The sequence below is a fragment of the Pseudoalteromonas sp. C8 genome (genome assembly GCF_011378685.1).
Taxonomy (GTDB): domain Bacteria; phylum Pseudomonadota; class Gammaproteobacteria; order Enterobacterales; family Alteromonadaceae; genus Pseudoalteromonas; species Pseudoalteromonas arctica.
The window spans coordinates 57,672-115,342 of record NZ_WTKT01000006.1 but is presented as its reverse complement, the minus strand read 5'-3'; the positions used below and the strand labels follow the sequence as shown (position 1 = coordinate 115,342).

The 57,671-nt window shown below is 38.6% G+C and carries 49 protein-coding genes (2 of these 49 cut by a window edge); 18 read left to right on the top strand and 31 right to left on the bottom strand.

Annotation, left to right across the window (positions count from 1 at the left end):
- The 4 genes in view from GQR39_RS07780 to GQR39_RS07765 are tightly spaced (each overlapping or abutting the next) and all read right to left on the bottom strand, a layout consistent with a single transcriptional unit that may run on beyond the window.
- On the bottom strand, positions 1 to 109 hold the start of the coding sequence (locus tag GQR39_RS07780; protein ID WP_024594540.1) for an agglutinin biogenesis protein MshK. 218 nt of this gene lie to the left of the window's left edge; 109 of the gene's 327 nt are visible here — the first part of the coding sequence; it begins with the start codon at positions 107 to 109; its stop codon lies off the left edge, out of view.
- Positions 87 to 782: an agglutinin biogenesis protein MshJ gene (locus GQR39_RS07775; protein WP_165735282.1), complete on the bottom strand. Its 696-nt coding sequence runs from the start codon at positions 780 to 782 to the stop codon at positions 87 to 89. The genes GQR39_RS07780 and GQR39_RS07775 overlap by 23 nt, the downstream gene beginning before the upstream one ends.
- Entirely contained in the window at positions 779 to 1,378 is a 600-nt protein-coding gene (locus GQR39_RS07770) for a PilN domain-containing protein (RefSeq protein WP_148263741.1), read from the bottom strand. Before GQR39_RS07770 ends, GQR39_RS07775 begins: the two co-directional genes overlap by 4 nt.
- Positions 1,375 to 2,298: an MSHA biogenesis protein MshI gene (locus GQR39_RS07765; RefSeq protein WP_165735281.1), complete on the bottom strand. Its 924-nt coding sequence runs from the start codon at positions 2,296 to 2,298 to the stop codon at positions 1,375 to 1,377. Before GQR39_RS07765 ends, GQR39_RS07770 begins: the two co-directional genes overlap by 4 nt.
- Positions 2,299 to 2,374: 76 nt before the next feature.
- On the opposite strand from GQR39_RS07765, the gene GQR39_RS07760 reads away from it, so the two are divergent.
- Complete coding sequence (locus GQR39_RS07760; RefSeq protein WP_165735280.1) at positions 2,375 to 3,283, top strand: pyridoxal-phosphate dependent enzyme; 909 nt, start codon at positions 2,375 to 2,377, stop codon at positions 3,281 to 3,283.
- Here the strand turns inward: GQR39_RS07760 and GQR39_RS07755 are convergent.
- The 3 genes from GQR39_RS07755 to GQR39_RS07745 all read right to left on the bottom strand — a co-directional run bounded on the left by GQR39_RS07755 (position 3,280) and on the right by GQR39_RS07745 (position 8,088).
- Positions 3,280 to 4,962: an EAL domain-containing protein gene (locus GQR39_RS07755; protein ID WP_240918186.1), complete on the bottom strand. Its 1,683-nt coding sequence runs from the start codon at positions 4,960 to 4,962 to the stop codon at positions 3,280 to 3,282. The two genes, GQR39_RS07760 and GQR39_RS07755, sit on opposite strands and share 4 nt — an antisense overlap.
- A 221-nt stretch (positions 4,963 to 5,183) precedes the next feature.
- Positions 5,184 to 5,798, bottom strand: coding sequence for a response regulator (locus tag GQR39_RS07750; protein WP_165735278.1), 615 nt, complete (start codon positions 5,796 to 5,798; stop codon positions 5,184 to 5,186).
- Entirely contained in the window at positions 5,788 to 8,088 is a 2,301-nt protein-coding gene (locus tag GQR39_RS07745) for a PAS domain S-box protein (protein WP_231616840.1), read from the bottom strand. Before GQR39_RS07745 ends, GQR39_RS07750 begins: the two co-directional genes overlap by 11 nt.
- A 387-nt stretch (positions 8,089 to 8,475) precedes the next feature.
- Here GQR39_RS07745 and GQR39_RS07740 point away from each other — a divergent pair, with 387 nt between their 5' ends.
- The 4 genes from GQR39_RS07740 to pntB all read left to right on the top strand — a co-directional run bounded on the left by GQR39_RS07740 (position 8,476) and on the right by pntB (position 14,007).
- Complete coding sequence (locus tag GQR39_RS07740; protein ID WP_165735276.1) at positions 8,476 to 9,867, top strand: NAD-dependent succinate-semialdehyde dehydrogenase; 1,392 nt, start codon at positions 8,476 to 8,478, stop codon at positions 9,865 to 9,867.
- A gap of 58 nt (positions 9,868 to 9,925) precedes the next feature.
- A complete protein-coding gene (gene adhP / locus GQR39_RS07735) occupies positions 9,926 to 10,945 on the top strand; it encodes an alcohol dehydrogenase AdhP (RefSeq protein WP_197173245.1) in 1,020 nt (339 codons plus the stop codon).
- A gap of 118 nt (positions 10,946 to 11,063) precedes the next feature.
- Positions 11,064 to 12,602 carry a Re/Si-specific NAD(P)(+) transhydrogenase subunit alpha gene (locus GQR39_RS07730; protein ID WP_165735275.1) on the top strand — a complete coding sequence of 513 codons (1,539 nt, stop codon included), beginning with the start codon at positions 11,064 to 11,066 and terminating at the stop codon, positions 12,600 to 12,602.
- A gap of 10 nt (positions 12,603 to 12,612) precedes the next feature.
- Positions 12,613 to 14,007, top strand: a complete 1,395-nt coding sequence (pntB, locus tag GQR39_RS07725) for a Re/Si-specific NAD(P)(+) transhydrogenase subunit beta (protein ID WP_024589878.1) — start codon at positions 12,613 to 12,615, stop codon at positions 14,005 to 14,007.
- A gap of 228 nt (positions 14,008 to 14,235) precedes the next feature.
- On the opposite strand, the gene GQR39_RS07720 is transcribed toward pntB, so the two are convergent.
- The 3 genes from GQR39_RS07720 to GQR39_RS07710 form a co-directional block, all read right to left on the bottom strand.
- Positions 14,236 to 16,965 carry a response regulator gene (locus tag GQR39_RS07720; protein ID WP_165735274.1) on the bottom strand — a complete coding sequence of 910 codons (2,730 nt, stop codon included), beginning with the start codon at positions 16,963 to 16,965 and terminating at the stop codon, positions 14,236 to 14,238.
- Positions 16,966 to 17,209: 244 nt separating this feature from the next.
- Positions 17,210 to 17,932, bottom strand: coding sequence for a single-stranded DNA-binding protein (gene ssb, locus GQR39_RS07715; RefSeq protein ID WP_007586300.1), 723 nt, complete (start codon positions 17,930 to 17,932; stop codon positions 17,210 to 17,212).
- 20 nt (positions 17,933 to 17,952) lie between these two features.
- Positions 17,953 to 19,320 carry an MFS transporter gene (locus GQR39_RS07710; RefSeq protein WP_010553785.1) on the bottom strand — a complete coding sequence of 456 codons (1,368 nt, stop codon included), beginning with the start codon at positions 19,318 to 19,320 and terminating at the stop codon, positions 17,953 to 17,955.
- A gap of 162 nt (positions 19,321 to 19,482) precedes the next feature.
- Here GQR39_RS07710 and uvrA point away from each other — a divergent pair, with 162 nt between their 5' ends.
- Positions 19,483 to 22,308: an excinuclease ABC subunit UvrA gene (gene uvrA, locus GQR39_RS07705; protein ID WP_165735273.1), complete on the top strand. Its 2,826-nt coding sequence runs from the start codon at positions 19,483 to 19,485 to the stop codon at positions 22,306 to 22,308.
- 154 nt (positions 22,309 to 22,462) lie between these two features.
- On the opposite strand, the gene trpS is transcribed toward uvrA, so the two are convergent.
- From trpS to rpe, 3 genes are read right to left on the bottom strand one after another with little or no spacing between them, the layout of a single operon-like run.
- Positions 22,463 to 23,467, bottom strand: a complete 1,005-nt coding sequence (trpS, locus tag GQR39_RS07700; RefSeq protein WP_024589884.1) for a tryptophan--tRNA ligase — start codon at positions 23,465 to 23,467, stop codon at positions 22,463 to 22,465.
- Positions 23,468 to 23,499: 32 nt separating this feature from the next.
- Positions 23,500 to 24,165, bottom strand: a complete 666-nt coding sequence (locus GQR39_RS07695) for a phosphoglycolate phosphatase (RefSeq protein WP_165735272.1) — start codon at positions 24,163 to 24,165, stop codon at positions 23,500 to 23,502.
- Positions 24,165 to 24,848 (bottom strand): ribulose-phosphate 3-epimerase, encoded by a 684-nt coding sequence (gene rpe, locus GQR39_RS07690; protein ID WP_007586288.1) that lies wholly within the window; start codon positions 24,846 to 24,848, stop codon positions 24,165 to 24,167. The genes GQR39_RS07695 and rpe overlap by 1 nt, the downstream gene beginning before the upstream one ends.
- A gap of 161 nt (positions 24,849 to 25,009) precedes the next feature.
- Here rpe and GQR39_RS07685 point away from each other — a divergent pair, with 161 nt between their 5' ends.
- The gene (locus GQR39_RS07685; RefSeq protein WP_007586287.1) at positions 25,010 to 25,312 is read left to right on the top strand and encodes a hypothetical protein; all 303 of its coding nucleotides are present in this window, start codon (positions 25,010 to 25,012) and stop codon (positions 25,310 to 25,312) included.
- Between the two features lie 3 nt (positions 25,313 to 25,315).
- Positions 25,316 to 25,501 carry a DUF2970 domain-containing protein gene (locus GQR39_RS07680; protein ID WP_007586286.1) on the top strand — a complete coding sequence of 62 codons (186 nt, stop codon included), beginning with the start codon at positions 25,316 to 25,318 and terminating at the stop codon, positions 25,499 to 25,501.
- On the opposite strand, the gene GQR39_RS07675 is transcribed toward GQR39_RS07680, so the two are convergent.
- The 9 genes from GQR39_RS07675 to GQR39_RS07635 all read right to left on the bottom strand — a co-directional run bounded on the left by GQR39_RS07675 (position 25,458) and on the right by GQR39_RS07635 (position 34,376).
- Positions 25,458 to 26,315, bottom strand: a complete 858-nt coding sequence (locus GQR39_RS07675; RefSeq protein ID WP_007586285.1) for a Dam family site-specific DNA-(adenine-N6)-methyltransferase — start codon at positions 26,313 to 26,315, stop codon at positions 25,458 to 25,460. The two genes, GQR39_RS07680 and GQR39_RS07675, sit on opposite strands and share 44 nt — an antisense overlap.
- Positions 26,316 to 26,368: 53 nt before the next feature.
- Entirely contained in the window at positions 26,369 to 27,712 is a 1,344-nt protein-coding gene (locus GQR39_RS07670; protein ID WP_165735271.1) for an AAA family ATPase, read from the bottom strand.
- Positions 27,713 to 28,783: a 3-dehydroquinate synthase gene (gene aroB / locus GQR39_RS07665; RefSeq protein WP_010553793.1), complete on the bottom strand. Its 1,071-nt coding sequence runs from the start codon at positions 28,781 to 28,783 to the stop codon at positions 27,713 to 27,715.
- Positions 28,784 to 28,810: 27 nt separating this feature from the next.
- Entirely contained in the window at positions 28,811 to 29,329 is a 519-nt protein-coding gene (aroK, locus tag GQR39_RS07660; RefSeq protein WP_004589350.1) for a shikimate kinase AroK, read from the bottom strand.
- Positions 29,330 to 29,513: 184 nt separating this feature from the next.
- The gene (locus GQR39_RS07655; RefSeq protein ID WP_165735270.1) at positions 29,514 to 31,619 is read right to left on the bottom strand and encodes a type IV pilus secretin PilQ family protein; all 2,106 of its coding nucleotides are present in this window, start codon (positions 31,617 to 31,619) and stop codon (positions 29,514 to 29,516) included.
- Positions 31,606 to 32,145 (bottom strand): pilus assembly protein PilP, encoded by a 540-nt coding sequence (locus GQR39_RS07650; protein ID WP_007586272.1) that lies wholly within the window; start codon positions 32,143 to 32,145, stop codon positions 31,606 to 31,608. The genes GQR39_RS07655 and GQR39_RS07650 overlap by 14 nt, the downstream gene beginning before the upstream one ends.
- Positions 32,142 to 32,747, bottom strand: a complete 606-nt coding sequence (locus tag GQR39_RS07645; RefSeq protein ID WP_007586270.1) for a type 4a pilus biogenesis protein PilO — start codon at positions 32,745 to 32,747, stop codon at positions 32,142 to 32,144. The genes GQR39_RS07650 and GQR39_RS07645 overlap by 4 nt, the downstream gene beginning before the upstream one ends.
- Positions 32,737 to 33,309 carry a PilN domain-containing protein gene (locus GQR39_RS07640; protein WP_007586268.1) on the bottom strand — a complete coding sequence of 191 codons (573 nt, stop codon included), beginning with the start codon at positions 33,307 to 33,309 and terminating at the stop codon, positions 32,737 to 32,739. Before GQR39_RS07640 ends, GQR39_RS07645 begins: the two co-directional genes overlap by 11 nt.
- Positions 33,297 to 34,376 carry a pilus assembly protein PilM gene (locus GQR39_RS07635; RefSeq protein ID WP_165735269.1) on the bottom strand — a complete coding sequence of 360 codons (1,080 nt, stop codon included), beginning with the start codon at positions 34,374 to 34,376 and terminating at the stop codon, positions 33,297 to 33,299. The genes GQR39_RS07640 and GQR39_RS07635 overlap by 13 nt, the downstream gene beginning before the upstream one ends.
- Before the next feature lie 130 nt (positions 34,377 to 34,506).
- On the opposite strand from GQR39_RS07635, the gene GQR39_RS07630 reads away from it, so the two are divergent.
- Positions 34,507 to 36,999 carry a PBP1A family penicillin-binding protein gene (locus GQR39_RS07630; RefSeq protein ID WP_165735268.1) on the top strand — a complete coding sequence of 831 codons (2,493 nt, stop codon included), beginning with the start codon at positions 34,507 to 34,509 and terminating at the stop codon, positions 36,997 to 36,999.
- A gap of 64 nt (positions 37,000 to 37,063) precedes the next feature.
- Here GQR39_RS07630 and metL read toward each other — a convergent pair whose 3' ends face one another.
- A complete protein-coding gene (metL, locus tag GQR39_RS07625; protein ID WP_165735267.1) occupies positions 37,064 to 39,409 on the bottom strand; it encodes a bifunctional aspartate kinase/homoserine dehydrogenase II in 2,346 nt (781 codons plus the stop codon).
- A 5-nt stretch (positions 39,410 to 39,414) separates the two neighbouring features.
- The gene (gene metB / locus GQR39_RS07620; RefSeq protein WP_165735266.1) at positions 39,415 to 40,662 is read right to left on the bottom strand and encodes a cystathionine gamma-synthase; all 1,248 of its coding nucleotides are present in this window, start codon (positions 40,660 to 40,662) and stop codon (positions 39,415 to 39,417) included.
- Positions 40,663 to 40,951: 289 nt separating this feature from the next.
- On the opposite strand from metB, the gene metJ reads away from it, so the two are divergent.
- The gene (metJ, locus tag GQR39_RS07615; RefSeq protein ID WP_007586263.1) at positions 40,952 to 41,272 is read left to right on the top strand and encodes a met regulon transcriptional regulator MetJ; all 321 of its coding nucleotides are present in this window, start codon (positions 40,952 to 40,954) and stop codon (positions 41,270 to 41,272) included.
- Positions 41,273 to 41,354: 82 nt separating this feature from the next.
- Here the strand turns inward: metJ and GQR39_RS07610 are convergent, their stop codons facing one another.
- Positions 41,355 to 42,596, bottom strand: a complete 1,242-nt coding sequence (locus tag GQR39_RS07610; protein WP_007582028.1) for a malic enzyme-like NAD(P)-binding protein — start codon at positions 42,594 to 42,596, stop codon at positions 41,355 to 41,357.
- A 688-nt stretch (positions 42,597 to 43,284) separates the two neighbouring features.
- Positions 43,285 to 43,500, bottom strand: coding sequence for a 50S ribosomal protein L31 (rpmE, locus tag GQR39_RS07605; protein WP_007582029.1), 216 nt, complete (start codon positions 43,498 to 43,500; stop codon positions 43,285 to 43,287).
- Between the two features lie 230 nt (positions 43,501 to 43,730).
- Here rpmE and priA point away from each other — a divergent pair, with 230 nt between their 5' ends.
- The 5 genes from priA (at position 43,731) to GQR39_RS07580 (ending at position 48,840) form a co-directional block, all read left to right on the top strand.
- Positions 43,731 to 45,917, top strand: coding sequence for a primosomal protein N' (priA, locus tag GQR39_RS07600; protein WP_024594431.1), 2,187 nt, complete (start codon positions 43,731 to 43,733; stop codon positions 45,915 to 45,917).
- A 20-nt stretch (positions 45,918 to 45,937) separates the two neighbouring features.
- Positions 45,938 to 46,465 (top strand): SPOR domain-containing protein, encoded by a 528-nt coding sequence (locus GQR39_RS07595; RefSeq protein WP_165735265.1) that lies wholly within the window; start codon positions 45,938 to 45,940, stop codon positions 46,463 to 46,465.
- Between the two features lie 79 nt (positions 46,466 to 46,544).
- Positions 46,545 to 47,063, top strand: coding sequence for an ATP-dependent protease subunit HslV (gene hslV / locus GQR39_RS07590; protein WP_002958366.1), 519 nt, complete (start codon positions 46,545 to 46,547; stop codon positions 47,061 to 47,063).
- Between the two features lie 11 nt (positions 47,064 to 47,074).
- Complete coding sequence (hslU, locus tag GQR39_RS07585; RefSeq protein WP_007582032.1) at positions 47,075 to 48,403, top strand: HslU--HslV peptidase ATPase subunit; 1,329 nt, start codon at positions 47,075 to 47,077, stop codon at positions 48,401 to 48,403.
- Between the two features lie 62 nt (positions 48,404 to 48,465).
- Positions 48,466 to 48,840, top strand: coding sequence for a gamma-butyrobetaine hydroxylase-like domain-containing protein (locus GQR39_RS07580; RefSeq protein ID WP_101217277.1), 375 nt, complete (start codon positions 48,466 to 48,468; stop codon positions 48,838 to 48,840).
- An 86-nt stretch (positions 48,841 to 48,926) separates the two neighbouring features.
- Here GQR39_RS07580 and GQR39_RS07575 read toward each other — a convergent pair whose 3' ends face one another.
- From GQR39_RS07575 to GQR39_RS07565, 3 genes are all read right to left on the bottom strand, one after another.
- Positions 48,927 to 50,807, bottom strand: coding sequence for a methyl-accepting chemotaxis protein (locus GQR39_RS07575; protein WP_165735264.1), 1,881 nt, complete (start codon positions 50,805 to 50,807; stop codon positions 48,927 to 48,929).
- Between the two features lie 109 nt (positions 50,808 to 50,916).
- On the bottom strand, positions 50,917 to 51,948 hold the full coding sequence (locus tag GQR39_RS07570) for an MJ1255/VC2487 family glycosyltransferase (RefSeq protein WP_165735263.1): 1,032 nt from the start codon (positions 51,946 to 51,948) through the stop codon (positions 50,917 to 50,919).
- On the bottom strand, positions 51,945 to 52,484 hold the full coding sequence (locus tag GQR39_RS07565) for a phosphatase PAP2 family protein (protein ID WP_165735262.1): 540 nt from the start codon (positions 52,482 to 52,484) through the stop codon (positions 51,945 to 51,947). The genes GQR39_RS07570 and GQR39_RS07565 overlap by 4 nt, the downstream gene beginning before the upstream one ends.
- Positions 52,485 to 52,688: 204 nt before the next feature.
- Here GQR39_RS07565 and rraA point away from each other — a divergent pair, with 204 nt between their 5' ends.
- Together rraA and GQR39_RS07555 are read left to right on the top strand one after the other, a co-directional pair.
- Complete coding sequence (gene rraA, locus GQR39_RS07560; RefSeq protein WP_002959955.1) at positions 52,689 to 53,186, top strand: ribonuclease E activity regulator RraA; 498 nt, start codon at positions 52,689 to 52,691, stop codon at positions 53,184 to 53,186.
- Position 53,187: 1 nt separating this feature from the next.
- Positions 53,188 to 54,237, top strand: coding sequence for a formimidoylglutamase (locus GQR39_RS07555; RefSeq protein WP_165735261.1), 1,050 nt, complete (start codon positions 53,188 to 53,190; stop codon positions 54,235 to 54,237).
- On the opposite strand, the gene GQR39_RS07550 is transcribed toward GQR39_RS07555, so the two are convergent.
- Both GQR39_RS07550 and hutI read right to left on the bottom strand, forming a co-directional pair.
- Positions 54,234 to 55,898 carry a GGDEF domain-containing phosphodiesterase gene (locus tag GQR39_RS07550; protein ID WP_010553808.1) on the bottom strand — a complete coding sequence of 555 codons (1,665 nt, stop codon included), beginning with the start codon at positions 55,896 to 55,898 and terminating at the stop codon, positions 54,234 to 54,236. The genes GQR39_RS07555 and GQR39_RS07550 overlap by 4 nt on opposite strands.
- A gap of 120 nt (positions 55,899 to 56,018) precedes the next feature.
- Complete coding sequence (gene hutI, locus GQR39_RS07545) at positions 56,019 to 57,266, bottom strand: imidazolonepropionase (protein WP_165735260.1); 1,248 nt, start codon at positions 57,264 to 57,266, stop codon at positions 56,019 to 56,021.
- A 119-nt stretch (positions 57,267 to 57,385) separates the two neighbouring features.
- Here hutI and hutC point away from each other — a divergent pair, with 119 nt between their 5' ends.
- On the top strand, positions 57,386 to 57,671 hold the 5' end (the start) of the coding sequence (gene hutC / locus GQR39_RS07540) for a histidine utilization repressor (protein ID WP_007582045.1). Its footprint extends 422 nt past the window's final position; the window shows 286 of its 708 coding nt (coding positions 1-286); its start codon is at positions 57,386 to 57,388; its stop codon lies off the right edge, out of view.

Here is a 57,671-nt window from a genome sequence, read left to right as displayed (position 1 = left end):
TTACATACATATTTGGTTGAGTAGGATCGCGTAATTGCGCTAATGCACTGGGTGCGAAAGTGAACAAAAGTAATAAAAAACATAAATTATAATGCGATAAATTTTTCATTAGCGCTCACTGTAGCAATTTGTAAAGTTAATTCAGCTTGAGGGTACTCTAGTACCTGATAACTAAACTCCTGTATTAATAACTTATCTTGATTATTTTTTAATGCGGCTAAATATTTTTGTAAGCTAAAGTAGCTACCTTCTAAAGTAACGACCATCTGATGCTCAAAAAATAATGTTTGCGTATCATGTTCACCTAGTTTTTCTACATCGATAGCCTGTGCTGGTTTGACATTAAAGCTACTCACTTTTACGTCGCTACTATCTACGAGCAAATCTTTTAAAACGGCAGGTACATTTTTAGCCGCTACAAAGCCTTGACTAAAACTATTAAGTTGATTATTTATTTCGGCTAATTCATCTCTGGTTTGTGCAATTTGACCGCGTAAAACCTTAGTGTAGTCGTAGTTTAGTGCTTGGTTTAACATGGAGAGTTGCGCATTTATCTGCTGTAACTCTTGCAGCGTTGTATTGTGCTTTGAACGTATGTTGGCAACTTCATCTTGCTGTGGAAAAATAACGAACCAGAGACCGAGGTAAATCACTATAAACAAACCAACAAATAAGGTGGAATACTTCTCACGTTTTTGCAGCGATGCAAACTGAGCTTGGTATTTAACCCATAATGGCCAACCTTTATTTTTATTATTCTGGCTACTTATTGTTTGGCTCATGGTTTATCGCCCTCATCACTAAGGTCTGTCGCTACATTAAATTCACTCACACCTGCTTGCGTAGATAACTCTAAAACTGAAAACTCTTTATCAATAAAAAATGGCGACTGTTTTAAATTATCAAACCAAATTGGTAAGAATTTTGATTGCGATGTTTGACCCTGAAGCGTCACACTTTGCCCTACAAACTTAATGTGGGTCAGCCAAATATTAGGTTCATGATACTTCGCTAAATCGTGCATTACCTGAGCGTAATCGGTTGCAGACTGATCTGAACTTTCCTCTAAATAGCTAAATATTTGCTGCTTGTGCAAAACCTCTTGCTGAAGTGTTTTTAGCTCATTAATAAAGAGTGTTTTATTTTGTTTCTCTGCTAACTGCTGTTTTACAACTTCTAACTGAGCTTTTCCTTGTTTGAGGTATTGCCTATTTTGTTCTAAATCAAGCTCACTAGAATATGTTTTATAACTGTAAAAAGCCCACGTGATTGCAATAATTAATAGCGCACCTAACCACAACGTAATCATTCCAGACAAAGGGACTGGGTCTCGCCGTACGCGTAAGGTTTTTTGATAAAAGTTAATCCGGGTTTTCATAGCACAGACTCAGGATCTGTTAATTGATAGGCTGCCCCAAGCGCATAATAAAAATTTGGCTCTAATTGCTGCGCTAATTCTAAGTTAGGCTCAAAATCTACAACTTTTACTTGTAAAAACTCTGCAAGCCCGGCTCTAAGAGTTAATGAGGATAAATCATCGCACTGTAACTGAATGCTGCGAATTGGTGGTTGCTTGAGCTGGCTTTCAAAAAAGTCCATAGAACGCTGAATTTCTAATCCTAACGCTTCTACCAATTCTTGATTTTGATCCTTATCTGAAATACCTAAAAAACCATTTAATCGCCTAGCTAATACTAATTGCCCATCACGAATAATTAAGATTCGAGGTTCATGATTAGCATGTTGCACAATCAGCATATGCGCCTCTTTGTATGAGCCAAACAAGGTAACTAAAACCATTTCTTCAGAGGTCATTGCACGCAAAACAGGTTTAGTTTGTTCAAAACTGTCTATAAACGGAAGTAGTTGCAGCTTATTCGTAATAAACACATTCATTTTGCTGCTTTGCATCGGTAATGTTATTGGATAATCGATAAAATCAGCCACAATATTTTCAGGCGCTATATCAACTAAATCTTTTGTAGTCCAAGGGAGTGACTGAATGATTTCTTCATCACTAAGGCTTGGTTTATCCATTTGCACTATTTGATAAAAGTAGTGCGGTATGACTAAATTAACGGCACAAATATCAGTAGAAACCTCATTTGTACAAGCAACAATTGCAGCGGTATAATCGGTTTGCTCAGACACATTTACACTGTGAGAACTGTGAACCATCCATTGGTCGCGTTGTTTTTTTAAACATACTGCGTTAACAGTATCTGCGTAAGTTGCAACACCAATAGCTGTATTTGGATCTAAACTACGATTTAACCATGAAAACAGCTTTTCTTTCATATAGCTACTATTGTTAATTGTGTATGAAATAAGTGTCGTACATTTTAACTACTTTGCCAAATTGAAAACCCAAAAAATGCATGAAACATTCAAAATAGATGAAAATAACTATATTCAACAAATACATAGCTCGTTTCTAAAAAAGAGAAACATTTATTTAGGTATAAAACGTGATGATTTGCTCCATCCGCTAATAAGTGGCAATAAATGGCGTAAATTAAAATATAATTTAGCGTACATGCAAAAGATAAATAAAACAGAACTTCTGACTTTTGGTGGTGCGTTTTCAAACCATATTCACGCCTGTGCAGCTGCCGGAAAAGAATTTAATATAAAAACTCGCGCGATTATTCGCGGACCAGAACTTGATAACAACAATCCAACAATCCAATTTGCAAAACATTGTGGTATGAACCTACATGTAGTTAATCGTATAGAGTATCGAAAACGCCACGACACCGATTACCTTAATGCTCTGCAAGAGCGCTTTCCAAATGCTTATATTATTCCTGAAGGTGGTACAAACGAGCACGCCTTATTAGGATGTAAAGAGTTAGTACAAAGCTTACCTGAGCATAACTACTTAGTGTGCCCTACCGGTAGTGGTGGCACGCTTGCTGGATTAATAGAAGGCAGTGCTTCAACAACACAAGTGATTGGTGTAGCAGTATTAAAACAAGCTAATTATTTAAATGAAGAAATAAAAAAGCTGAGCGCTAAAGCTAATAATCAAAACAACTGGCAGTTACTCACAGAGTTTCATGGTGGCGGCTATGGTAAGTTTTTACCTGAGTTATGGCAGTTTTGCCAAGATATGAGCCGCACACATAATCTACCGCTTGAGCCTATTTATAGCGGAAAAATGATGTATGCATTGTGGCAACTTATCGAGCAAGATTATTTCCCATCTGGGAGTAAAATTATTGCGGTTCATACTGGCGGGCTTCAGGGGCTAAATGGACTTAAATATAGAGGATTAATTTAATTAAATACCGCTTGCGTAAACTCTTGAAGTGGCTCGGAAAAGTAAAACCCTTGAGCCCCCACTACTCCCAATTTGGCAAGCGTAAATAACTCTTTTTGAGTTTCTACACCAACGGCATATACAGGTAAATTTAAAAGGTTTGCGGCTTCAACTATCTTTTTTATTTGCCTTTGATTTTGAGTTTTTTCATTTAATAAATGAATTAGTTCGTATGATAATTTAAGCCCGCATACTTGGTTATAATTAGCTAATACAGCTACTTTTTCACTACTTTTTACATTATCAATCACAACTTGTGAACGGCTTTTTTTAATTATATTTAGTGCATTAGTTATCGATTCTCTATGAGTAAAAAACTCAACCTCACTTATTTCAAATTGTAATTTAGCACTTAATTTAAGCTCTGCTATTTGACTAGGTAACCATTCCCAAAATACATTATTAAACCAATTTTTAGGGTGTAGATTTACACTAACTGTTAAGGCCGAAGATTCACTCAGCATTAGCTTTTTAACTTGTGTTATTACAGCTTTATCTAATATTAAAGCGTCTTGATTACTATAAACCTGATTAATAAAATAACGAGCAGCTAGTAATCCAAGTTGGCTATGCCTAACTCTGATAAGAGCTTCATGTTCTAAAATTTCCCCGCTAGAGAGCTCAAATAAAGGCTGGAAGAATAATATAAATTTATTCTTTTTAATATTTTCGATAACTTGCTTACTAGAAAGTGGTTTTTCTTGACAGTAATTTAACGCTAAGCGGTGAGAATGCTGCACTAAGCTGTTTTGCGATAGCATAAGTGCTGATTTTGCTAACTGATAAACCGCAATTTTATCTGCGCCTAATCGATAGTCGCACACACCTATTTTAATGTTTTTATGAGTCATACTTTTTTGATAATTTTGGCATAGTAAAAACACGCTCTGATGAAGCTTTTCAACGTAGCTGTCTAACTCGGGAGTAGGTATATGTGGCAAGGTGACGGCTAAGTAACTGGAATTTAATATTTTTACCGACACATCTTTAAATTCAATCAATTTTCTAGTGATTAACACTTTAAAAATAGCTTCTTTATCGGTTTTCTTATCAAAGTCACATTCAATGAGTAAAAATAAGCTATGTGATGCTCTATTAACCCCATATAAAGAACTTAATTCGCATTTTTTTACTTGTTTAATTAATCGTATTTTATTTTGTTTTTGTTTAATAATTTTAGTAGGTTGTATCATTTTATTTTTGGGCGTAATTCTACGGCTTACATTCAATAAGCCCCACCAACGATAAGACCAGCCAGCGGCGCCTAATATGATCAAGTTTAGCAATATAAATAAGTAACTTTGTGTTACCCAAGCAGGATAGTGATAGAGGCTCAAACTTAATGTTTTGTAAGAAAAAACTTCGCGCTCTATATTCACTAAATGCCTAAAATGCTCTGCAGGCTTTGGCACTTCCAACACAAAACCTTCACTTTTAGCTAATGCGGCCAACACTTCATTGTTTATAGAAGGAGATAAATTCAGCTCGTAAACGTGTTTAACAAACTGCTGCCCAGAAGCATGAACTTTTTGATGTAATGCATCATTTAGAACGAAATTAAAACTAATAAGTATCATTAAAAATAAGACAAAAGAGATGCCTTTGAAGTACTTTAAAAGCCAGATTTTACTCTTTTGCATAGCCTGCCACTCGTTAAATTATTAACTAAAGTGTTGTTCAATATCTATAGAAGTACAAGGCTGTAAACTAAGTTTAAACGTTTATTAATAGCGCTAAACAAAAAACACTCTGATAAACGAGACATAATAGTTTAAATTAGTTAGATATTAAATAAAGGCCCACATGGGGGCTGTTTAAAAGTCTGTGTCATTTCAGCATTATTAAATAGATGGACTGATAATTAATTTAATTGCTCATACATAATTTTACTTCGCACTAATTGAGCGAGTGTTTTAGCACCTAATTTTTCCATTACATGAGAGCGATGAACTTCAACGGTGCGTTCACTAATACTAAGATCGCACGCGATTACTTTATTCATTGCCCCATCAGTCACTCGTTCAAACACTTCACGTTCTCGACTCGACAACGATTCAACATTAATCTTATTTTTATGCTTATCGAGTGATTTTTCATGTTGTTTTTCATCAAGTACCAATGCCTCATTAATACGGTCAATCAAGTGCTGTTCATTAAATGGTTTTCTAATAAAATCAATTGCTCCTAAACGCATCGCTTCTACAGCCATCGGGATATCACCATGCCCGGTAATAAATATTATTGGTAATGAGCAATTTAAATCTTTAAGTTTTTGTTGTAGCTCTAAACCACTCATTTTAGGCATACGTATATCCAATACTAAGCAACCAGCCATGGTTTCATTATATACATCCAAAAACGCAGCGCCTGAACTAAAGCTCCGAGCGTCAATATCAATAGAGTCTAGTAGTATTTCAAGCCCTTCACGAATACCTTCATCGTCATCAATTATAAAAACGCTTTGCTTATCGCTCATAAACGACTCCTCTATTATGTGTTGGCAAAGTAAACATAAAAATAGCTCCTGTTGGCTTATTGTCATAAAAGTGAATATGCCCACCATGTTCTTCAACAATGCTTTTAGATATAGATAGACCGATGCCTGTGCCATTTTCTTTGGTTGATGAAAAGGGTTTAAATAACTTCTCTCTCATTTCTTCAGGTAACCCTGCACCGGTATCAGCCACTGATATCTCAACATATTTATCTTCATTCAATTTTATTTCGAGCTCTATTTTTGAATCATTTTTATAAGCATTTAACTGCATAGCTTCCATACCATTGCGTAATAAATTAAGAATAACCTGCTCTATTTGCACCCGATCAACAAACACATCAATTTGTTCATCACATGTAATTATTCTGACAGTAATATTGCGAAGTCGCGCTTCTGATTCTGCTAGGTTTGTTACTTCTTTTATTAAAAATATACAATCAATGACTTCTTTTGATCGTTGCCCTTTTTTGGTCATTAACTGCATACGCTCAATAACGGCTCCCGCTCGACGAGAGTGTAAACTTAGTTTTTCAAATATTAAGGGGAGTTTGTCAAACCTCCCTTTCTCACAAAAGTTTTTTGCCGTCTGAGAAAAAAGAGAAATAGCCGTCAGAGGTTGATTTATTTCATGTGCAATTCCTGCTGCCATTTCACCCAATGCATTGACCCTTTCTGTATGCGCTAATTGTTCAGTATGAAGCCGAGCTTGGTCTTCTGACGCACGTTGCTTGGTAATATCTCGAATCAAACCTACAAACATTGTACTTTCATGATTCTGTATTTCACTTACAGATAAGTGAATTGGAAATGTTGTGCCATCTTTATGCTTAGCTACAAGCTCACGACCCACACCAATAATATGCGTCTGCTTCGTTTTTAAATATTGAGCTAAATGCTGGTCATGGTGCTTGCTAAATGATGTAGGCATTAATATTGTTACGTTTTTATCTTTTACTTCATCTGAGGTATAACCAAACATAGCTTGCGCAGCAAAATTAAAACTTTGTATAAGCCCGTATTGATCAATGGTAATAACGGCTTCAACAACTGAATTTACTACCGCATCAGAGAAAGCATAACTACTAATTAGGTCAGCTTCAGCCTGCTTAATAGAGGTAATATCATTAATAAATCCTTCAATAATAACTTCACCATTAAAAATAGAACTAACCGGTCCTCCTTTTTCCCACACCAATTTGATCCCACTATTTTTGGTATTAATTCTATATTCAAGTTCAAAGGAGCATTTTTCTTTGACAGCTTCTGTAAGTGACGCCTGTACTCGCTCATAATCATCTGAATGTATTATTTCCCTCCACAGCATTCTATTTTTTTTAAACTCAGCTCGAGAATAACCAGTTAAACTTTCACACCCATCACTAACCAGTATCATAGGCCAGCTCATAGTATTAAAAGACTGATATGCCATGCCGGGAAGGTTTTTTAATAAATATTCAATCTTATATCGCCCGTCTTTTATTTTACTGCGTGCAAATAAATAAGTATAAGCAGCCAACACAATTAAAAAAGCAATAAAAATACCAAGTGAAATTAAAATTCTCATGATTTTATAGTGAGCAATATACAAAAACTCATCACTAGGCGATATGCTTATCTCCCACTTATGACCTTGTAAATCATAGGATGCTTTTTTATCCCAAATGCTTGTAACAGGAAATGAATTTGCTTGATCTGAATATACTTTTTGCCCATCAATAAACAGCGTAAAATGATATTCCTTAAGTAAAAAAGCAGGCACAACTGTTTTAATATAAGGTTCAAAAATCAACGCACTTGCAATAAAACCTTCTAGTTTTTGACTCCTTACATTCGTGTTAAAAACAGGAATATATATTCCAAGCCCCTCTCCACCATGAATAGATTGCAAAGGTGTTGTGACGACTGCTTGTTCTGTATTTTGTGCTTTTATTGCGGCTAACAATGCAGGCGGATTTAATGCCAAATCAAAATCAATGGCTATTTCATTACCTTGCTTTGGTATTATTTTTCGCACATGTAATGATCTATCAATCCAACCTATGGCTTGATAGCCATGTTGCGAATCGTACAATGTTTTACTGATTACTTCCCAATCACCTTGTGGCATATCGCTTGATATAGAAGACAACTTAGATAACTCTGACAGTGATGTTATTCGCCCTTCCAAATCATCTTTAAGCAGTGTTTTAATACCTTGGGCAGTATTTTGCGTTACTCGTTCAATATGGATTCGCTCTTGGGAATCTATATGAAATACTATAAAAATCATTAAACACGTAACCAGTATTCCTACTATTATTGCGTACAATAAAATAGCTAATTGGGACGAGGAAAATATTTTCGATTTTTTATCACTGTAATTCATGATGAATTTAAACTAGCGCCTCGTTGATTAATAACTAGTGCGTTTACCCACTACGCACTGCATTATTTTATAATCCTTTATCACTCCCATCCGCGTCAAGAACTAACTGGGTGATTAAAAATAAATAAAATCAAATAATTACACTTTCAAGATGTGGATTCCCACATGTATTTACGTAGCATCACGAATAGCCTCACTTTAGTACTTGTTTTACCATAATTATACACGCAGCTTCTAAGCGTTATTCATTTTAAAATAAGTGTCTTATTTAATTTAACTGAGGATATTATCATGAGCTATGCAACAACAAATCCATATACAGGTGAGGCTGTAAAAACCTTTCCTGATGCTACTGATGCTGAAATTACTCAAGCGATAGAAAATGCCGATTCTGCATTTCAATCATGGAAAAAAACACCTTTCTCTTCTCGCGCTAAAATAATGCAAAAAGCAGCTGATTTATTACGTAAAGATGTAGTTAGTTACGCCAACTTATTAACTCTAGAAATGGGTAAAATAACATCAGAAGCAAAGGCTGAAGTTGAATTATCTGCAGCCATTTTAGAGTACTACGCAAATAATGCTGAGAAACTGCTCGCATCAGAAAAATTACCCGTTGCAGATCCAGCTGAAGGCGAGGCAATTATTATCCATGAACCACTTGGTGTATTGCTTGCCATTGAGCCATGGAATTTTCCGTATTATCAAGTTGCTCGTATTATTGCGCCGCAATTGTCAGCGGGTAACACTATGCTACTAAAGCATGCGGGCATTGTTCCACAATGTGCAGCCGCATTTGAAGCACTTATGCTCGAAGCTGGTCTGCCTAAAGGCGCTTTTAAAAACCTATACGCCGCACATTCCCAAACAGAAATGATCATTTCTCATCCATTGGTTCGTGGTGTTGCACTTACCGGTTCTGAAAGCGCTGGTGCAATCGTGGCTTCTACCGCAGGTAAAGCACTTAAAAAGTCTACATTAGAACTTGGTGGTGCAGATGCATTTGTTGTACTTGCTGACGCTGAAATGGAAAAAACGGTTAATTGGGCTGTATTTGGTCGTCATTGGAACGGTGGACAAGTATGTGTATCGTCTAAACGAATGATCATCGAAGATGAAGTTTATGATGAGTTTGTTGAACTTTATACTGCTGGTGTTGCTAAGTTGCAAGCAGGTGATCCGCTTGATCCCACTACAACTTTGGCGCCATTGTCATCACAAGGTGCAGCTGATGAACTAAAAGTTAAAATTAACGAAGCGATCAAGCTTGGTGCAATAGCCACTGAAGTGGGTCCTAAAGTACCTAGTCAAGGCGCCTTTGTACAACCCACTATTTTAACGAATATTAGCGAAGATAATCCGGCTCGCAACTGGGAATTCTTTGGTCCTGTGTCTATGTTATTTCGTGCAAAAAATGAAGATGACGCAATTAGAATTGCGAACGACTCTCCATTTGGCTTAGGTGGCTCTGTATTTACGTCAAACCCTGATCATGGCTTAGAAGTTGCCAAAAAAATATCTACCGGCATGGTGTTTGTAAACCATCCAACGATGGTAAAAGCCGACTTACCATTTGGTGGTGTTCGCCGTTCTGGTTATGGTCGTGAACTAATTGGCTTGGGTATTAAAGAGTTTGTTAACCACAAACTAATCGACGTTGTTGACATTGATGCGCCATTTTAAATAGCGCAGTTTAATAAAAACCCCTTAAATATTAATAGGAACGATTATGAATAACAAAATGAAAGCAGCCGTTGTTGAGCAATTTGGCAAACCTTTAGTTCTACGCGATTTAGATATTCCATCACCTAATGCAGGGCAAATATTAGTTAAAACAGAAGCCTGCGGTGTATGCCACACAGATTTACATGCAGCAAACGGTGATTGGCCATTAAAACCAACTCCACCATTTACTCCTGGCCATGAAGGCATTGGGCTAGTTACCAAAATTGGCGAAGGTGTTACAAGCGTAAAAGTAGGCGATAGAGTCGGTGTTCCGTGGCTATATTCAGCTTGTGGACACTGTGAATTTTGCTTAAGTGCTTATGAACCAGTATGTCCTGATGCTGAGTTTGGTGGCTACACTAAAGATGGTGGTTTTGCCGAGTATATTATTGCCGATCCTAATTACGTTGCACTTATTCCTGATGGCTTATCAGCAGTACAAGCGGCCCCTATAATTTGTGCTGGTATTACAACTTACAAAGGTATTAAAGAAACCGATGCTAAACCAGGTGAGTGGGTAGCAATTTCAGGTTGTGGTGGACTTGGTCATTTAGCGATTCAATATGCCAAGGCGATGGGTCTTAAAGTGTGTGCGATAGATATTGATGACGGTAAGCTTGAACACGCAACCTTACTTGGCGCCGATGCAGTCGTAAATGCTAAAACAGATAATGCAGCAGACACCGTCAAAGAAATAACGCAAGGTGGCGCCCATGGCGTACTTATTACGGCTCCTTCCCTACCAGCATTTGAGCAGGGGGTTAATATGACCCGTAAACACGGTACATGTGTTTTAGTTGGCTTACCGCCTGGTGAGTTTCCGACGCCATTATTTGATGTAGTAGCAAATTGCATCACTATTAAAGGATCATTTGTTGGGAACCGCAAAGATATGGCCGAAGCGCTCGCTTTTGCGGCACAAGGCAAAGTTAAAGCGGATATTGAATTACAGCCTTTAAGCGCTATTAATGAAATATTTGAAAGACTCGAACATGGCAAAGTACCATCTCGTGTAGTTATTGATTTTACACTTTAAACAGTAATAAATACGGTGGATTCATGTTAGTAAATAACATATTTCATCGTATCGCTAATTCCATAACGCCTAGATACATATTAATTCCTCTTCATGGCATTTAAATCGAGGTTCGACAATGAAAATTGGTGTTCCAAAAGAAATCCACACTGGCGAGCGACGAGTCGCGACGACCCCTGATGTAGTAAGTAAATTAACAAAGCTTGGTTTTGATGTTGTCATTGAAACTGGTGCAGGAATGGCGGCTAATTACGCCGATGATGCGTATGGTGAAGCTGGTTGTAAAATAGTTAACTCAGCACAAGATGTATGGGCACAGTCTGATATTGTACTAAAAGTACAAGCACCTGAAGGTGATGAAAATACATTACTAAAAAGCGGACAAACATTAATCTGTTTTTTATGGCCGGCACAAAACCCAGAGATGCTAAAAGATTTAACTCAGCGTGGTATCACCGCCATTGCAATAGATAGCATTCCTCGTATTTCTCGGGCACAAAAAATGGATGCCCGCAGCTCAATGGCCAACATATCAGGCTATCGTGCAATTGTAGAAGCAGCTCAACATTTTGGCCGGTTTTTTACCGGACAAATTACAGCGGCAGGAAGAGTTGCTCCCGCCAAGGTACTTGTAATTGGTGCCGGTGTTGCTGGTTTAGCCGCTATTGGGGCTGCAAAAAGTATGGGCGCAATTGTTCGCTCATTTGATACGCGTGCTGAAGTAAAAGAGCAAATTGAAAGCATGGACGCTGAGTTTTTAATGCTCGACTTTAAAGATGAAGACGGCTCAGGCGAAGGCGGTTACGCTAAAGTAATGAGCGATGAATTTATCGAAGCCGAAATGGCATTGTTTGCAGCGCAAGCTAAAGACGTTGATATAATTGTTACTACCGCACTCATACCCGGAAAACCAGCGCCTAAGTTGATCACCAGCGAGATGGTTGCATCAATGAAGAGCGGCAGCGTAATAGTCGATCTTGCAGCCGAACAAGGTGGAAACTGTGAATTAACAGTTCCGGGTAAGGTTGCCGTATGCCATGGTGTATCGATTATTGGTTACACCGATTTACCAAGTCGCCTTGCTGCACAATCGAGCCAATTATACAGTAATAACTTATACAACCTGTTAGCCGAAATGACCCCAGAAAAAGACGGCAAACTCTTTGTTGATATGACAAACGACGTTGTTTTAGGTGCAACTATATGTACTGAAGGAAAAACAACTTGGCCGCCACCAGCGCCCACACTATCTGCCCCCCCTAAAAAGGTTGCGGCTACACCTAAACCTAAACCCACTATTGTTGAGAAAAAGAAATCGGTATTTGGGCCTATAATTGGCGCCGCTATCGGTGCATTAGCATTGCTTGGGCTTGGTGGCGTTGCACCCGCTGATTTTATGTCTCATTTTACCGTTTTTGTCTTAGCCTGCTTTGTAGGTTATATGGTTATTTGGAGTGTATCGCCTGCACTACATACGCCTTTAATGAGTGTAACCAATGCCATTTCAAGCATTATTGTTATCGGTGCTTTAATTCAAATAAGCTCAACAGACGACACCATTAAATGGTTTGCCGTTTTTACCGTGTTAATTACGAGTATTAATATTGTTGGCGGCTTTGCTGTAACACATCGCATGCTCAAAATGTTCCGTAAGTGAGGTTGTCATGATCAGTACTGGTATTGTAACCGTGGCATACATTGCTGCGATGGTTCTTTTTATTTTGGCTTTAAACGGCCTATCCAATCAAGAAACTGCCCGTAAAGGTAATTGGTATGGTATTTCAGGCATGGTTATTGCGCTTTTGGCGACTGTTTTAGGTGTTGTTACCAATAATTATATTGAGTTGATGATTGCATTATTAGTGGGTGGCAGTATTGGCTTACTTGTAGCAAAACGAGTGCAAATGACTGAAATTCCAGAGCTGATTGCTATTTTGCACAGTCTAGTCGGACTCGCGGCTATAATGGTTGGGTATGCTAACTTTGCGGATGCTTCTAGTCATTTTTCAGGAATTGATTTGACCATTCACGATATTGAAACCTATATAGGTGTTTTAATTGGTGCTATTACATTTTCAGGTTCAATTACCGCTTTTGGTAAATTATCTGGTCGAATAGGCAGTAAACCTTTAACACTACCAGGGCGACACATATTTAACCTTGTTTTATTAGTTGCTGTAGCGTGGCTTGGGCAGCAATTCGTTGTGCAGTCTGCTGTTGGTAACGGCATGTTCCCACTGATTATTATGATAGCGCTTGCTTTAGTTTTTGGTATTCATATGGTGATGGCAATTGGCGGTGCCGATATGCCGGTTGTTATATCTATGCTTAATAGTTATTCAGGCTGGGCCGCTGCCGCAACAGGCTTTATGCTAAATAACGATTTACTCATTGTAATTGGTGCATTAGTTGGTTCAAGCGGCGCTATTTTGAGCTATATAATGTGCAAAGCTATGAACCGAAATTTTTTATCAGTCATTGCCGGTGGATTCGGTAGTAGCAATGTAAAAGCTTTACCTGCAGGGGATCAAGAACAAGGTGAAGTACTAACAATCAGTGCAATCGAAACAGCAGAGCTGCTCATGAGCGCAAAAGAAGTAATGATTATTCCTGGATACGGAATGGCCGTTGCAAAAGCGCAGCAAATAGTCTCTGAACTCACAAGTAAATTACGTGAAAAAGACATTAACGTGCGCTTTGCAATACACCCTGTTGCAGGACGAATGCCTGGACAAATGAATGTATTATTAGCTGAAGCTAAAGTTCCTTACGACATTGTTTTTGAAATGGATGAAGTAAACGACGATTTTCCACAAGTTGATGTTTCACTTGTGATTGGTGCAAACGATATTGTAAACCCGTCAGCACTTGATGAACCAAATAGCCCTATCGCCGGCATGCCAGTACTTGAATGCTGGCATGGTAAAGCGTCTATCGTTTTAAAGCGCAGTATGGCAACTGGTTATGCTGGGGTACAAAATCCATTGTTTTTTAAAGATAATACACAAATGCTCTTTGGAGATGCCAAAGACACGTTAGTCGAAGTTGTTGCTGCACTATAAAAGTAACGTTGCAAAGCCGTGGAGGATTCCATGGCTTTGTTATTTTTGCATTACTTAGATTTTATATTTTTGAGATCCGCTTAATTGCCGTGATTATAACTAGTTAAACTACCTATTAAACCTTTGAGTCAAATTCTATTTTAAGTTATTCAAAACAGGCTCAAGCAACGGGAGATATTACGACAGGCATTTGATATATATAATTATTAAATCACTTTAATGGCTCAGCTATTTATTTAAACAGCGGATTATAGTTTCACGTAGATTTTGCGCTTTAATAGGCTTTGCAACATGGGCGTTCATGCCAATGGATAAGTATCGTGTAATATCATCTTTCATAACATTAGCTGTTAAAGCAATTATTGGAATATTTGCGATTGCTTTGTCACTATCGCTACGAATAATTTTACTCGCCTCAACCCCGTCCATAATAGGCATATGAATATCCATCAAAATAATATCGTACGATTGTGATTTCACGGCTTGAATACATTCTAATCCATTGTCAACCAAGTAAATTTGAGCATCAGCCTTCTCTAGTATGTTTGTAACAATTAGTTTATTGATCGAGTTATCTTCCACAACCAATATTTTTATACCTGCCAGCGACGCTTCACTTACGGTGTTTACTATAGGTACTTCATTGAGAGGGCCTATTACTTTACTTTCAATCGCTTCATACAAAACACTCGTGTATACAGGTTTCTGCAAAATAGTTTTTATACTTACTTTTTTGGCTGCATTATTAAGTAAACTTTCGTCACTCATTATAAGCACAATCGTGTTGTTATAAAGTTGAGGGTTAATATTGAAAATGCGTATTAAAAAAGTTTCGCTACTCATTGATGGCATAGCCCAGTCGACAATAATAACTTTAAATTTCTCTTTATTGTGTTCAATAATATCAATAGCTTGTTTAGCAGATTGACAGGCCGTACATACCAGCCCCATAGCCGTTAGCTGATTTTCAATTACCTTAAGATCATCTTCATTATCATCTATAATTAATACCTCAAACGAATCAGTAAATGTTAGGTCGGGAGTGTTATCAATCAACGCTTGGTTATTCAATTTCACCTTAATCGAAGCTATAAATTCACTACCTACACCTTGAGTACTTTTTACCGTTATATCCCCACCCATCGATTGGCATAAACGCTTACTTATAGTTAAACCTAAACCTGTGCCGCCAAACTTCCTGGTTGTAGAGCTGTCAGCTTGAGTAAAAGATTCAAATAAATCAACAAGGCTTTGCTCGGCAATTCCAATACCTGAATCTTTAACAATGAAATACAAACAAACACTCTTAGGATCGGCTAATGATCTTTTTGATTCTATTAATACCGATACAAAGCCCTGTGTAGTAAATTTAATTGCATTAGAGCATAAATTTAGCAGTACTTGGTTTATTCGAACTACATCACCAATTAAATTGAGTTTGACCTCTTCACCAATAACAATATCAAATGTAATCCCTTTGCGTTGAGCTAGCTCATCAAAAGTTGCTTTGATGTAGTCAACAACCGAATTTACAGAAAAAGGAAATTCCTCAAGGTTAATATTTCCAGACTCAATTTTTGAAAAGTCTAAAATATCGTTAATAACTACAAGGAGTTGATCTGAAGAATATTTAATTTTATTTAAATAATGCTCATATTCTCCAGGCAAACCTTTTTCGAGCAAAATGTTGGTTAAGCCAATAATCCCACTCATAGGAGTTCTAATTTCATGACTCATATTTGCTAAAAATTCAGACTTAGCAGATGTCAGCTTTTCGGCCTCTTCTTTGGCTTGCAACAGTTCTTCAGTACGCTGATCAACGCGAGACTCTAATCTTTGCTTTTCTTCATCAAGCTCTTTTAAAAGTTGAATGCGCCGTTGATTTAAAAACAATACGAAAACTAAAAAGCTGCTAAGAATAAAAATAATCGCAGTAGCGCTGTAAATTAATGTTTTATTTTGCTCAAAATAGGTTGGCTCGTAATAAGATATGTTCGACTTTTCTGGCAAGCTTTGTGGAGCTATATCGAACTTGTTTAATTGACGCCAGTCGTAAGCGTAAACACTTAGCCCTTCACCACTGATTGCACTTAGGCTTTTATTTTCATTGTATAAAATTATCGAATCGGCAATACGTTCGCCTATTTTTTCACCCGACAACACATACCCACCAACAACACCTGAGCCTAATAGTACCTCCCAATAACTAAAAACGGGCGCAGAACTTGCTTTTGCTAATTGCTCTACGAGCTGATAAGGGCTAAGGGATTTATTATCGTAATGCCTGAAAATGGGAGTAAACAATATAATTGAATCATCTGGCGCATTTTTTACTTTAGTGAGCAGCTCTGGCATTGAAAGATCAAACCACTTCTCTACGCCTAAATACGAAAAGTCACGGTTAATAACCGAAAAGAGCCCTCGATAAAAGCTTATCCCAATATCGTTTTTTGTATCTAATATAACGATTAATTTTTTAGGCTTCATTAAATTAACAGCGCTTGCTGTTGCTTGCGCGTAATCTAATTTAGCTTGGATCACTGCTCCGTTAGTATTTTTAGGCAAACTAAATTGAGTGCCTGGTTCCAAATATATTCTTGGAGCATTTATAAAAAAGTCATCTAATTGCGATAAAAGTACTGCTGCAGAAGGAGACTGAGTAACAATGATATCGATATGCTTATTTTTATATTTTTGTTTGAGGTAGTCCTTCATTAACTGTTTTTGATTTGCTTCATCAAAGCGGTTTACATCCATATTTTCAACGAAGAGTTCATAACTAAAAGAACGTTCTATAAGTTTTTTACGCAGTCCAGAATCAACACTTTTGTGCCAAGGCATATCTTGGTTTGTTGAATTTATAAATAAAACATGAGTAACATTTGAAGAAGGTTGAGCGTTTGAAATTGGACTCACAAATTGAAAAACAAGAAATAAAAATAAGATATTAGTTTTCATGTTTCTCATTGTGTAATCAAGGTAAAAGTCTTTTAATGGTAAGTGTTAACGATATATATATCAATTAAATAAAATGTAAATATCACCATAATTTAACATGTTTACTAATACTATTTCATTTTATTGCTTAATGACGATATTCATTGATAGTTCTGGGTTGCCCTCACTACACAACTCGTATAAAAAAGCCCCGTATGAACGGGGCTTTTTTATAATACATCTTTACACTGTAAAGGTTGGGACACTAAAAAGGGATATCGTCGTCAAAATCAATGGTTGGTTCCATTGGGTTTGATGCGCCACCTTGCGGAGCACTTTGTGGTTTAGGAGCGAAACCACCTTGCTGTTGTGGTGCACTTTTTTGCTGTGGTGCATAACCACCTTGCGGCTGATATTGATTACTTTGCTGCTGTGGTGCTGGAGCCGGTTTTGGTTGTGCTGCTGGTGCGGCTTGTTGCTGCGGATTATAGCCACTTTGCTGTGCAGCTTGGCCTTGGTTATTTTGACCGTAACCACCGCTTTGTTGACCACCTTGCGGCTGATTACCTTGGTAACCACCACCTTGTTGTCCACCTTGCGGCTGATTACCTTGGTAACCACCACTTTGCTGATCGCCACCACGTGCGCCTAACATTTGCATTTGACCAGTAAAGCCATCTACAACTATTTCTGTAGTGTATTTTTCTTGGCCTTGTTGATCGGTCCACTTACGTGTTTGAAGTTTACCTTCAACATAAATTTGTGAACCTTTACGACAATATTCACCAACAATTTCAGCTAATTTGCCAAAGAACACAACACGATGCCACTCAGTTTTATCAACCATTTGGCCAGTGTTTTTATCTTTATAGCTATCCGAAGTTGCTAAGGTAATATTTGCTACACCATTGCCGTTAGGCATATAACGAACTTCAGGATCTTGCCCTAAATTACCAACCAAAATTACTTTGTTCACACCGCGTGCCATGGAACCATCTCCTATAAATGTTAGATTAAACCAGCTACTTTACGTGCTTGGTCTAGGTCAAATTCTTTATCATTAATCTTTAAATAGCTGCGACTTTCATCGCGAACCACAGTTGCTTCTATTACGCCTGGTAAAGCAACTAACTGAGAAGCAAGTGTTTGAGCATGCTCTTCAGAATCTAATTTGGTCATTAAACTAATAACTTTACTTTTGGGTGGGACTTGCATTTTCCACGCAATAATAAGCCATATTAACCCAACAAGTGCCGCTGCCGCAAACACAGCTTGCGTCGTTGTAGTTTGTGCTACATAACCACCTAACATACCGCCTAAAAAGGCGCCTAAAAACTGACTAGATGAGTAGCCACCCATTGCTGAACCTTTTTGGCTTGCAGGTGCTATTCGCGATACAAGCGCAGGCATAGTGGCTTCTAAAAAGTTAAACGCCACAAAATAAAGCAGCATACACACAGCAATGCCTACTACACTATTAACCCATACCGACATTGCTAGCATACTAATAGTTAACAAGGCTACTGAGCCAATAAATGCTTGTTTTTCTTTCTCTTTTTTAATGGCTACAATCATTATTGGTACCATTAATAAAAATGCTAAAAATAGCACTGGAATATATAGATACCAGTGATGGTCGGCAACTAAGCCATCTTTAATTAATTGACTCGGCAGTACAACAAAAATTGTGGTTAGCGTTAAGTGTAATAGCAATACACCTGCATTTAATCGTGCTAACTGAGGGTGCTTAATTAGTTTTTTAATGTCGCTAAAGCTTGCTAATGTATCGCCTTTGGGCGCTTTATTTACCGCATTTGGCACTAGCATAGTCACTATAAATATACCAAAAACAGCTAAAATAGCAGTCAACCAAAATACACCCGCAATACCCCACGAAGCTGCGACAATTGGCCCAAGTAGCATAGCAAAGGCAAAGCTCATTCCTATGCTCATACCAATAACGGCCATTACCTTTGGTCGTTGCTCATCGCGGCTTAAATCTGAAGCAAACGCGAGTAGCGCACTGGCTATTGCGCCCATACCTTGTAGAGCGCGGCCTACGGTAACCATTTGAATAGAGTCAGCTAATGCAGCAACTACAGAGCCAATAGCAAATACGACTAAGCCACCAACAATAACCTTTTTACGACCAATCTTATCGGATAATCGACCCATAGGTATTTGCAATACGGCTTGCGTTAAACCATACGCACCAATGGCAAAACCAATCCAAATAGGCGAAAAACCTTCAAGCGATTGTCCATAAATAGCCAATACAGGCATCAGCATAAACAAGCCGAGCATTCTAAATGCAAACACACTCGCCAGCGATACTGCGGCGCGTTTTTCTCGTGAATTAAGTGAAGATGCGGTCATTATCTGCGTGATCTTACTCTATGAAAAATTGAGGTTGGGATTCTACCATAAGCTTGGCAATAATTAATCGCCTATAAGTAAGGATTTTTCATTGATCAAGGATTAATATTGCTTCGTATTATGCGATACTGAGTAAATAATTTTGGTAATAAACGAGATAGCATGGAAAACATTGAAGTCCGAGGCGCCCGTACGCATAATTTAAAAGACATCAGCCTAACCATCCCACGTGATAAATTAATAGTTATTACTGGTCTATCTGGTTCGGGGAAGTCATCACTTGCATTTGATACACTTTATGCAGAAGGACAACGCCGGTATGTTGAATCACTTTCTGCGTATGCAAGACAATTTTTATCGCTTATGGAAAAGCCTGATGTAGATCACATCGAAGGCCTCTCTCCTGCAATTTCTATTGAGCAAAAGTCAACGTCTCATAACCCGCGTTCAACCGTAGGTACTATTACCGAAATTTACGATTATTTACGACTTATGTTTGCCCGCGTTGGCGAACCACGATGCCCTACACATGATTTACCACTTGCTGCGCAGACAGTTAGTCAAATGGTAGATACTGTTTTGGCACTGTCTGAAGGCAGTAAATTAATGCTGCTTGCGCCTATAGTAAAAGAGCGTAAAGGTGAGCATGTTAAGTTATTAGAGCAGCTATCAAGCCAAGGTTATATTCGCGCCCGTATAGACGGTGAAGTATGTGATTTGTCTGATCCACCAACACTTGAGCTTCATAAAAAACATACAATAGAAGTTGTTGTAGACAGATTTAAAGTAAAAGATGGCTTACAACAACGCTTAGCAGAATCGTTTGAAACCGCGCTTGAAATGTCTAATGGCGTTGCACATGTAGCATACATGGATGATAGCAGCGCTGAAGAAATTCTATTCTCAGCAAACTTTGCCTGCCCTACTTGTGGCTATGCAATGACTGAGTTAGAACCGCGTTTGTTTTCGTTTAATAACCCTGCTGGTGCGTGCCAAACCTGTGATGGTTTAGGTATACGTCAATATTTTGATCCTAATCGCGTAGTGCATAACCCAGAGTTAAGCCTTGCTGGCGGTGCAATTAAAGGCTGGGATAAACGCAGCTTTTATTACTATCAAATGCTACAAGCTGTTGCTGAGCATTATAGTTTTGATTTAGATGTGCCTTATCAAGATTTAGACAGCGACTCGAAAAAAATTATTTTAGATGGCTCTGGTAGCACTAAAATTGCGTTTAATTACCGTAACGACCGTGGCGATTTAATTACGCGTAATCATGAGTTTGAAGGCGTTTTAAATAACATGAATCGCCGCTACCGCGAGACCGAGTCAAACTCAGTACGCGAAGAGCTTGCTAAATACCAAACAAGCCAAGCATGTCCTAGCTGTAATGGCTCGCGTTTACGCGAAGAATCTCGAAATGTATTTATTGGAAAAACCAACTTACCTGCAATCACGTGTATGAGTATTGGTGAAGCTATGGAGTTTTTTGAAGGGTTAACGCTAACCGGACAAAAAGGCCAAATAGCTGAAAAAATACTAAAAGAAATTCGCGACCGTTTATCGTTTTTAATTAACGTTGGCCTAAATTACTTATCACTTGAGCGCAGCGCCGACACACTATCAGGTGGTGAAGCTCAGCGTATTCGCTTAGCAAGCCAAATTGGTGCAGGCCTTGTAGGTGTAATGTACGTACTAGATGAGCCATCAATTGGGCTACATCAGCGCGATAACGACCGCTTACTACAAACACTGGTCCATTTACGCGACTTAGGTAACACCGTTATTGTGGTAGAGCACGATGAAGATGCTATTCGTGCCGCTGACCATATTATTGATATTGGCCCAGGCGCGGGTGTTCATGGTGGGCATATTATTGCTCAAGGAACACGCGACGATATTTTAGCAAGCAAAGAGTCTGTTACGGGCCAGTTTTTATCAGGCGTACGTAGAATAGAAATACCAAAAGAACGTCACCCAACGAACGACAAATGGCTAGAGCTATTTGGCGCAACGGGTAATAACCTTAAAAATGTGGATTTAAAAATCCCATTTGGTTTAATGACCTGTGTGACAGGTGTATCGGGCTCGGGTAAATCAACGTTAATAAACGACACTTTGTTTAAACTTGCTCATACAGAGCTAAACGGCGCAACAACAGCCGAAGCGGCACCGTATAAATCAATTAGCGGTTTAGATCATTTTGATAAAGTAATCGATATTGATCAAAGCCCAATTGGTCGTACTCCGCGTTCAAATCCGGCAACCTACACAGGTATATTTACCGGCATTCGTGAGTTATTTGCAGGTACACAAGAAGCGCGCTCACGTGGCTACAAAGTAGGTCGCTTTAGCTTTAACGTTAAAGGCGGACGCTGTGAAGCTTGCCAAGGTGACGGCTTAATTAAAGTTGAAATGCACTTTTTACCTGATGTGTATGTACCGTGTGATGTATGTAAGAGCAAACGCTATAATCGCGAAACACTCGAAGTACAATACAAAGGTAAAAACATACACCAAGTGCTTGAGATGACTGTTGAAGACGCTCATGATTACTTTGATAAAATACCGGCTATTGCGCGTAAGCTTAAAACGCTGATGGACGTTGGTTTGTCGTATGTTCGTTTAGGTCAAGCCGCTACTACTCTCTCTGGTGGTGAGGCGCAACGTGTAAAATTAGCACGCGAGCTATCAAAGCGTGATACTGGTAAAACGCTCTACATATTAGATGAGCCAACAACAGGCTTACACTTTGCTGATATTGAACAGCTGCTTGTTGTACTTCATCGTCTGCGCGATCACGGCAATACAATTGTTGTTATTGAGCACAACCTCGATGTAATTAAAACAGCAGATTGGGTTATCGATTTAGGACCTGAAGGCGGAGCTGGCGGTGGTGAAATACTCATTGCAGGCACGCCAGAAGAAGTAGCCGAATGTGAGCGTTCACATACTGGGCATTACCTAAAACCTCTATTAAGTAAATAGAGGTTTTGCTTACCCACCATAAGGAAAGTCGGTGTTAAGTACTTTAGAGTTATAAAGTGGCGGGCAAATAAGCTTCTATATAAAATATAACTCAATTAATCAGTATTATATAAAAAATGCCGCTAACAAGCGGCATTTTTTTATTTTAATAAACTTACCCGCGAGGAATAAAACCAAGCGCATCGTATACCGATTTCAATGTTTTCTCAGCTCGTACACTTGCTTTTTCAGCACCTGATTTCATTATGCTATTAAGTAGGTTTTGATCTTCTCTGATCTCTTTAAAGCGAGCTTGAATTGGCTCAATCATGTTTACAACTGCATCTGCTGTATCTTTCTTTAAATGGCCATACATTTTGTCTTCATACTCAGGAACTAGGTCTTCTATTGAGCGCTTAGTTGCAACACTCAATAAAGTAAGCAAGTTTGATACACCAGGCTTTTCTGTGCGATCAAAATAAATACGTGCTTGTTCATCTGAATCAGTTACTGCTTTTTTAAGCTTTTTCACAATTTGCTTTGGCTCATCTAATAACATGATGTAACCATTTGGGTTTTCGTCAGACTTAGACATCTTTTTAAGTGGGTCTTGCAAGCTCATTACGCGTGCACCAAACTCAGGGATGTACGGCTCTGGTAATTTAAATACATCGCCGTATAAATTATTAAAGCGTGTGGCTATATCGCGAGTCAGCTCTAAGTGTTGCTTTTGATCTTCACCAACGGGTACTTGATCAGCTTGGTATAATAAAATATCCGCAGCTTGCAATACCGGATATGAAAATAAGCCCACGTTTACGTTATTTGCATGCTTAGATGACTTGTCTTTAAACTGAGTCATTCGATTAAGCTCACCCATTTGCGCGTAACAATTTAATACCCACGCTAACTGTGCGTGTTCAGGTACTTGTGATTGTACAAATAACGCAGATTTTTCAGGATCAATGCCACATGCCGCGTAAAGAGCAATACCATCCAATACTCGAGAGCGCAGTAATTCAGGCTCTTGGCGAACCGTAATAGCGTGTAAGTCTACTAACATAAAGAAACTTTCGTGGTCTTCCTGTAACTTTAGCCACTGGTTAATAGCGCCAACATAGTTGCCTATTGTCATACCACCGGTTGGCTGAATGCCGCTTAAAACTACTGGTTTACTCATGATTTTCCTTTATTTTGCTTAATTAATAATATTTAACGCTGCGTTAGAACAGGTATTATATCTAAGAAGTGATCGCATAGGTACTGTGGATTATAACCCTCAAGATTTTCACCTTGGTTATAGCCATAACTAAGTGCAATTACATCTATATTAGCGGCTTTAGCTGCAAGTATATCGCTTTTAGAATCACCTATCATTATTGCTTTATTAGGCTCTACATTTAGTTTTTTGCAGGCAAATAGCAATGGCTCTGGCGATGGTTTTTTTGCCATATCGTCACCGCATACAATCACATCGAAATGACTCGTTAGTGCCAGTTTATCAAGTAGTTTTTCTGTAAATATTCGAGACTTATTAGTGATTAGTGCTTTAGACATACCACGAAGTGCTGCAAGCCCGGTTTCTACATGTTGGTACAAAACACTATACTCACCAACTTGTTGTTCATAGTGCTTATAAAACTGTAATATTGCTTTACTACTAAGTGACTCATCTAGATGCTCACTCACTTGCATATCACCACTCAAAGCGCGTTTAACGAGGACTTCAACCCCATTACCGACCCAGCTTTCGACCAAGCGTTGGCTAACAATAGGAAAAGCGAGGTCACTCAAGGTTAGGTTAATAGCAATATACAAGTCGTAAACGCTATCAACTAAGGTACCATCTAAATCAAATAAGGCTATATCGTATTTCATTACTTAACACTTCCAAGCTGCTCACGCATTTGATCAATCACAACTTTGTAATCTGGTTGGTTAAAAATAGCTGAGCCTGCAACAAACATATCAGCGCCTGCTTGTGCTGCTGCTGCAATGTTATCGACTTTAATGCCACCATCAACCTCTAAGCGAATATCTCGACCCGATTCAATAATGCGTTGCTTAGCTTGGCGTAATTTTTCAAGCGTATGAGGGATAAAGCTTTGCCCGCCAAAACCTGGGTTAACCGACATAAGTAAAATGGTATCTAGCTTATCAATAACATGATCTAAATAACTTAAGCTTGTAGCAGGGTTAAACACTAAGCCTGCTTTACAGCCGTGATCTTTTATTAACTGTATTGTACGATCGACGTGCTCACTGGCTTCTGGATGAAAAGTAATAATTGATGCGCCAGCCTCTGCAAACAATGGAATAAGACTATCTACAGGCTTAACCATTAAATGTACGTCGATAGGTGCTGTAATGCCGTAATCTCTGAGTGCTTTACACACCATAGGACCAATTGTGAGATTAGGTACATAGTGATTATCCATTACATCAAAGTGAACCACGTCAGCGCCCGCTTCGAGTACTTTATCAACATCTTCGCCTAGTTTTGCAAAATCAGCAGACAAAATAGAAGGGGCTATTAAATATTTTTGCTCTGGGTTAAACATGATTAACTCCATCAATAAATAGTGTATTGCGTTAATGTAACTTAATTGAAGATGTTACCCAAGTAATATGGCGTAATAGCCCCTATTTCAGGTAACTTTAAGTTTGATATTTAATCAATATTTGCTATGATTAAAAAAGTAACAAATTATTGGATTTCATCATGCGTGCTTTTAAAACTGGGATATTAATTGCGTCGGCATTACTGCTTATCGGGGCGTTTAGCTTTGATTCAAGCTCTGAGCAAGAATTAAGCTCAGTGGGTAATTGTCATAATACACAAGTGGTAAGTGCTCAAAACACATTAACTACAATCACGTGTATTAAAGCTGAAGAAGAGTCATCGTGGTTTTCGTGGTTAACTGGCGATAGCCGTAGTGCTCAGTTTCATTACCTCGATTTACTAGAGCTACTTACTAGCTCTGATGATTCTAAAAACACTCCATCTTTAAAACCTTTATTTTAAATAATGCTGCAATTTTTTAGTGCGTTGCAAAGTGTGCTAGCAGCATTTTTTGGTGTTCAATCTGAAAATAAACGCCAAGTCGATTTTAAACAACACTCTCCTGTCTCTATCATCCTAATTGCGGTTGTACTATTTATTGCTTTTGTTATCGCAATTTACGCTGTGGTTGCTTGGGTGCTAAATACATAGCCATCAACTCGTCAACTTTATTTCTAGAGCCACCTTTGGGGCTAATAGTGCGCTTTACTTGAATTTGGTCAAGTGATGCTTGGCTATAAATTTTTCGAGTCCATACGGTATCGTGATTAGAGATAAGCACTGGTGTATCATTTTCAAAGGCAGCCTTCTCAGCCAGATTAGCCAAATTAGCCTGATCATCTAAATTAAACCCCCCTTTAGCGTAAGACGTAAAAGAAGCGGTTTTACTTAATGGTACATAAGGTGGGTCGCAATAAATAACTGCATTGTTAGGCACTAACTTAAAAACATCATCGTAATCTAAACAGGTAAAGGTTGCTTTTTGTGCTTTTTCAGCAAAAAAATACATTTCTTTTTCAGGAAAGTAAGGCTTTTTATATTTACCAAAAGGCACATTAAAAATACCTTTTAAATTATACCTACAGAGTCCGTTGTAACCATGGCGGTTCATGTATAAAAACAATATTGAACGTTCATATACATCACGACTTTGATTAAACTGCACACGATATTCGTAATAAGCATCTGCGTGATTATTCAAATCTACAAATAACTTTTTAGCGTCACTAATCAGCTCATCTGGAGAGCTTTTTAGCTCTTTGTATAAGTTAATTAAGTCTGCATTTATATCGTTGAGAATATAGTGTTTAAAGTCACTATTTAAAAACACAGAGCCTGCACCAACAAAAGGTTCAACCAACGTATCAGCATGCTTGCTAGCTTGGTTTAATCGCGCATTAATATTTTCAACTAGGCTGTATTTTCCGCCGGCCCATTTAAGGAAGGCTCTACTCTTTTGCTGCATTGGCTCTTTACTTCAATCTGGTGTTGCGCGATTTTACACTAAAGCAGTGTGTTTTACTGATCAACGAGTGCTATTTCTTGCTTTATTTTACTAATTTTTTTATAGAAAGGTTTATTTTTTCTAACCTCAGCAGATAAAGTATCCATTGCTGATTTTGCTTCGTTTATACTTTCAAAACTGCCAAATGTAACAACCCACCATATTTTATTATTTCGCTTTGTTTGGTAAGTATGAGTTTGCTGCTGTAGATTGAATTGAGCAATAAAATTATCGCTAACTTCCTGCTGAGTTACGGCTAATAATTGAATAACACTATTTGTATCTATTTGCTGCATGTACCATATATTATCTTGGCTGATCTGAGTTTGCTCTGCTGTATTTACTTTTAGAGCTTTAGATTTAACGTCACTTGATACACTGCTTTTATTATTAGTACTATCATCAACATCATTATCTAATACGTTAACTGTGTTGCCAGGTTCGGTAAGGCTTTGCATTATGGCAGGCACATCATTAATGTGTACACGCTCTGCCTTAATATCTGGCTCAACTACTTCAAGTTCATTTAAGTTAATTATTGAGTCATTTTTCTTTATAGCCGGCTCACTTACTTGCTCTATAGATATTGCTGTATTTACTACTTGTGTTTCTTCTTGCTGATAATACTGTTGCCACCACTGCGTCATATCCGACTTATAAAGCAGACCAATAATTAAAAGCATAATCAGCAACATCAAAATCAATAAGTGTAATCGCCAAGACACTTTGTCTTTAACAATAATATCGGCTATGTGCTCACTAGGTTGCCAAGCAAGCAATAAGCTGGGATTACCGTGAGCCTCAGCTAAAAAAGTACTAAATACAGGGTCTTCATCATAGGGTAAGTCTGTAAAGTACCACTGCAATAACATCTTGTTTTCTCGAAGCGTTAGCGGCTCCAGATAAATTTCAACAGCGTTATTTAAAGCCAGTTTAGACTGTGAAGCTATTATAATATATAGCGTATTTGGGCTGTTTTTAGAAAGTAACTCAAGCTCAATTAACATCTCATCAGATAATTGCCTACCGCCATCAAGTACCCATAAACATGGCCCGCATGGTTGCTGCTGCAGTAATTGGTAATAGTTTTCAGGTAAACTTAAGTTATGATCAATCAGGGGAGAGTTAAAGCTTTGCTCTAATAACTCACTCATTAGCTGAGCATCAGTCATTTGCGCACTTACTTGCACGAAGGCTTTATTAAAGTCGTTGTATTTATCTGTAATGAAGGTTTCGAGCATATAACTTTTACCTAGCCCAGAAGTGCCAAGTAAAACAATTAAATTTTGCCCGTACTCAAATTGCAGTGCGATTCTATCCACCAAAGCCGCACGGCTTGGTAAAATTTGTGACTGCATTTACTGCTCGATTAAGTCTCTAACTTGATCATCAGATACATTATCAACTAATGCACACTGGCCAAATTGGGTAGGTAGAATAAAGCGGATAGTGCCTTTTTTATTCTTTTTGTCTTTACGCATATGCGTTAAAAACTGCTCGCTAGTCATTTGCTTTGGAATTTCTGTTGGTAAATTATATAGCTCAAGCAGCTTAATAATTCGATCAACTTCATCTGCGCTTAAATCTTGGCGTGTCTTGGCAAGTTTAGCTGCTAATACCATTCCTGTTGCAACAGCTTCGCCGTGTAACCAAACGCCATAACCCATCTGTGCCTCAATTGCATGGGCAAATGTATGGCCTAAGTTTAACAAAGCCCGTAAGCCATGTTCTTTTTCATCTTGAGCAACTATAAGCGCTTTTATTTCACAACATCTAAAAATGATATGCTGTAAGCATGCTTCATCTAGTTGCTGTAAATTAGTCACATTTCGCTCTAAATAGGCAAATAATTCGGTATCGTAAATCAGACCATACTTAATTACCTCAGCCATACCTGCTGCAAACTCTCGTGCAGGTAGAGTGTGTAATGTTTGCGTATCAATAAAAACCGCTTGAGGCTGATAAAATGCCCCTATCATATTTTTACCTAACGGATGATTTACTGCCGTTTTTCCACCTACCGATGAATCAACCTGTGAAAGCACTGTCGTTGGTATTTGAATAAACGGTACGCCGCGCTGATAACAAGCCGCTACAAAACCAGTTAGGTCACCTACAACACCGCCACCTAACGCAATTAAACACGTATCTCGGCCACAGTTATTTTGTAGTAAAAATGCTGATATTTTTTCAAACCATTCCAGTGATTTATATTGCTCACCGTCAGGAATAATAAAAGATAGCGGATTTAGATCAGCTAATGAATCAAGTAACCTTTGCAAATATAAAGGCGCTATTGTGTCATTAGTAATGATGATAGGCCGACAATCACCAATGTGGTGAACCAGGCGGCCATTATCTTGAAGTGCAGATTGCCCAATATAAATAGGATAACTTCGCTCGTCCAAATTAACAGTTAATTTAAGCATGCTTGGCTATTCCTTTATTATTGGTTTTTAAAAATCTAATTTCTCGATGATTTGGTTAGCAACAACTTTAGCGCTTTGCTCATCGGTACGTACAACAAAATCAGCAACTTCTTTGTATAGTGGCTCGCGTTCTTCTGCTAAGCGCTCTAGTACGTTACGAGGTGCTTCTTCAGTTTGCAGTAATGGGCGACGCTTGTCGCGTTGCGTGCGTGCAACTTGCTTCTCTATAGGTGTCTCTAGGTATACAACGATACCTCGAGCCGAAAGCTTGTTTCGAACTTCTTTGCTCATTACTGAACCACCACCGGTAGCAAGTACAATACCTTGCATCTCGGTTAAATCGCCAATAACAGACTCTTCTCGAAGTCTAAAGCCTTCTTCACCTTCAAGATCGAATACCCATGCAATATCTGCACCTGTGCGGCGTTCGATTTCTTGATCAGAATCAACAAATTCAAGGTGTAATTGGTCAGCGATGTGACGACCAATCGTGCTTTTGCCAGCCCCCATGGGGCCAACTAGAAATATATTACGTTTCTCAGCCATATCTTTTAGTACAAACAAACTCTAAAATTTGAAATAAAACCCCGCCTAACGACCTGGCCCCAAAATTAAGGAGGGGATTATCTCAGTAATTGCGGGGGTATTTCAAGTCAATTAGCATAAAAAGCCATATAACGAGCAATTAATCTAAATAATCACCCGTTGGTTAACATAAAACCACTGTATTTTAATCAATTTGTATTTTTGGTGTCACAAAAATAAGTAATTCACGCTTTTCATTAAACTCACTTGTGGTTTTAAATAGTCTTCCTACGTAAGGAATGTCACCTAAAATTGGCACTTTACTCGTAGTATTAATGATCTGCTGCTGGAAAATACCACCGAGTACTACGGTTTGTCCATTCTCAACTAACACTTGAGTTTGAATCTCTTGGGTATCAATAGACACTGCTTCACCTGTTCCCGTTTGTACAGTATCACCACGAGTATCTTGAGTAATAATTAAGTCTAGAATTACTTTATTATCAGGTGTGATATGAGGTGTCACTTCTAAGCTTAGTACCGCTTTTTTAAAGCTTACAGTAGTAGCACCACTTGAAGCTGACTCAGTGTAAGGGATTTCAGTACCTTGCTCTATTCGCGCCTTTTGCTGATTAGCCGCTATGATACGCGGACTAGCAATAATTTCGCCTTTATTCTCTTCTTCAAGAGCACTTAGCTCTAAATCAATTAATGTACCGTTAGCCAACTTTGCTATGTGCAAACCAATACTGGCCGCAGGATTAGAAATTGGTAAATTTACATTTAATCGATCTGAAATACTTGGCGCATTTGAAGTTGATGTCGCGTTATAAATACCTTCTGCGCCTTCAAGGGAGCCAGAAATACCAACACTACTGCCTTGATCACTAAACCCCCAGCGTACGCCTAAGTCTTCAGTAACGTTATCGCGCACAGTTACCATTCGAGATTCGATTACAACCTGCTGTACCGGAATATCGAGTGTTTCTATCATCCGGCGAATGTTTTCTATACTCTTTACAGTATCTTTTACCAATAAAGTATTTGTACGCTGATCAACCGATACACTACCGCGGGCAGTTATAATACTGTTCCTATCTGTTTTTAATAAGTCAGCAAAATTTTCGGCTTTAGCATAGTTTAATCGAATGTATTCACTATAGAGTGGTTCTAAGTCTTCAACTTGCTGTTTAGCTTTTAAATCTTTAGCTTCACGTGCCGCAAGCTCCTCTGCAGGCGCTACCATTAAAATAGAGCCATCCATGCGTTTGTCTAGCCCTTTAATACGCAATACTACGTCAAGCGCTTGATCCCACGGTACGCCATCTAAGCGCAGTGTTATATTACCTGTCACTGAATCACTGGTTACTAAGTTAAAATCGTTATAACCCGCAATAATTTGTAGTGCTGCTCGCACAGAGATATCTTGAAAATTTAAGGTCATAGGGCGACCTTGATACTCAACGCCACCATCTAAATAGGCGTTTTGCGTTTCATCTTTTTCTACCGTCAGCGTTAAAATATTATCTATTTGCTGGTACGTAAATGTAAACTGAGCGTTTGGCTCAATAACGACACGACTTAATCCATCTTCTTTAAAAGTCTCGATATTACTTACAACAGTACCAAAATCTAATACATCTAATTCATAAAGTAGGTCATCTAAAATATCGGTGTGATGAAAGTCAGCGTAAATTTTACCGCCACTTTCATGGACTTCAATTGCAGCTTGAGTGTCTTGTAAAAATACGAGTACTTTCGCTTCGCCCTTTTCACCACGTCTAAAATCAATTGATTGGATACGGTTGATGTAATTTCCACTTACATCACCTGAGTCCATCGCTACATCTTCATTTTCAGATTCTGTAAGAGGATTATCAGACACGCGTATTGATACTAAGTTGTTATGAACTTCAGTTTCATAAATTTTTAATCTATCTAAGTTTACCGTTACCTTTAAACCACTGTTAGTTAAAACATTAGTAACACTGCTAATTCCAGCTTGATTAACTTCAACATCATTTAAACCAACCTCTAACTCTGCGGTATCAAAAAACATTTCGATTCGGGCTGGGCTATTAAACACCTGAACTTTTGGCTCAAACGTTAACTCTTCATCAAAAACAAGCTGTAACTCAGTTTCGCCTTTAAGTAATGGATTATAACGAACATCATAAAGTAACGGCCCTGCAACGGCTGAATTTACAGTGACTAAAGCAACAGCAGCCAGTAATGTTCGTGAAATACGATGAAGCCAAAGTACATCCTTATGCATGCTATTTTTACCTTTTTTATTATTAATTTGCGCCATCTGTTGCCGCCTCTAACATTTCTAATTTAGTCAAGCGCTCTTTCCAACAGCCAGACCCATCAGGGATTAATTCCACTAACTCTATATAGTCGTTACTTACCGTTTTTACTTTGCCATCATAACTACCAAGGTAATTCCCTACCGTTACACGATGCAAAGTAGCGTCAGCTGCTGTTATTAATGCCCATATTTGTCCACTAGAACCAATTGTGCCTTTCATTGCTAAGTTATCTAGCGGGTATTTTTCTAACGGTTCGCGGCGACGCTCTTGATCTGGGTGCAAACAGTTTTTTACTTGCGTTAATTTATTTTGGATTATCTCAGGCTGAGGCGCTACAAACGGGCTACGTAGCTGACCAGCACTGTACTCAAATATTTCAAACTTTGTCAGCTCAGGAATTGATTCAACCTTTGGTGTTGTGCTTGCTTTTACTTGATCAATAAATTCTTTTTGCTCAGACGTATCATCATTACAACCACTCAAAACAAACACCATTACTACAGGTACTACGCGAAGGAGCTTCATTTTTTAACCCCTTCTTCATAACGATATGTTTTTGCAACAACACTAAATGTTAACTGTTTATCGCCCGATGATAAAATAGAAAAGTCATGTAAGCTTACAATTCGTGGTAACTGAGCTACTTTACCCACAAACTCACCAAATTCATGGTAGGTCCCTATCACTTCTATTTTAATCGGTAATTCAGTATAAAATTCTTTCTCGACTTCTGGTAACCAACCTATTTTTAAAAAAGTCAGACCACTTGTTGTGCCAACATACGACAAATCATCAAGTAAACCAGGGGTTTCGTTAGAGGTAGGTAAACGTTTTAATAATTGTGAAAACTTATCTTCCATTTCAATCATTTGTTGACGGTAGATCTCAAGCTTACTCGCGACTGCGTATTTAGTGCGATAAGTTGTGCGTAACTCGACCTCTTTCGCAACTGCACTGTGGTAACTATCAATTTCATCAGAAACTAATAGGCTATAACTAAAAAACAATACAAGTCCGGCAACAAACGTACAGCAAATTGCTTTAACTGCAATAGGCCAATCGCCAATGTTATCGAGCTCTATTTCATTCCAATCAATTTCACTCAGTGCTTTAAAATCAAGGCTCATCGCTAACCTCACCAATTTTATCAAATGGTTTTACATAAAATTCCATATTAAAATCACTAAGTAAACGCGAAGATTGATCGCCTGCAACAATGCCTTGCATTGAAGGATTCTCTAGTAAATATGAGCTTTGTACTTGGCGCAGCATTGTTGATAAACGATTATTAGATTCACTGCGTCCCAATACATGTATTTGGCTGCCTCTGCGCTCGAGTTTTGTTAAATAAACCCCACCCGGTACTATTTTGGCAACTTCATCCATTATTTGCGTACCCAAATTACGGCTGCTTTGTAATTCTTCAATGAGTCTCATACGCTGTTGTAAGTTTTCTTTTCTTTTATCTAAACTTCTAATTTCACTTATTTTTTTATCTAGCATGCTAATTTCTGAGCTTAAATAGTTATTCTTTAAGTTTTGACCGTCTTTTAATGCACTATAAAAAGAGCTTAATAAGTACATACTCGCAAAACAAAGTATAACGACACCAATAAGTATAGTTACAAATTTCTTTTTCGATTCTTCGCGCTGCGATTCACGCCAAGGAAGTAGATTTATATGTGGCATGTTGAAAAGCTCCTTAATGCCAACCCTGTCGCAATTGCAAACTGCGTTTTGTGACGCTGCATTACATTACGATCTACTTTTGGAGAAATTTCCATATTTTCAAAAGGCTCAGCAACGACAGAGTGAATACCTAGTTCTTCAATGAGTAATCGGTCAATACCTTTAATCATCGATGTACCACCTGTTAATACAATATAGTCGATTTGCTCTTTGCCACTGGTTGTTAAAAACATTTGCACCGCGCGTCGCACTTGTTGAAGTAACGAAGTTTGAAAAGGGGCTAATACTTCAAATGTGTAGTTTGGCGGTAAATCACCTGATGTTTTACCAATTTCAGCTTCATCAAACCCTTTATTATAATAAGCAACAATACTATTTGTATATTGGTCGCCACCAAAAACTTGGTCACGTGTATAAATTGTTTCCCCTGCTTGAACAACGCTCACGAGCATTAAAACCGCACCAATATCAACCACAGCCACACATTTATTAAATGCGTCGCTAGGTAATTGTTGGTAATACACATCCATTGCACGACTTAATGCATAGCTTTCTACATCAACTATTTTAGCTTCTAAATTTGCAGTTTCTAAAGCGCCAACACGCGCTTCTACACTCTCAGTACGAGCAGCTGAAAGCAAAACATTCATTTTACTAGGATCGGCCTCATTCGTCGAAAGCTTCTCAAAGTCGAGGCTCACTTCATCAAGAGGATATGGAATTAAACTATCGGCTTCAATTTCAATTTGCGACTCAAGTTCAGCATCAGTTAACGATACATCCATGAAGATCACTTTTGTAATGACTGTTTGGCCAGAAACAGCCACTGCTGCAGATTTTAACGACTTTGGTAATTTTTTTCTTAATTTTGTAATTACGTTACCAATCGCTTCAATATCTTGAATTGTGCGCTCACTCATTGCGCCTTTTGGCATCGGCTCAATTGCAAGTGCTTCGAGTCGAAATCCAGTTTCAATTTCACGTAAAAGCACAGCCTTAATAGAGTGTGATCCAATATCAATTCCTACCATCATTTGGGACGGTTTTTGAAATAGTTGACTTAGCATGTTTCAACTTGGCCTTTGTTTTAATAATAAACAAGTTATAATTTTTATATGAAAAAATATTATTCATTTTTTAATCAATATATACTAGCAGTCAAAACTCGCAATTGGGAGTCCATTTAGGGAAATATAAGTGATTTTATTAAAACGAACTTTACAATTTTTTATCATTTGTGTGTTAATTGGTCTGATTACTTTGATCAGTCTTTATTACTACGTTAAACCTGATATCCCCAGTGTGCAAGTTTTAAAAGACGTGCAATTACAAACTCCTATGCAAGTATTCACTAAAGATGGGCTTTTAATCAATCAATTTGGTGAAAAACGTCGTATTCCAGTGACTATTGATGAAATTCCTCAAACACTCATTAATGCATTTTTAGCGACAGAAGATAATCGATTTTACGATCATATAGGCATAGACCCTATTGGTATAGTACGTTCGGCTGTTGTTCTTATATCTACTGGCGAGAAAAAACAAGGTGCAAGTACTATTACTATGCAGCTTGCTCGTAATTTCTTTTTAACACGCGAAAAAGCATATATTCGTAAAGTTAAAGAAATATTTATAGCGCTTCATATTGAAGGAGTGTTAACAAAAGACGAAATTTTAGAGCTTTATCTTAATAAAATAGAATTAGGTAATCGTGCTTTCGGTATTGGTGCAGCAGCGCAAGTTTATTACGGTAAAGAGCTAAAAGATTTAACACTTGCACAAATGGCGATGATTGCAGGTTTACCTAAAGCACCTTCAGCTTTAAACCCAATTCGTAACCCAACGCGTGCAAAAGCACGCCGAAATGTAGTTTTAGGCCGTTTACTGACCGAAGACTATATAACACAAGAGCAATATAACGAAGCAACTAGCCAACCTATTACAGCTTATTTTCACGGTGCAGAAATAAACTTATACGCACCGTATATCTCTGAAATGGTGCGCGCTGAAATGGTTTCGCGCTATGGGGTAGATAAAGCCTACAACTCTGGTTTTAAAATTTTTACCTCAGTAGAGTCAAAGGTTCAAAAAGCAGCGCAAAACGCACTTGTAAATAACTTACACAGTTACGATATGCGTCATGGTTTTAGAGGTCCAACTGATGTTTTATGGAATCCTGAAACACAACCAGCTTTAACTGAGCAACAAATACTCAATAAATTACAGAGCGTAAATGAGTTAGGCACTTTAAAAGTTGCAGCAGTACTCAGTGTTAATAATAAAACAGCTACAGTACTACTTAAAAACGGTGAGCAAACAACTCTCAGTTGGGATAGTTTAAAATGGGCGCGTAAGTATATTACTCGCTACCGCCAAAGCTTTGCTCCAAAAGCAGCTACTGATATTTTAACGCCAGGTATGCAAATATGGGTACGTCAAAACGAAGATAACAGCTACTTATTAAGCCAAATACCAGAAGCATCAAGCGCTATTGTATCCCTCGATCCACAAGACGGTAGAATAAAAGCTATTGTAGGGGGTTACAGCTTTGAGCAAAGTCAATATAACCGAGCGATACAAGCTAAGCGTCAAGTGGGTTCTAATATAAAACCTTTTATATATTCGGCAGCACTTGAAAAAGGTTACACGCTTGCGTCTATATTAAATGATGCACCTATAAACCAATGGGATAAGAGCCAAGGTGTAGCATGGCGTCCTAAAAACAGCCCTGCTGTTTACAACGGTCCTATTCGAATTCGCCGTGCTTTAGCACAGTCTAAAAACGTTATTTCGGTGCGCTTACTACGTGGTGTTGGATTGCAACGTACAGCTGATCACTTACTAAAATTTGGTTTTAAAGACGCTGACATTAATCGTAGTGAATCATTAGCACTTGGTAGTGCTTCTATTACCCCGCTTGAACTTGCAAGAGGCATGAGCACATTTGCCAATGGCGGTCATTTAATTGAACCTTACTTTATCTCAGAAATTCAAGACGCTTACGGCAATGTATTGTTTAAAGCAAACCCTGCTCTTGCCTGTGACGAAGAGCCTTTGCCAACACACAATGCACTCTCAATGCATAATAGTGATGATGAAATGGAGCAAACGAAAAAATGTGCGCCGAGAATTATTTCTAAGCAAAATGCATTTTTAATTGCTGATGCTATGAATAGTGCAATTTGGGGGGGTGGTAGCTGGGCTCATAAAACAGGTTGGAGTGGAACCGGTTGGCGAGCACAAGCGCTAAATCGTCGCGATATTTCAGGTAAAACAGGCACAACTAATGACTCAGTAGATACCTGGTTTAGCGGTTTTAATAGTAATGTGATGACCTCAGTTTGGGTTGGCTTTGATAATCCGGGCAACGCTCTTGGTCGCTCTACATATAACAACAACCTAGATAGCAGCCAAATATCAGGTGCGGAATCTGGCGCTAAAACCGCGCAGCCAGCATGGGTTGAATTTATGAAAGCGGCACTTAAAGGCAAGCCTGAAGCCCCAATTGAGCCGCCTGAGGGACTTGTTTCTATTCGTATTGATTTAGCTACCGGCTTACTTAGCCATAAAAATGATTACACGAGTCGATTTGAATATTTTGAAAAAGGTACTGCACCTACAAAGTATGTGCTATCTCAGCCTAACGATATATTTGAAGAAGACACTAAAACAGAAGAAGAGCTATTTTAATAATATGTATGTAATACAAAAACGGCAGCTTATTTAAGCTGCCGTTTTTGTTTAAACCAAAGGTTTATTTTAAGTTTTGAACAAGCCAATATAAATCAGAGTGCACACCCGCGGCGGTCACTTCTCTACCCGCTCCTGGCCCCTGAATCACTAATGCGTTATCGCTATACCATTTGCTATTAATTACAAAAATATTATCGCCAGGTGTAAGGTTTGCTAACGCATCGCCATTAGGCACATACGCTATTCCCACTTTAGCAATTACTTCACCTTGTGTGATTTCTAACAAGCCCGTATATCTAAGTACTAAATTTTTAGACTTTGCTGTCACTGCATGCTCTTCGATGAACGCGTCTAGCTGTGCTTTTTTATTTAAAAAGTCATCCCAACTTCCCAGCGCAAGTTCATCTGGCATCAATGCCGATAAGCTAATATCGTCAAGTTCAAGCTCAACACCTAGCTCTCGAGCTAAAATAAGTAGCTTACGCTGCATATCTCGCCCAGATAAATCTTCTCGAGGGTCTGGCTCTGTGAATCCCATTTTTTGAGCTTCCAGTAGCAACTCAGAAAATGGCCTTGTTCCATCATATTTACTGCATAACCACGAAAGCGTGCCTGAGAAAACACCTTCTATACGTGTTATTTTATCGCCACTATTTTGCAAATCAGCCAAAGCAAAGTTAATAGGTAAGCCAGCGCCTACACTGGTGTTATATCGCCAATGTAAATTACGTTCTGTAATATTACTACGAAGTGCTTTATACCAAGTAGTCGGTGCTGTTCCAGCGTATTTATTAGCACTAATTAAATGACAGTTTCTATCTACAAAGTCTGGATATAACAAGCTAAATTGTTCACTTGCGGTAATATCAATTACAATTTTATGCTCGTAATCGAGCTCATTTATAGCATTCAGTAAATCTGCAGATTGATAGCTATTTGCCTCATGCTGCCATTGAGTTTTCCATTGCTGTGTATTAATACCACTTGCATTAAACAGCATTTTTTTAGAGCGAATTAGACCGACTAATTTAATACCAAAGTCATCCGATAAACGCTCAAATTGTGCCGATAACTGTTTAATAAAAACGTCGCCAACGTTACCAAGCCCCGCAACTATAATTGCGATTTCTTGGCCTTTATTAATTAGCTTATCGTGTAAGGCACTTTGTATATCACTATCTATAAATTGATCGGTAATCAATAAAGCATAGCCAGTATCTTGATGGACAAAACGAGGTTTTATGCTGTGGACTTTTAATAAATCTAATGCTTGTAAGCTCAATGTATTAACGTCTTGCTCAGGCGCTACAATTGCACAACCGTTTAAATTTGACTCACTAATATTTGCCCTACCCGCAAAATAATTAATAACCAGATAAGTTTGTGCTGCAGGTACTACTAAATACACTTCACCATTATGGTTAAAGTGATGGAGGCTATGCTGAATAAGCTGACTAACACTTGCAACCTCACCTTCACTTAATCCTTCAACCATTAATAGGTCAACATTTTGCAACGTGGTTATAAAGCGCTTTTTCTTCGCTGAACCTTCTTTGACTATATCTGTTGGACTTGCTTGTACGTCAAAACTACTGCGAACAGCTAGCTTAATATCTGTGTTTTTAAGTGGCGATAGTGTTTTTGCATGTAATACAGGGTTACCCAAACGAGCTAATAAATTAGCTTGCCCGCGACAAATTTTGCCGTATTTAATCGCTTTTTTTACCTTTCGAGGATCAGTGCTATACACCCCCTGTGTATCAGTCCAAATACATACTTGCTTAGCATTGCAATAATTTGCAAGTAGTGTTGCACTGTAGTCACTCCCATTTCGGCCAAGCGTTACTGTCTCGCCTTTGATATCTGCTGCAATAAACCCAGTAACAACATTTATTTTATTAGGCAAAATTAACTGCCCACATTGCTGCGCATTTTGCGCATGCATTAATTCGCCATCATTTAAGATAAAAAGAGTACGTGCATCTTGAGCGCATGCCTCAATATTTAGCTGCTGTAAATAAGTAGCGAGTAAACGTGCTGACCACAGTTCGCCATGTGCAAGTAATGCAGCCTCTTTTAGCTGCTCAGCTTGAGCAAGTTCTGCAATATAGCTAAGCTCGGTATTTAGTGTTTTAAGTGCACTTCGTTTTAAATCAGCTTCTAATAACTGCTCTATTAAATCACTTTGATGGTTATTTAACTGCAGTAAAATATCAGCTACTGCTTGAGTATCTTGTTTTTGATAGCTTTGCCAAAGTAATACTAGCGTATCGGTTGTCTTACCCGCAGCCGATACCACCACACAATCACCCGGTTGAGTATGTGTAATTATTATTTTTGCTACGCTTTGGTATCGCTCACTTGAGCTTAAACTCGAGCCACCAAATTTATGTATACAGTTAACCATATTAATCACCAAAGCGCCGGACGGGCTGCACTTAATTTAACGTTACCACCAGGAGTGCCTGCTCCTTTGCCTACACGGCCAACATTTTTATTTTGCCCTGGTTTTACAAGTTCAAACACTCGTTCAAAATCAGCGACTAAATCGTGTATATCTTCAATACCTACCGAAATACGAATAAGCGTATCGCCCACACCCGCCTCTAAACGTGCTGTTGCCTCCATACCTGCGTGCGTCATAGTTGCAGGGTGACAAATTAAGCTCTCTACGCCACCTAGTGACTCAGCTAAACTAAACGTTTTAAGGCTAGTTAAAAATGCCGCAGCGTCATTTATATCGCCTTTAATATCAAAACTAACCATGCCACCAAAACCAAGTTGCTGTGCTTTAGCCAGCTCATGTTGAGGATGTGACTCAAGACCTGGGTAGTAAACTTGGCTTACATATTCAGAGCTTTCAAGGTACTTAGCTATTGCCAGTGCATTTTCTTGATGCTGCCTTAGGCGCACATTTAAAGTACGTAAACCACGAAGCGTTAAATAGCTATCAAAAGGCGCACCCGTAATACCAATGTTATTAGCCCACCAAGCAAGCTCATCGCCTAACTCTTGTGTTGCGGCAATAACAGCGCCGCCTACTACATCTGAGTGTCCGTTAATGTATTTAGTGGTTGAATGCACCACAATATCTACACCAAAATTAATAGGATTTTGTAAAGCAGGCGACAAAAACGTGTTATCTGCAGCCACCAATGCACCGCATTGCTTTGCAACATCGGTAACCGCTTTAATATCTGTTAAACGAAGTACTGGGTTACTTGGGGTTTCTATCCAAATAAGCTTAGGTTTAATTACTAAAATTTGTTGAAGACTTTCTTCTTTTGTTAAATCTAATATTTCGAGCTTTAGTAGTCCGCGTTTTTGTAAAGATGTAAATAAACGATAGCTGCCACCATAACAATCATGTGGAATTACTAACGTATCGTCACTATTAAGTAGCTGAGTAGCTAAATGCACGGCAGCCATGCCTGTAGCTGTAATTATGCCACGAGCGCCACCTTCAAGCTTAGCAAGCGTCTCAGCTAAAATATCACGATTAGGATTACCGCTACGACCATAATCATACTCACGCTTAGTATCAAAGTCGGCAAACGAATAAGTAGTCGATAAATAAATTGGCGGTACCACCGCACCATGATGTTTATCAGCATCAACGCCGTTACGTACAGCAATGGTCGCTTTGTTTTTTTCGCTCATATTCGTCACCTGATTAATTTGGATGTTTAGACGTCTAAAAGAGTAAGTTATCCGTTTTGATAAGTCAAAGTATTTTAAAGCTCTAGATGGCTAAAAGTAGAAGGGGCCTCTGCGAATAACACATTTTAGCTCACAAAAGTGTGCTTATCTTTACACCTACAATAGGCTTATTAAGATAGATCGGTATCTATTATTTGACTATCTTTTTTAAATCGATAGAATTTCACGCATATTTACACGCTTTTTATACCGTGTGAGAAATTAATAATCTGAGGCAACGATACATCTTATGGCTAAATGGAATGGTGAGTATATTCACCCATACGCAGAACACGGTAAAAAATCAGAGCAAGTTAAAAAGATCACCGTTTCGATCCCGCTAAATGTATTAAAGGTATTAACTGACGAACGTACACGTCGTCAAATCAATAACCTTCGCCATGCTACAAATAGTGAATTGCTATGTGAGGCATTTTTGCATGCTTTTACTGGCCAACCTTTACCAAATGACGATGACTTACGTAAAGATAACGCCGAAAAAGTGCCAGAAGAAGTTAAAAAAATAATGCAAGAAATGGGTCTAGAAGTACCCGTTTTAAACGAAGAATAAATATTACAAAGATAAAAAAACCTCAGTAATTACTGAGGTTTTTTTATGTCTAAATTTTATTGCATAGCTCTACTATATAGATTTACTGCATATAGTTTTCAGGTAGCTCAATTTGTGCAACACCTGACTCAATAGCAGCAAGTGCAACAGCTCTTGCTATACGCGGCAGTAAACGTGGATCCATTGGTTTTGGAATAATATACTGCGCACCAAATTCTAGTTTATCTACACCAGCGGCTTTTAAAACTTCTGCAGGTACTGGCTCTTTGGCAATACTTCGAATAGCATCTACTGCAGCAATTTTCATTTCATCGTTAATAGCACTTGCACGTACATCAAGTGCACCACGGAAAATAAACGGGAAACATAAAACATTATTAACTTGGTTAGGGTAATCAGAGCGCCCTGTTGCCATGATTAAATCATTGCGTGCGCCGTGCGCAAGTGCAGGATCAATCTCAGGATCTGGGTTTGAACATGCAAACACAACTGGTTTTGCAGCCATTAGCTTTAAATCTTCAGCCGCTAATAAGTTAGGGCCAGAAACACCCACAAATACATCCGCATCTGCAATTACATCTTGCAATGTACGCTTATCGGTATTGTTAGCAAAAAGCTGTTTATATTCATTTAAGTCATCGCGGCGGGTATGAATAACACCTTTGCGGTCAAGCATATAAATGTGTTCACGCAGTGCACCACACTTAATTAACAGCTCCATACACGCAACAGCGGCAGCGCCTGCACCTAAACATACAATAATTGCATCTTCAATTGACTTACCTTGTACTTCTAGCGCATTTAACATACCAGCAGCCGTTACAATGGCAGTACCGTGTTGATCATCATGAAAAACAGGAATACTACAACGCTCTATTAATGCTTTTTCTATTTCAAAACACTCTGGTGCTTTAATATCTTCAAGGTTAATACCACCGAATGTGTCGGCAATATTGGCAACCGTATTAATAAAGTCTTCTGTTGTTTTGTGCTTAACTTCAATATCGATAGAATCAAGCCCTGCAAAACGTTTAAACAATAACGCTTTACCTTCCATTACGGGCTTAGACGCTAAAGGACCTAAATTACCAAGGCCTAGAATTGCAGTACCATTAGTAATAACCGCAACCATGTTACCTTTACCAGTATATTTATAAGCATTTGCAGGATCTGCAGCTATTTCACGTACAGGTTCGGCAACACCTGGGCTATACGCAAGTGCAAGATCATGAGCCGTTTCAGCTGGTTTTGTAAGCTCAATGCTAATTTTACCTGGTACGGGATGTGAGTGGTAATGTAGTGCTTGTTCACGAAAGTCAGACATAACGCGATGGTATCCTGCAATTTAAGTTAAAGTGAGAGATGGAGTCTTGGGGTACGATACCCTTATTATTTTTAAATTCCAAGCAATATCAGGTCTATCCTGTTATATGCTATATCCTATAATTTTAAGAGGTTTTTCAGTAACTTTGCAGGATTATATCAACATTTAATAAATAAAAATTCACCTAAAAAGTAAGTTTTAAGGTGCTTTTATGCCTATCAAAATCTTATAAAATGTATACTTAAAGTATCAGCATAAACTTAGAATAACAGCCTACTACCCTACTTTAAAAACAGATAAGCCCACGTTAGATACTTTTATCAACCTAGTTAAAAATTGTACTATTTAAAATATAGAGAATATCTATCGATTTGTCTGTAAAGGATTATGCATACTCAGAATAAGAATAGGAAATAGTTATGCAAAAGGAGGGGATAGTTAAAATTAACGAAATAATACCAATCTGCTTATATATGGGGTCTATTTAACGTTAAGAAAATTACGCTAGAACTAGGCAAAAATTTTTGTATCTAGTTGTTCTAAATAAAAAATTTTTAACGACGTTATAGTGCAATTTAATTCGTTAAATTGCTCAAAGATTTATGTAGGTTAGTTTAAGATAATAAATAACAAATTTTAGGCACAAAAAAAGCACCCTAAGGTGCTTTTTTTAACTAAACAGCAATAATTACTTCTTGCTGGCAAGTGCACCGAAGCGCTTGTTGAAGCGATCAACACGTCCGCCAGTGTCTAAAACTTTTTGCTTACCAGTGTAAAACGGGTGACACGCAGAACATACGTCTAAGTGAATGTCTTTACAAAGAGTTGAGCTAGTTTCGAATTTATTTCCACATGAACATGTTGCAGAAATTACTTCGTACTTAGGGTGAATACCTTCTTTCATAGGAACCTCTAGTTAAGGCCGCATCGCTCTCCAAACCCGGAGTTTGGCACCATACGTCGTTAAAACAAATTTGTTGGTGGCGGATTTTATCCAACAACCTCCCCCCACACAAGTATTTATTTATATTTTTGCCAAAAAAGTGAACAATCTCTTTCTCAAGCACTATTGCTAGTAGGTTTTTAGCGTTATTTTTAGTACATTACAGCATTAATTTTACGGGTTGAGTTGTTATGAGTTTTGTTGAAGTTGCTATTAAAGTTCCGCTTCCACGCACCTTTGATTATAAAATAGAAGAACAGCTCAGTGGCTTATCAACTCCTTTACTACCTGGCATGCGGGTTTTGGTACCTTTTGGTAATCAAAAAAAAGTAGCGGTTGTTCTGGGTATTAAAAGCAGTACCGACGTCCCTTTAAATAAAATTAAAAATATTATAGAGGTAATAGACGACGCCCCTATTTTAAGTGCCCAGCATTTAGAACTCCTTAGCTTTACTGCCCGCTATTATTGCTATCCATTAGGCGAAACTATTCATATAGCGCTACCTGGTGCACTTCGCCAAGGTGAATCGCCTGATAAAACCAGTATTAATATGGTTGCCCTGACAGAAAAAGGTGCAAAAGTACCGTCATTAAAAGCTAAAACACAGCTCAACCTATTAAAGCAGTTATCGCAATCAGGTAAGTCATCATTAACTGAGTTAAAAGCACTGGGCTTTAGTAAAAAAACAATAGATAGCTTAATAGATAAAGAACTCATAACACAAACTATTGAGCACGATAACCAATGGCAAAGTGTTGCTCCAACCGTCGGTAGTAAACCAGTACTTAATAAAGAACAAGCGGTTGCTTGCACAGCTATAAATCAAAGTACTGGCTTTAGCAGCTTTTTATTAGAAGGCGTAACGGGCAGCGGTAAAACCGAAGTGTATTTACAGTGCCTAGAAGAAGTACTCAAACGTGGCGAGCAAGCCCTCGTACTCGTGCCCGAAATCGGCCTAACACCACAAACCGTAAACCGTTTTCGCCGCCGCTTTCCTGATACACCCATTATGCTTTGGCACTCTGCACTTACCGACAACGAACGCTTACAAACATGGCGCTTTTGCGAAAAAGGCAGTTGTGCGATAGTTATTGGCACACGTTCGAGTATTTTTCTGCCATTTTTAAAACTCGGTATGATTGTTGTTGATGAAGAACACGATTCATCATTTAAACAACAAGATACGCTTCGCTATCATGCCCGCGACTTAGCTGCTTACAGAGCTTTTCAGCATAAAATTCCGCTTATATTAGGCAGCGCCACACCCGCGCTTGAAACACTTCACAAAGCAATTAATAACAAATACCAGCTGTTAAGTTTAACCGAGCGTGCGCAAACAGCGACTGACAACCAGTTTAAGTTACTCGATATGAAAGGTCAGCCCGACCAAGCAGGTATTGCACATGCAAGCCTTGCTACTATGCGTCAGCACTTAAATCGCGGTAAACAGGTTATGGTATTTTTAAATCGTCGAGGTTTCTCTCCAACCCTTATTTGCCATGAGTGCGGTTGGTTGAGCGAGTGTAAACGATGCAGTACCAGCGCTACATTTCATAAAGCGATTGGGCAAATGATCTGTCATCACTGTGGCGACCAGTACCCTGTCCCTCACCAATGCCCTGACTGTGGAAGTACGCAAATATTTCCTAACGGTAAAGGCACAGAGCAAATTGAAGAGTTTTTATCGACCGAATTCCCTGATACACCTGTTACTCGTATAGACCGCGATTCAACTCGCCGTAAAGGTAGCCTTGAAAAAGCACTTGATGAAATAAACCTAGGCGGCGCACGCATTTTAGTGGGCACACAAATGCTTGCCAAAGGCCATCACTTTGCAGATGTAAGCCTTGTTATAATTTTAGATGTAGATAGCGGCTTATACTCATGCGACTTTAGAGCAACAGAACATTTAGCGCAATTAGTCACCCAAGTAGCGGGGCGTGCTGGACGTTCAGGTGAGCCTGGCCAAGTGTTATTACAAACACACTTTCCAGAACACCCTCTTTTGCAAGACTTAGTTAATAATGGTTACCAAGACTTTGCCCGCTTTGCTCTTAGTGAGCGCGATGATGCTGACTTACCCCCCATTACAAATATGGCCATTGTGCGTGCACAAGGGCATAGTATTAAACTAGTCGTCGATTTTTTGACGGATTTGGTTCCTGTGAATGGGGTATCTGGTATACAATTGCTCGGTCCGATCCCTGCCCCACTTGAAAGAGTCGCAGGTATGTATCGTTTTCAATTGCATATTCAAGCGCAAGATCGTCGCATATTACATCAGTACCTTGCGCAAATGGTTGATTATTTAAGTACCAGTAAACTTGCACAAAAAGTACGCTGGAGCTTAGACGTAGACCCTATAGACATGATTTAGGTTAAGGCCAAAATAACACCATGGCACAGCACGATTATATTAATAAAAAGCCTGCAGGCAGAAACAGTAAAAAAAACGCACCCGCTAAAAAACCATTTCCTATTCTTTTAGCCGTTATAGCCATCTTACTTATAGGTGGTTTTGCCTACACACTATGGTTTATAAAAAGTAATGCCGATCCAAAACTTGTCGAAAAACAAGCTAACCCAACTGCACCCGCAAAAGTAGAAGTTGTTATTCCACGTACACCGGAATTTATTAAAGAAATTAGAAACCACGAGATTCAAGTTGAAGTAAAAGAACTTGAGCAAAAAGGTCCTTATGTTATGCAATGCGGTTCGTTCAGAACTCATGCACAAGCTGAATCGTTAAAAGCTAAAATCGCATTTGCAGGGCTCATTTCTGAGATAAAACAGGCTGAAGGCAGCAATGGTACTTGGTATAAAGTACGTTTAGGCCCTTATAAAACCAAACGCCAAGCCGAAAGCGATAAAAACAAACTTAAACGTGTAAAAATAGTCGGCTGCGGAATTTGGGGCTGGACTTGAAAATAAACCATTCACCCATATAACCTCATCATAATCGTTTTTTACGAGTTGCCTCTGCAGCTCGATGATGAGGAATAACATGACTACTATCGTAAGTGTTCGCCGCGGCGACAAAGTTGTAATTGGCGGCGATGGCCAAGTTTCACTTGGTAACACCGTAATGAAGGGTAACGCCCGCAAAGTTCGACGTCTTTATAATGGCAAAGTAATCGCTGGTTTTGCCGGCGGTACTGCTGATGCCTTCACTCTTTTCGAACGTTTTGAAAGCAAATTAGAAATGCACCAAGGTAACCTAACTAAAGCCGCAGTAGAAATGGCTAAAGATTGGCGAAGTGACCGTGCACTTCGAAAACTCGAAGCGCTGCTCGCCGTAGCAGACGAAACAGCATCTTTAATTATTACCGGTAATGGCGATGTAGTTCAGCCAGAAAACGATTTAATTGCAATTGGTAGTGGTGGTAACTTTGCGCAATCAGCTGCAACCGCCCTTTTAGAAAATACAGATTTAAGCGCTCGTGAAATAGTAGAGAAAAGCTTAACTATTGCAGGCAACATCTGCGTATTTACTAATAACTTCCAAACAATCGAAGAATTATAATAGGAACTATTATGTCTGATATGACCCCAAGAGAAATTGTTCACGAGCTAGATCAGCACATTATAGGTCAGGCTAAAGCTAAAAAAGCAGTCGCTATTGCGCTTCGTAATCGCTGGCGCCGTATGCAATTAAATGAAGATTTACGCAGTGAAGTAACACCAAAAAATATACTAATGATTGGTCCAACAGGTGTAGGTAAAACAGAAATTGCCCGCCGTTTAGCAAAACTTGCTAACGCACCATTCATTAAAGTAGAAGCGACTAAATTTACTGAAGTTGGTTATGTTGGTAAAGAAGTAGATACGATCATACGTGACCTCGTTGATGTTTCAATTAAAATGACTCGCGAACAGCAAACTAAAAAGTTTAAACATCGCGCCGAAGAAGCAGCAGAAGAGCGAATTTTAGATGCACTTTTACCACCGGTTAAAGATCAATATGGCGAAAGCCAACGCGACGATACTTCATCTACTCGCCAAACATTTCGTAAAAAATTACGTGAAGGTCAATTAGATGATAAAGAAATCGAGATTGAATTAGCGCAAGCTCAATCAAACGTAGAAATTATGGCGCCTCCTGGTATGGAAGATATGACCAACCAGTTACAAAGCATGTTTCAAAACATGGGCGGCGATAAACGCACTAAACGTAAGTTAAAAATTAAAGAGGCCTTCAAACTATTAACGGAAGAAGAAGCCGCTAAATTAGTAAACCCTGAAGAGCTAAAAGAACAAGCTATTTTTGCAGTAGAGCAAAACGGTATTGTGTTTATTGATGAAATAGACAAAATTTGTAAACGTGGTGATTCTTCAGGCCCTGATGTGAGCCGAGAAGGTGTTCAGCGCGACTTACTACCGCTAATTGAAGGCTCAACAGTAAACACTAAACACGGTATGGTTAAAACTGACCATATGTTGTTTATTGCCTCAGGTGCGTTCCAAATGTCTAAACCATCAGACATGATACCTGAGCTACAAGGTCGCTTACCGATTCGAGTAGAACTTGAACCACTAACTGCAGATGACTTTAAACGTATCCTGACAGAGCCGCATGCATCGCTTACTGAGCAACAACGAGAGCTCCTTAAAACTGAGCAAGTAACGATTGAGTTTAGTGATGATGCTATTGAGCGTATTGCTAAGGCAGCGTGGCAAGTTAACGAAAAAACCGAAAACATCGGTGCTCGTCGCTTGCATACTGTGATGGAAAGATTGATGGAAGAAATTTCATACGATGCTTCTGAAAAAGCAGGTTCATCACTTGTCATTGACGCCGCTTACGTTGAAAAACATCTAGGCGCACTTGTTGAAGATGAAGACTTAAGCCGCTTCATTCTATAAAACGAATATAAACGTTATACTAAAAGCCTCCAGATTGGGGGCTTTTTAATGGGATATATAAAATGAAACACGTTACAAAAGTGCATTACCACAGCGTGAGTAAAAATTTAGATGTTTATTTTAACGACGATAGCCAAGCAGTCTTTAGCTGTGAATTTTTACGCGTTCACTCTCCCTCTGCTGAAGTGCAAGGCCATGGCTCTGGTCCAATGAAGCTAGTACTTAATAAACAATCTGTAGGTATAAAAAACATAGTACCTGTTGGGCATTATGCACTGCGTTTAGATTTCGATGATGGTCACAATAGCGGACTGTTCAGTTGGAGTTACTTTGAAAAACTACAAGCGCAGCAACAAACGTTGAGCGATGAATATTCGGCACGCGTAGCCGAGCACGAACAAAACAAAAACAGTGTACCAATAAAGTTTATTCCTTAAACCTTATTGGTAACTTTAGGTGGGTATTTTTAGATTAGTTAACCTAAACCCTGGTTAAGATATTTACTATCCAGGGTTCAAGTTAGTTACACTTTAAACTTATCAATAGCGCTAAATAACACTCTAGCTTGCTCAGATACTTCTTCGCTAGTTTGGGCGTTTTTAGCAGCATGTTCAGTTGCATCTTGCGCAATGTCGCGAATTCTTACTACATTTTTATTAACCTCTGATGCCACTTGGCTTTGCTCGTCAATAGCAACCGCTATTTGAGAGCTCATTTCCATTATTGTTTGTACATCTTCAGTAATTGCGCCTAATAACTCACCTGCTTTAATTGCTTGCGAGGCACTTTCATCGCCTTGAGAACGACATTTGTGCATAATACTTACCACTTCTTGAGTACGCTGCTGTAAGGTACTTATAATACCTTCAATCTCACTCGTAGACTCTTGAGTACGCTTCGCTAATGAACGAACCTCATCTGCAACAACAGCAAAGCCACGACCATACTCACCAGCACGGGCCGCTTCTATTGCCGCATTAAGTGCGAGTAAATTTGTTTGATCTGCAATCCCCCGAATTACATCAAGCACTGAACCAATTGTTTCGCCATCTTTTTCAAGTTGCGACACTACATTTGATGCATTCCCTAACGAATCAGATAGGGCCCTAATGTGCTTAACGGTAGAGTCAACTTCACTGCGCCCTTGTTGAGCACTTAAATTTGTTGACTCTGCTTTTTTAGCAGCCGCTTCAGTATTATGTGAAATATCCTGAATCGTCGCCTGCATTTCGGTGGCTGCAGTTGCAACCATGTCGGCTTCATGTAATTGCTCTTGCATACCGGAGCTTGTTGCTGCAGTACTTTCTGATAAATGCTCTGTTGCTATATTAAGCGTATTTAAAGCACCATTAACTTCGTTAATTAAGTTTTTAAAATCGCCTATTAAGCTATTAAAGTCGACCGTCATGGTGGTAATTTCGTCTTTACCTGTTTGCTCTATCATCACGCTTAAATCATTATTACGACGAATATCGTTAATGGTGTGATAAACCCGCTCTATAGGCACAATAATCGAGCGGCTCGTGAAATAAACCAACATCAAAACAATAATGCCAGCAATCACAAAAATAAGAATGGCTAAAAATTGTGCCTGTTCAACGCTTTTATCTACCTGTTGCTTAGTGCTTAATAGTATCTGCGCAACGATTGCATCACTTTGTTCAACACTTTTACGCATTTTTCCAAGTGCACCTGAATTTAAATCTAAGCCCAATTCAACCTGTGCCTGGACCAATGCTTGAAATTGCGTTTGGTAGGAATTTAAAAAGCCATTTAATTGAGCTGTATACCCCGTATCAAATTGAGCCTGAGCGATTTGCTGCTTTAAAGTATCAACCTCTTCATCAAATCGAGTTAAATACTTAAGATCAAAACGTAGCATAAAATCTTTTTCAGCCCGTCTTAACTGTAATATAGAAGATAAGAGTTTGTAATTACCTTGCTCTTTGAGCAAGCTTTCAACCTCGTGTACTGCACTTCTTAGTTCGCCATACAGCCCATCTTTTGGGTGTAATCCAATGCGTTTTTGTAGCACAACAACACTCATAAAGTCATTGTTATAAGTACTTACCAAACTATCTAGATTACTTATTTTTTGGGTTTCGATACCCTGCTCTTGCATAATTACATTCAACTTAGCAATCTTACTTTTAAGCTGGTTATAATCTTGTTCAAATAAGTCTAATGCTTCTTCTTGTTTATAAAAAAGAAAGTTTTTTTCATGTTTACGCAGTTCTAATTCATGGATATTAAGCTCTTCAGCAAGCTGAATTGTTTTATTTAAGCTTAACGTTGTTCTCGCTTCATAAATTATTACGCATAAAAGGACCACCATTGCTAAACCAACAACGACTGCGTTTAACTGTAAACGTCGTTTGATTGTTAAGTTTTGTAAAAAATTCATCGCTAACGCCTTTTTTAAATATGCATTTGTATTATAGCTGATAGCTCAGAAGCGACTCATTAATTTAACTTTTTATTATTGGTTATTCTAAGCTACTTAATTATGATGGCTATAAAGCGACACTATCCCACAAACCTTTGTGTAACGATTGTGTGTTATTCCACTGTTGTTTAACCAACCAATCAATTAAAGGCGCGGGATCGCTAGGGTAATTTATTTGCTTATTTTGCGGGGCGCTATTCCAGTCATCAAGGGCTTGCGGGTTTAAATAGTTCATAACATGCGCCATGCCCATGGCAAACAAAGTTTGTGCATTTGCGGTTTGCTCAAACTGCCCATCTAAAGGCTTTAATAGTAACTTCTTACCTAACTTAAGCGCTTCACTGGCAAGCTCAAACCCCGCATTACCAATAACGCCACTCGTGTTTGCTAAGTCATTTAAAAAGCCAGAACGTGAGGGTGGTCGCAAATGTATATGTCCAAAAGACTGATTGCAGGCATTTGGGTGATAACAATAAAATTCTTTTTCGGGAAAGTCTTTTAAGTAATCAACAATGCTATCTAAGTTTTCAAACGGTAAATATACCAATACCTTATTTAGTACCGCGACAGGGTTCTCATGATTATGATGAGCAATAAAAGGCGGGATTATATTATTTGCAAATGGCTTCCAGTGTACGCCTAAGTAGGTAGATGCTGGTGCATAATGCTTGATGAGTGATTTTCTAAGTACACCACGACCAAATATAGGTACGTTTTCTGACAAAAATGCGGCTTGGTGACTAATACCGATAACGGGTATATCGGCCCGTTTTGCAGCCCATGCTGTGACTGGCTCAAAGTCATTAAGTACAAAATTGTACTGTTTTATATCAAGCGATTTTATATCACTCACCAGCTTACAAACTCGCATGTTTTTAAGTGTTTTTAAATTTTTCACTTGCCCATTTTCAGTACTAAACGATAAGCCCCGATACACTTTATAATCTGAGAATTCGTGCATATCAAAGTAATCTTTATTTGCTCGCCCTGAAAACACATAATCAACATCAATACCAAGTTTATTAAAGCAACTTGCCATAACCCTAGCCCGCGTTATATGACCATTACCGGTACCCTGCACTCCATACAATATTTTCATACAGGTACCACAAGCGCTAATGCGAATAAGCCACAAACACTGCCAATAATCGCACCTATAATAATATCAGCAGGAAAATGTACGCCTAATACAACACGAGAAATAGCCACACCAGCAGCCCAACTAAGTAGTAGCCATATATATTCAGGGAAAAAGTGACTTAGTATAATCGCAACTAAGAACGCTGCAGCGCTGTGACCCGAGGGCAAACTAAATTTATCATTGGGTACTATGTAAGCATTTGTTACTAAGCAGTCGCATGGACGGATGCGGGCAAATCTATTTTTGGCCAGTAAATAAATGGGCCTTTCTATAGCAAAACCAACTAATATCGTTACCGGTAATAATTGTTGCTGCTCATTATTACTAAGCCACCACACCGCTAAACACACAAGTATGTAAAGCCCACCATCACCGCTTTTAGATAAGCCAAACGCCATTGTTTTAAACCACTTCGGTGAGTTGCAATTAAACAGAGTTAAAAATAATTGCTCATCTAGCAGAGCTGCCTTTTTAAACATATTATTGTTATACATCACTTCCCCTCATTGCATAATATATGAACACCGATTTAGCTTATGTGTTGTAAATAACAATTGAGTGACGCTTTTAAGACACTATTATTGCGATTAATGATTTAGCGCTTGTTTTGTCTAAATTTACTGCGATTAAGTCGTTGTTATTGCTTATAAGGAGGGTATACTGAGGTATAAATTAATGTACCTTTTGAGGATAAAATAATGGATTACAGCACTTCTGATTTATGTGACCACTTTGCTGATGTGGTTGACGTGCTAGAGCCAATGTTCATCAACTTTGGTGGTCGACACAGCTTTGGTGGCCGCATTAAAACGGTTAAATGTTTTGAAAATAATGAACTGATCCGCGAATTACTTTCTCAAGACGGTACAGACTTAGTGCTTCTTATTGACGGTGGTGGCTCAACTCGCCGTGCACTTATTGATATTGAATTGGCCGAACTTGCACTTGAAAATAACTGGAATGGTATTGTTGTTTACGGCGCAGTACGCCACGTTGATGAGCTTGAAGAACTTGATTTAGGCATTCAAGCAATTGCTTCTATCCCTGTTGCAGCTGACAGTGAAGGTGCTGGCGAGGATGCTATAGGCGTTAACTTTGCCGGTGTATCATTTTTTGATGATGACTTTATTTATGCCGATAGTACTGGCATTGTTTTATCTGCAGAAGAATTAGAATTGGAAGTTGTAGAAGTATAACGTGACCTCCCATTTAAAAGTATATGATGAAAGCGCGGTTAGAGCACTTTGCTCTAACCGCGTAAATGAAAAAAAAGCATGGCAATCAATGGCCTTGCTAGACACTCAAGTAAACCTGCAACAAGCACTTATTGACGCAGCTCAATTTGGCATTCGCTACGTACTTCTTGGTATTTGCGAAGATATTGGCCCAAAAGCCAATTTAGGAAATGGCGGTGCAAACGAAGCATGGCCTGCTTTTTTAAAACGTTTTTTAAACCAACCTCATAATCAATTTATTGCCACTCAAAAAGTACTTTTATTGGGTGAAGTAAATACTGATGATTTAATGGCGCAAAGCAACCAACTTAATAATCAGCAAGCCCAGCAGTTAACTCAATTACGAGATTTATGCCAACAACTTGATGAACGCGTAGAGTCAGTATTAAGCCTTATTTTTAAAGCAGGGCTTGAGCCAATCGTCATTGGCGGAGGTCACAATAATTGCTTAGGTATTATTCGCGCGCTAAGTAAGTCAAAAAACACGCCTGTTAATGCTATCAATTTTGACCCTCATGCCGATTTTAGAGAATGTGAAGGTCGCCATAGTGGTAATGGTTTTCGCTACGCGTATAACGAGCAACATTTAAGTAATTACCATGTTATTGGCTTACATGAATTAAAAAATAATCAAGCAATTATAGATGCAATGAGTGAAGCTAACTTTAAGTTTGATAGCTATCAATCTATACAAGTTAAGCGAAAAATTACACTAACGCAGGCAATTGAAAATGCACTAAGTAATTTTAATGATTTACCACTGGGTGTTGAAGTTGATTTAGATAGTATTACTTATATGCCAGTTAGTGCGTATACATATTGCGGATTTAGTGTGAGTGACACTGAGCACTTTGTGCATTTAGCTGCAAGCCATCGCCACTCTAAGTACTTACACTTATGTGAAGCAGCGCCTAGCCAGCACCCTAACGGAGTTGAGGCCGGAGCTGCCCATGTAGGGCAAGTGATTAGTGCACTTGTAAATAGCTACCTACAAGCCAAAGAAAACACTTAACGTTGTTGAACCGATCGCCACTCTTTTAGCCAGCTCATTAAACCGATACTACTTAGCGGATGACCAAAGTAATAACCTTGTGCAGCATAACCTTTTAAGCTTTTTACAAACTTAAGTTGTTCAAGTGTTTCTACTCCTTCAAAAATTACTTTTGTTTTTTGTTGGCTATGCATATCAACCATTCCACCAACTAAACTGCGTATATTGTTTTGATTACTAAAGTCAGCGGTAAGTGAAGGTGAAACCTTAATATACTCAACCGCTAAACTTGGTAACTTAGAAAGTAGTACTGGATTATCACCAAGTCCATCCACACATACTTTTAAGCCTATGTTATTAAGCCTTGCGATCATGCCTCGGCCTTTGTCATCTAAACCAGCAAAAATATGTAAAGGGCATTCAACAATTAAGTCTCCCGCCTCTAAGTGATGTTCATTTATAACAACATCAACAAATTCAACAAACTCTTCATTTAGCATTTCAGGGCCAAATACGTTAATGCTAAGCGGTATAGAAATACCTTCTACTCTAAGCGCCATTGCAAGTTCAGCGGCTCTCTCCATTACAAATTTAGCAAGCGGGTAACCAAGCCCTGCTATTCTTATGTCGTCAATAAAACGATTAGCAGATAAAATTCCTTGCTTAGGATGCTGCCAACGCAGTAGTAATTCTAAAAACTCAATTTGACCGTTTTCGTTACAAATTATAGGTTGAAAATAAAGCTCTAACTCGCTCGAAAAATCAATATTTGCTAATTCTTTTAGTCGCGCTTGTTGCTCTCGCAGTTCAATCATCATTTGTTGATGATAAGGCACAACCTTGCGATTTGGGTGGCTATCGAGTGCTAGGTATGCGTACGATATTAAATTATCAAAGTTGTTGTCTTGCTCATTACAATCAACATAACTCGCCCTCGCTTTTACCTCTACAGTGCAGTTAGCAACATTAAATGGCTTAAGCGTTGCACCCAGTATTTGTTCAATAACCAACTCATGTAAATGTTTTTGATTCGCGAAACTACAAATAAATGCAAAGTTAAGGCCCCCTAAGTGGGCTAGCTTTTCTTGCCCAGTTAAAGTCACTATTTCGTCACTTGAAAGTAGCTCTTTTATTCGATTAGCCGATTGCGCTAACAGTATATCGCCAAAGTCGCGTCCTATATGCTGGTTAACTTGCTCAAATCCTTCAAGACGAATAACGATTAACGCTGCACTTACTTGCTTATTGTCGCACCATGCATAGTAACCTTGGCGTAACTGTTTTCTATCTGCAAAAACCGAAAGCGGAGACTCTTCTATAAATGTATCACCTGTAGGTTCTGGCTCTATCACGACTTCTATTTCAGCGCTTTCGTCATTTAAAAAGCCAACAATAGCTAATAATAATATTGCTAACACAACCCAAAATAACGGAACTTCCAATAATAAATGAGCTGAAAATAGAACAACAAATAAAAGACCAGCCATTGAGCTGGTAATAATCATGCTCCAATTATTTCGCTCGAAGGCTTGCCATAAATGAAAACAAAATCCAAAGGCAAGTAAAATGGCAAGCCAAGCTGCGCCCGTACTCAAAATAGCCAAACCAACAGCTGCTGTGCATAAATAGCTAAATTTAATACTGGCATTTTTAACGGCAAATAAAGTGGCAATCATCGCCATCAATAGTGCACCACTAAAAAATATTGGGAAATTACTGTCGGTTAGTATGTTCAAATTAACGGCATCCGTATTCGCTAAAAAAGTTTAAACCAGATTATATGTGGGTAAAAATAATACAAATTAGTTAATTCTACCCAAAATCCATAAATTTAACAGTTTATTTACGCCAAATTGGTAACTTAATTGTGATGGATGACTTATTTGCCAATGCGCAATATCAGCTCTTGCACCAACCTTTAAAATACCACGGTCGTCTAACCCTAGTGCTTTAGCAGCATTGCGAGTAACACCTGCCAATGCTTGCTCGGGTGTTAATCTAAACAATGTGCATGCCATGTTCATCATCAAGTGCACTGAGCACAGCGGTGAAGTGCCAGGATTAAAATCACTCGCAATAGCTATAGGTACTTTATATTGATTAAGCAACTCAATAGGAGGGAATTTAGTTTCTCTTAAAAAATAAAATGCACCGGGCAATAACACCGCGACCGTCCCAGCGTTTGCCATGGCTTTTACACCCTCTTCATCGAGATGCTCAATATGATCTGCCGAAAGGCCATTGAACTGCGCCACCAGCTCAGCACCATGTTGATTAGATAACTGCTCAGCATGGCATTTTACTGGGAGGTTATGCTTTTTAGCCGCCTGGAAAACACGTTTGGTTTGCGAATAACTAAAGCCTACATTTTCACAAAATACATCGACTGCATCAGCAAGATTATTAGCCACTACCTGATCAAGCATGTCAGTACATACCAAATCAATATATTCATCAGCACGGCCTTTGTATTCAGGCGGTAGAGCATGCGCCCCTAAAAAAGTAGTTTTAATATCAATAGGATGATGCTCACCTAATAAACGAGCTACTTCTAATATTTTTATCTCGTTTTCAGTATCTAGCCCATAGCCCGACTTTATTTCAACGGTGGTTACACCTTCTTTTAACAACGTATTTAAGCGATCTTTTGCATCAACAAACAATTGTTCACGGTCGGCTGCTCTCGTCGCTTTAACCGTACTTGCTATGCCACCGCCTTGTGCCGCAATTTGCTCATAACTTACACCCTGCAAGCGCTGCTCAAACTCTTGCGATCTTGAACCTGCAAACACTAAATGTGTATGACAATCTATTAAGCCCGGCGTTAACCACTGCCCTTTTATACTCAATGTCGGCGTTGCAAACACATCAAAACTGGGCAACGTTGATTGCTCTCCAATCCACGCAATTTCACCATTTTTAATAGCTATAGCAGCATTTTCGATTGCGCCATAAGGGGCATTTATATTGCTATCCATAGTGGCAATATTGGCATCAGTTAAAAGTAAGTCGATTTCTTCTAACTCATAATTTTTTGTTGTGCTTTGCATTTTACAGCCCTTTTTACGCCCAGAGTGATGAAAATATAGTCTAACAACCCATCTTGTATATACAAGGTAATTGTGTCATCTTATTTATATAGTTTATTTTTAATGTAACCATAAATTTAATGACGACACCTAAATTTGCGCAAATAAAACAATTCATTGTTGATAAAATTCGCAGCGGTACGTGGCAAGAAAACCAACGTGTTCCCTCTGAAAACGAACTAAGTAGTCAATTTAGTGTCAGCAGAATGACAGCCCGCCGAGCACTAAGCGAATTAACCGAGGCAGGTATTTTAACCCGCAGCCAAGGGCTTGGTACATTTGTAGCCACATTTAAATCGCAGTCATCGTTACTCGAAATAAAAAACATTGCTGATGAAGTAAAAGAACGTAACGGCAACTACACCT

Excerpts from the sequence above, each read along its gene's own strand:
- GQR39_RS07775 (WP_165735282.1), bottom strand. The coding sequence starts at position 782 with ATGAGCCAAACAATAAGTAGCCAGAATAATAAAAATAAAGGTTGGCCA.
- GQR39_RS07770 (WP_148263741.1), bottom strand. The coding sequence starts at position 1,378 with ATGAAAACCCGGATTAACTTTTATCAAAAAACCTTACGCGTACGGCGA.
- GQR39_RS07765 (WP_165735281.1), bottom strand. The coding sequence starts at position 2,298 with ATGAAAGAAAAGCTGTTTTCATGGTTAAATCGTAGTTTAGATCCAAAT.
- GQR39_RS07760 (WP_165735280.1), top strand. The coding sequence starts at position 2,375 with ATGCATGAAACATTCAAAATAGATGAAAATAACTATATTCAACAAATA.
- GQR39_RS07755 (WP_240918186.1), bottom strand. The coding sequence starts at position 4,962 with ATGCAAAAGAGTAAAATCTGGCTTTTAAAGTACTTCAAAGGCATCTCT.
- GQR39_RS07750 (WP_165735278.1), bottom strand. The coding sequence starts at position 5,798 with ATGAGCGATAAGCAAAGCGTTTTTATAATTGATGACGATGAAGGTATT.
- GQR39_RS07745 (WP_231616840.1), bottom strand. The coding sequence starts at position 8,088 with ATGATTTTTATAGTATTTCATATAGATTCCCAAGAGCGAATCCATATT.
- GQR39_RS07740 (WP_165735276.1), top strand. The coding sequence starts at position 8,476 with ATGAGCTATGCAACAACAAATCCATATACAGGTGAGGCTGTAAAAACC.
- adhP (WP_197173245.1), top strand. The coding sequence starts at position 9,926 with ATGAAAGCAGCCGTTGTTGAGCAATTTGGCAAACCTTTAGTTCTACGC.
- GQR39_RS07730 (WP_165735275.1), top strand. The coding sequence starts at position 11,064 with ATGAAAATTGGTGTTCCAAAAGAAATCCACACTGGCGAGCGACGAGTC.
- GQR39_RS07720 (WP_165735274.1), bottom strand. The coding sequence starts at position 16,965 with ATGAAAACTAATATCTTATTTTTATTTCTTGTTTTTCAATTTGTGAGT.
- ssb (WP_007586300.1), bottom strand. The coding sequence starts at position 17,932 with ATGGCACGCGGTGTGAACAAAGTAATTTTGGTTGGTAATTTAGGGCAA.
- GQR39_RS07710 (WP_010553785.1), bottom strand. The coding sequence starts at position 19,320 with ATGACCGCATCTTCACTTAATTCACGAGAAAAACGCGCCGCAGTATCG.
- uvrA (WP_165735273.1), top strand. The coding sequence starts at position 19,483 with ATGGAAAACATTGAAGTCCGAGGCGCCCGTACGCATAATTTAAAAGAC.
- trpS (WP_024589884.1), bottom strand. The coding sequence starts at position 23,467 with ATGAGTAAACCAGTAGTTTTAAGCGGCATTCAGCCAACCGGTGGTATG.
- GQR39_RS07695 (WP_165735272.1), bottom strand. The coding sequence starts at position 24,165 with ATGAAATACGATATAGCCTTATTTGATTTAGATGGTACCTTAGTTGAT.
- rpe (WP_007586288.1), bottom strand. The coding sequence starts at position 24,848 with ATGTTTAACCCAGAGCAAAAATATTTAATAGCCCCTTCTATTTTGTCT.
- GQR39_RS07685 (WP_007586287.1), top strand. The coding sequence starts at position 25,010 with ATGCGTGCTTTTAAAACTGGGATATTAATTGCGTCGGCATTACTGCTT.
- GQR39_RS07680 (WP_007586286.1), top strand. The coding sequence starts at position 25,316 with ATGCTGCAATTTTTTAGTGCGTTGCAAAGTGTGCTAGCAGCATTTTTT.
- GQR39_RS07675 (WP_007586285.1), bottom strand. The coding sequence starts at position 26,315 with ATGCAGCAAAAGAGTAGAGCCTTCCTTAAATGGGCCGGCGGAAAATAC.
- GQR39_RS07670 (WP_165735271.1), bottom strand. The coding sequence starts at position 27,712 with ATGCAGTCACAAATTTTACCAAGCCGTGCGGCTTTGGTGGATAGAATC.
- aroB (WP_010553793.1), bottom strand. The coding sequence starts at position 28,783 with ATGCTTAAATTAACTGTTAATTTGGACGAGCGAAGTTATCCTATTTAT.
- aroK (WP_004589350.1), bottom strand. The coding sequence starts at position 29,329 with ATGGCTGAGAAACGTAATATATTTCTAGTTGGCCCCATGGGGGCTGGC.
- GQR39_RS07655 (WP_165735270.1), bottom strand. The coding sequence starts at position 31,619 with ATGGCGCAAATTAATAATAAAAAAGGTAAAAATAGCATGCATAAGGAT.
- GQR39_RS07650 (WP_007586272.1), bottom strand. The coding sequence starts at position 32,145 with ATGAAGCTCCTTCGCGTAGTACCTGTAGTAATGGTGTTTGTTTTGAGT.
- GQR39_RS07645 (WP_007586270.1), bottom strand. The coding sequence starts at position 32,747 with ATGAGCCTTGATTTTAAAGCACTGAGTGAAATTGATTGGAATGAAATA.
- GQR39_RS07640 (WP_007586268.1), bottom strand. The coding sequence starts at position 33,309 with ATGCCACATATAAATCTACTTCCTTGGCGTGAATCGCAGCGCGAAGAA.
- GQR39_RS07635 (WP_165735269.1), bottom strand. The coding sequence starts at position 34,376 with ATGCTAAGTCAACTATTTCAAAAACCGTCCCAAATGATGGTAGGAATT.
- metL (WP_165735267.1), bottom strand. The coding sequence starts at position 39,409 with ATGGTTAACTGTATACATAAATTTGGTGGCTCGAGTTTAAGCTCAAGT.
- metB (WP_165735266.1), bottom strand. The coding sequence starts at position 40,662 with ATGAGCGAAAAAAACAAAGCGACCATTGCTGTACGTAACGGCGTTGAT.
- metJ (WP_007586263.1), top strand. The coding sequence starts at position 40,952 with ATGGCTAAATGGAATGGTGAGTATATTCACCCATACGCAGAACACGGT.
- GQR39_RS07610 (WP_007582028.1), bottom strand. The coding sequence starts at position 42,596 with ATGTCTGACTTTCGTGAACAAGCACTACATTACCACTCACATCCCGTA.
- rpmE (WP_007582029.1), bottom strand. The coding sequence starts at position 43,500 with ATGAAAGAAGGTATTCACCCTAAGTACGAAGTAATTTCTGCAACATGT.
- priA (WP_024594431.1), top strand. The coding sequence starts at position 43,731 with ATGAGTTTTGTTGAAGTTGCTATTAAAGTTCCGCTTCCACGCACCTTT.
- GQR39_RS07595 (WP_165735265.1), top strand. The coding sequence starts at position 45,938 with ATGGCACAGCACGATTATATTAATAAAAAGCCTGCAGGCAGAAACAGT.
- hslV (WP_002958366.1), top strand. The coding sequence starts at position 46,545 with ATGACTACTATCGTAAGTGTTCGCCGCGGCGACAAAGTTGTAATTGGC.
- hslU (WP_007582032.1), top strand. The coding sequence starts at position 47,075 with ATGTCTGATATGACCCCAAGAGAAATTGTTCACGAGCTAGATCAGCAC.
- GQR39_RS07580 (WP_101217277.1), top strand. The coding sequence starts at position 48,466 with ATGAAACACGTTACAAAAGTGCATTACCACAGCGTGAGTAAAAATTTA.
- GQR39_RS07575 (WP_165735264.1), bottom strand. The coding sequence starts at position 50,807 with ATGAATTTTTTACAAAACTTAACAATCAAACGACGTTTACAGTTAAAC.
- GQR39_RS07570 (WP_165735263.1), bottom strand. The coding sequence starts at position 51,948 with ATGAAAATATTGTATGGAGTGCAGGGTACCGGTAATGGTCATATAACG.
- GQR39_RS07565 (WP_165735262.1), bottom strand. The coding sequence starts at position 52,484 with ATGTATAACAATAATATGTTTAAAAAGGCAGCTCTGCTAGATGAGCAA.
- rraA (WP_002959955.1), top strand. The coding sequence starts at position 52,689 with ATGGATTACAGCACTTCTGATTTATGTGACCACTTTGCTGATGTGGTT.
- GQR39_RS07550 (WP_010553808.1), bottom strand. The coding sequence starts at position 55,898 with ATGGCGATGATTGCCACTTTATTTGCCGTTAAAAATGCCAGTATTAAA.
- hutI (WP_165735260.1), bottom strand. The coding sequence starts at position 57,266 with ATGCAAAGCACAACAAAAAATTATGAGTTAGAAGAAATCGACTTACTT.